Consider the following 57671-nt stretch of genomic DNA (forward strand, 5'->3'; position numbering starts at 1 on the left):
CAGATTGCGGTGTGTGAAGACGCAATGAACCGAAAGTTCGCGATGCTCACAAACACCTGTATCACATACCCGATTTGCTGAAGCGAGGCCAGTTGGTCACGAGTCAGTACCCGAATTTCTTGACGACCATAGAGCGTTGGAACCACCTGATCCCATCCCGAACTCAGAAGTGAAACGATGCATCGCCGATGGTAGTGTGGGGTTTCCCCATGTGAGAGTAGGTCATCGTCAAGATTAAATTCCGAAACCCCAATTGCGAAAGCAGTTGGGGTTTTGTTTTGCCCGCAGGAAAGTTCCTACAGCATGCGGTAGGCCCTTCCGGCTGTCACAGCCTGCCGACAGTGCTAAGGTTCTGCCTTGGCTTTTGTACTTTTCCAAGGAAGCTTTTATGCCGGACGCCTCGTCCCTCAACGCTGCATTCATGGTGGTCCAGAGCAATAGCCTGGACGAGCTGCGCAGCCTGGTGGTCAGCATCATGCGGCGCTACCCATTGGCTCCCTTGGAGAATGAAATCGCTCTGGTCCAAAGCAACGGTATCGCCCAATGGCTCAAGCTGGCATTGGCAGAAGATCCTGAAGAGGACGATCTCGGTGGTTGCGGAATAGCCGCTGCCATCGATGTGCAGCTTCCAGGCAGTTTCATGTGGCAGCTCTACCGTATGGTGTTGGGCCGAGACGAAATCCCCGCCACATCCTTGCTCGACAAAGCTCCCCTGACCTGGCGGCTGATGCGCCTGTTGCCGCAAGTGATTGATCGCCCCCATTTCGAACCGCTACAACGCTTCCTCACCCATGACACCGACTTGCGCAAGCGCTACCAGTTGTCCGAGCGCCTGGCAGACCTGTTTGACCAATATCAGGTGTATCGGGCCGACTGGCTCGAAGATTGGGCCGAGGGCCGGCATCAGTTACGTAATGTTCGAGGCGAGATAAAGCCACTGCCTCCAGTAAGTTGCTGGCAGGCTGAATTGTGGCGTGCTCTTTTGGAAGATGTCGGTGAGCAAGGCATGGCCCAGAGCCGCGCCGGTGTTCATCAACGATTTATCGAGTGCATAAATTCCCTCGAACATGCACCAGCAGGACTACCCTCGCGGGTGATCGTGTTCGGTATATCCTCGTTGCCCGCCCAGGTGCTTGAAGCGTTGGCCGGACTCGCACGTTTCAGTCAGGTGCTGTTGTGTGTACACAACCCTTGCCGACACCACTGGGCCGATATCGTCGCCGACAAGGATCTGCTGCGTCATCAATACAAGCGTCAGAGCCGCAAGAACGGCATGCCGGTCGTACTCGATCCTGAAACGTTGCACCAACATGCTCATCCGCTGCTCGCCGCCTGGGGCAAGCAAGGCCGCGACTATATCAACCTGCTCGACAGTTACGATGACCCCAACAGCTATCGCGCGGCGTTTCGTGACGGGCGCATTGATCTGTTCAGCGAAAATCAGCCACATAACATGCTCAACCAACTTCAGGACGACATCCTCGAGTTGCGGCCACTCAATGAAACGCGTGAGCGCTGGCCTGCCGTTGACTTGACGCAGGATGGGTCGATCCGCTTCCACATAGCCCACAGTGCCCAGCGCGAAGTGGAAATCCTTCACGACCAGTTACTCGCACGCTTCAGCGCCAATCCGGATCTGCGCCCACGAGATGTAATTGTGATGGTGCCGGACATCGACAGCTATGCGCCGCATATTCGGGCGGTGTTCGGGCAACTGGATCGACATGATCCACGCTTCATTCCATTTACCTTGGCCGACCAGGGCCAGCGGGGCCGCGATCCGTTGCTGATTGCTGTCGAGCACCTGCTGAAGCTGCCCGATAGTCGTTTCCCGGTGAGCGAGATCCTCGATTTGCTCGACGTCCCTGCGTTGCGCGCCCGTTTTGGCGTGCAAGAGCGTGATTTGCCTACTTTGCATCGCTGGATCGAAGGAGCAGGCGTGCGCTGGGGAATGAACGCCGGGCAACGTGCGGGCCTGGGCTTGCCGGATGAGCTTGAACAGAACAGCTGGCATTTCGGTCTGCGGCGAATGTTGCTGGGGTACGCCGTCGGCAGCTCCAGCGCCTGTGCCGGTATCGAACCCTACGATGAAATCGGTGGTCTGGATGCTGCGTTGATCGGTCCGTTGGTTGCCCTGCTCGATGCATTGGAGCTGGCCCATCACGAACTCACTCAAGTCGCTCAGCCCAAGGTGTGGGGCCAGCGCCTGCAAATCCTGATGCAGCTGTTTTTCAAGGCCAGTAACGAGCACGACGATTATCTGCTCACGCAACTTGAGGAGTTGCGCGAAACCTGGCTGCAGACCTGTGAATCCGTTGGGTTGGTCGATGAATTGCCGCTGACGGTGGTTCGCGAAGCCTGGCTCGCGGGGCTGGATCAGGGGCGTCTGTCCCAGCGTTTTCTCGCCGGCGCAGTAAACTTTTGCACGCTGATGCCCATGCGGGCGATCCCGTTCAAGCTTGTCTGTTTGCTGGGGATGAACGATGGCGATTATCCCCGGGCGCAACCCCCGCTGGATTTCGACCTCATGGGCAGTGACTACCGGCCAGGGGACCGTTCCCGGCGTGAAGACGATCGCTATCTGTTGCTCGAGGCGCTCCTGTCTGCGCGCGATCAGCTGTACATCAGTTGGGTCGGACGCAGCATTCGCGACAACAGTGAACGGCCTGCTTCAGTGCTGATCGGGCAGTTGCGCGATCACCTCGCCAGTGGCTGGCGGTCGCTCGATGAGCATCAGGATCTGTTGACCTCCATGACCGAGGAGCATCCCCTGCAACCGTTCAGTTCGCGCTATTTCCATGACGGCGATCAACTATTCAGTTATGCCCGTGAATGGCAGGTTTTGCACCAGGTGCATGCGCCACAACATGAGACGGAGCTACTCGCGCCCCATGTTCAGGAGGAGCCGCTGAGTCTGGCTCTGCTGCAGGATTTCTTGCGTAACCCGGTCCGGCACTTTTTCACGCAGCGCCTCAAAGTGTACTTCGAGGCCGCCGAGGCGCCCCTGGCTGACGAAGAACCGTTCGTGCTGGACGCATTGCAACGCTACACACTGAGCGATAGCCTGCTCGAAGCCGCGCTCCGGCAGCCGGACAATATCAAACGGGCACTCGAAGATCAGGCGCGGCGTTTGCAAAACAGCGGATTGCTGCCCATGGCCGGCTTCGGCGAATGCCTGCAACGAGAGTTGATCGAGCCGTTACCTGACTTGCTGCAACGTTACCAACACCTTCTGGCGTTATGGCCGACACCATTGACCAGCGCGCTCCCGGTCAGTCTTGAGTTGCAGGGCGTGCGTGTTGAAGGCTGGCTCGCCGGTTTGCATCAACGCGCTGACGGTGGCGTGTTGTCGGTCACGACCATTCCCAACAGCATCGGCTCGATCAAAAGTCGAAAATGGCATCGGTTGATCAAGCCGTGGGTCAATCACCTGGTGGCCTGCGCCAGCGGACTTATCCTGACCACGGCACTGGTGGCGAGTGACGATACGCTGCTGCTTGAGCCGACGGAGAAGGACCGAGCGGTTCGTTTTCTGGGTGATCTGCTGCTCGCCTGGCAGGCCGGCATGCGCCAGCCGCTGCCGATCGCGGTCAAGACGGCCTTCGCCTGGCTTGCGCAGACTGATCCGCTCAAGGCTGAGGCGGCTGCCAGAAAAGCCTACGAAGGTGACGGCCAGACCAGTGAAGGTGAGCGCCGTGAAAGCCCTGCGCTGTCACGCCAATTTGCTGACTTTGACGCATTGAGTGCCGACGAAACATTCTCCGGTTGGTGCGACGCGTTGTATCGCCCCCTGTTTGAAGCGCCATGGCGCTCGTTGGCCAGCGAAGGGGCACGCGCATGAGTACCAAAACACCGCTGGCTCTGGCCTTCCCACTGCACGGCAGTCAACTCATCGAAGCCAGTGCGGGTACCGGCAAGACCTTTACCATTTCTGCTCTCTATCTGCGGCTGATCCTTGGCCACGGCGGCGAATCGAGCGGCTTCGGCCGTGAATTGCTGCCCCCGCAGATTCTCGTGGTGACCTTCACCGATGCCGCCACCAAGGAGCTGCGTGAAAGAATCCGTACGCGGCTGGCCGAGGCTGCGCGGTTTTTCCGTGAAGAAACCCCGGCGCCGGATGGCTTGATTGCCGAGCTGCGCGAGCAGTTTGACCCGGCACAGTGGCCCGGTTGCGCCAATCGCCTGGACATCGCCGCGCAATGGATGGATGAAGCGGCCGTCTCCACCATCCACAGTTGGTGCCAGCGCATGCTGCGCGAACACGCGTTCGACAGCGGCAGCCTGTTTACCCAGTCCCTGGAAACCGATCACAGCGATCTGCTCGGTGAAGTACTGCGCGATTACTGGCGACTGTTCTGTTACCCGATGCAGGGCGACGCGCTGAACTGGGTTCGCGCTAACTGGGGCGGGCCGGCAGCGTTGTTGCCACGAGTGCGCGGCCTGTTTGGCAGTGAGCGCGACAGTGATGACGGCAAGGCCCCTGCAGAATTGATCAATGAGTGTCTGCAAGAACGGCGTGCCGCGTTGCTCGAGCTGAAGATGCCGTGGCGTCAGTGGGCCGATGAGCTGCTGGTGATCTGTCACGAAGGCGTTGCGAGCAAAGCCGTCGACGGACGCAAGATGCAGGCGCGCTACTTCGAGCCCTGGTTCGAGAAACTCAAGGCGTGGGCCGAAGACGAGGCCATGGAGCAACTGGACATCGGCACCGGTTTCACCCGATTGACCCCTGACGGAATGGCCGAAGCCTGGAAGGGCCAGGCACCGAGTCATCCGGGTCTCGACGCGATGCCGGGGCTCAAGTCGAGCCTCGACGCGCTTCCCACCCCCGATGCCGCCGTATTGCAACATGCGGCGAGATGGGTGGGCGCGCGTTTTGAGGAAGAGAAGCGTCGTCGTGCGGAAATGGGTTTCGACGACATGCTGTTGCGCCTCGATGCGGCGTTGCAATCCGACAGCGGCGAGCGCCTTGCTGCGGTGATCCGCGAGCAGTTTCCGGTTGCTCTGATCGATGAGTTTCAGGACACCGACCCGGTGCAATACCGGATTTTCGAGAGCATCTACCGCATCGAGGACAACAGTCCGGATACCGGCCTGTTCCTGATCGGTGACCCCAAGCAGGCGATCTACGCGTTCCGTGGCGCCGATATCTACACCTACCTGCGTGCGCGTCAGGCCACTGCCGGCCGCCTGCATACGCTGGGCACCAACTTCCGCTCCAGCCATGGCATGGTCAACGCGGTCAATCACGTATTCGAGCGCGCCGAGTCCCGCGAGCAGGGACGCGGCGCGTTTTTGTTTCGGGAAAAAACCGGGGAAAACCCGGTGCCGTTCCAGCCTGTTGAGTCTCAGGGGCGTAAAGAGCGGCTGCAGATTGCCGGGCACGATGTCGCGGCACTGAATGTCTGGCACCTGTCGACGGATCAGCCGCTGTCAGGCGCGGTCTATCGCCAGCAATTGGCGGCGGCCTGTGCCAGCGAAATCACCGCGTTGCTCAATGGCGGGCAAACCGGTGCGGCGGGATTTGTCCGCGACGCAGAAGACTTCAGAGGCTTGCGACCCTCTGACATTGCGATTCTGGTACGCGACGGCAAAGAGGCCCAAGCCGTACGCGCAGAACTCGCGGCCCGTGGCGTGCGCAGCGTTTACCTGTCGGACAAGGACTCGGTGTTCGCCGCCCAGGAAGCGCATGACCTGCTCTCCTGGCTCAAGGCCTGCGCGGAGCCGGATGTCGAGCGCTCTCTGAAGGCTGCGCTGGCTTGCATCACCCTCAATCTGCCGTTGGCTGAACTGGAACGTTTGAATCAGGACGAGTTGGTCTGGGAAGCCCGGGTCATGCAGTTTCGTGGTTATCGCGAACTGTGGCGCAAGCAAGGTGTGTTGCCGATGTTACGGCGCCTGCTGCACGACTTTCACCTGCCGCAAACGCTGATCGCGCGCAGTGATGGCGAGCGGGTACTGACCAACCTTTTGCACTTGTCGGAACTGATGCAGCAGGCTGCCGCTGAGCTTGATGGCGAGCAAGCGCTGATTCGTCATCTGGCCGAGCTTCTGGCGTTGTCCGGTCAGGCCGGCGAAGAGCAGATACTGCGTCTGGAGAGTGACGAGCAATTGGTCAAGGTCGTGACCATTCACAAGTCCAAGGGGCTTGAGTATCCACTGGTGTTCCTGCCGTTCATCTGCTCGGCAAAACCGGTGGATGGCAGTCGCTTGCCACTGCATTACCACGATGCCTCCGGCAAAGCCCAGGTGACACTGAAGCCGACCGCCGAATTGATCGCCCTGGCGGATGACGAGCGTCTGGCCGAGGACCTGCGTCTGCTCTACGTCGCCCTGACTCGCGCGCAACATGCCTGCTGGCTGGGTGTCACGGACCTCAAACGCGGTAATAACAACGGTTCGGTGCTTCATCTTTCGGCGCTTGGCTATCTCCTGGGTGGCGGCGCAAGGCTGGATGAGTCAACCGGTCTGAGCCGCTGGCTGCAGGATTTGCAACAGAAATGCGCGGCCATCAGTTTGGGGGAGTTGCCTCAAGCCACTCAGGAGATCTACCGGCCCGAGCGTAACGAAGCGATCCTTAGCGCTACATTGGTGCCCAAGCGCAAGGCCAGCGAAAACTGGTGGATTGCCTCCTACAGTGCTTTGCGCATCAGTGACGTGTTGAGCGTGGGCAGCGATGAGGCGCCGGACAGTCCACAAGCGCAAAAGCTGTTTGATGATGAGCGTCTCGACCCGGATGCGCCACGCGAGATCGTGGCCGGTGGCGCCGATATTCATCGTTTTCCTCGCGGTCCGAATCCAGGAACCTTTCTTCATGGTCTTCTCGAATGGGCCGGAGACGAAGGTTTTGCCGTTCCTTTTGAAACGCTCAAGGATGCGATTGGCCGACGCTGCAACCTGCGCGGTTGGGAGGGGTGGATCACTACGCTGAGTGACTGGCTGCAACACTTGCTCAAGTCGCCGCTGCCAGCAGGTGGCGGACAGCCTCCGGTGGTTCTCGAGCAACTCAGACAGTATCGCGTCGAGATGGAGTTCTGGTTCGCCAGCCACAAGGTCGATGTTCTCAAACTCGATGAGTGGGTGCGCCAGTACACCCACAACGGCGTGGCACGAGTGGCCGCCGAGCCAGTACAGCTCAACGGCATGTTCAAAGGCTTCATCGACCTGACCTTCGAACACGAGGGGCGCTACTACGTGGCCGACTACAAATCCAACTGGCTGGGTGTCGACGATGCAGCCTATACCGAGCAAGCCATGGAGCGCTCGATCCTCGACAACCGCTACGACTTGCAATACGTGTTGTATCTGCTGGCGTTGCATCGGCAACTGAAGGCGCGGTTGCCTGACTACGATTACGATCGGCATGTCGGTGGTGCGTTGTATGTGTTTCTGCGGGGGACCCGGGCAGACAGTCGCGGCGTGTATTTTGCGCGGCCGCCGCGCGAACTGATCGAGCGCCTGGATCGCCTTTTCCAGGGTAAGCCGGAACCCAAGGCCGAACCCGCATGGGAACAGGGAGTCCTGCTATGAGCCGTACCTTCGCCGATCTGTCATCGGCTATCGACAACCCGTCGAGCCTGGCGCCACTGACCAGTGCCTCGGATCTGCTGATCTTGCTGGAACGCTGGGTCGAGCGAGGCTGGCTTCGTTCGCTGGACAAGGCCTTTATCGGTTTTCTGTACGAACTCGCACCCCAGTCCGATCCACTCGTGTTGCTCGCTGCCGCACTGACCAGCCATCAACTGGGTCACGGACATGTCTGCCTCGACCTGTTCGAAACCCTCAAGGCCCCGGATTTCGCCCTGTCTTTACCTCCTGAAGGCGATGAGCAAAGTGATGTCTTGCTCCTGCCGTCGCAGTTGCTTGAAACGCTGAATGGCGCCCATTGGTGCAAGGTGCTGGCGAGCAGCGCTCTGGTTGCACTGGCTGCGGACAATAGCGAAGCGGCGCATCAGCGACCGTTGGTGCTGTCCGGCAAGCGTCTGTACCTGCGGCGCTACTGGGCCTATGAGCGGCGTATCGATGCGGCGTTACGCACACGTCTGGCCCAAGGCGAAACGCCGCCGGATGACTTGCCCCAACGTCTCGATGAATTGTTCGGCCCCGCCGGGCCCGGAGCAGTGATCGACTGGCAGAAACTCGCCTGCGCGCTTGCCACTCGGGGAGCCTTCAGCATCATCACGGGCGGCCCGGGAACTGGCAAAACCACCACGGTGGTGCGTCTGCTCGCGCTGCTTCAGGCGCCGGCGGTGGAAGCCGGTCAGCCGTTGCGCATTCGTCTGGCGGCGCCCACCGGCAAGGCTGCTGCGCGGTTGACCGAGTCCATCAGCCAGCAAGTGCAGTCGCTGAAAGTCACCGAAGACGTGCGCGAGAAGATCCCCTGCGACGTGACCACTGTCCATCGTTTGTTGGGCAGCCGGCCCGGCACCCGACACTTCCGCCACCATGCCGGCAACCGCTTGCCGCTGGACGTGCTGGTGGTCGATGAAGCTTCCATGATCGACCTGGAAATGATGGCTAACCTGCTCGATGCGTTGCCGGCGCATGCGCGTCTGGTGTTGCTCGGTGACAAGGATCAACTCGCCTCCGTAGAGGCCGGGGCGGTGCTCGGCGATCTGTGCCGCGATGCCGAGGCAGGCTGGTACAACCCGCAGACCCGGCGGTGGCTGGAGTCGGTCAGTGGAGAGTCCTTGCAGGACAGTGGCTTGCACGAGGACCGCGACGGCTCGCATCCGCTGGCGCAGCAACTGGTGATGCTGCGCCATTCCCGACGCTTCGGTGAAGGCAGCGGCATCGGTCAGCTGGCGCGGCGGGTCAATCAGCAGTTGCCGGAGGAGGCGCGCCAGTTGCTGGCGGCCGGTCACTATGATGACGTGTTTTCCCTGCCGCTCAAGGGCGAACACGATCACACGTTCGAGCGGCTGCTGCTCGACGGTCATGGGGAAGGTCCAAAGGGTTATCGCCACTATCTGAATATCCTGCGCCAACAACGCCCGCCAGCGGAAAGACCGCTGGAGCATCCGGACTGGATCAACTGGGCGCGGGAAGTGCTGCAGGCGTTCGACACCTTCCAGTTGTTGTGTGCTGTGCGCAAGGGGCCTTGGGGCGTTGAAGGGTTGAATCTGCGGATCACCGAAACGCTGCTCAAGGCACGCCTGATCGAGCATGACCAGCAATGGTATGAAGGCCGGCCGGTGCTGATGACCCGCAACGATTACGGTCTGGGTCTGATGAACGGCGATATTGGCATTGCCCTCAAGTTGCCCGAGCGCGAAGGCCCGGACGCCGGCAAACCGGTGCTGCGCGTGGCCTTTCCGCGTAACGACGGGCAGGGCGGTGTGCGTTTCGTGCTGCCGAGCCGGCTCAACGATGTGGAAACGGTGTACGCGATGACGGTGCACAAATCCCAGGGCTCCGAGTTCGCCCACACCGCGCTGGTCCTGCCGGACGCCTTGAATCCGGTGTTGACCAAGGAATTGATCTATACCGGTATTACCCGGGCCAAACACTGGTTCACTTTGATCGAGCCCCGGGCCGGCGTGTTTGAAGAGGCGGTGCAGCGCAAGGTCAAGCGCCTGAGCGGATTGATGCTGGAACTGGAAGAAGGTGGCGAGGTTCGGGAATGAAATAACCTGATGTTCGGCGCCGATTATTGACCATCTGGTCAGCAGCTGCTGTCTCGCTGGTGTTACTGCGCTGTGCTATCGTTGCGGCATCATTTCGGTACGATCCAAGAGAATCCCTGCATGAAGGTGGCTGTCTGGGCGACAGAGCGCGTGGTTCGCTGCAAGCACGCATTGCTTGTCGGTCTGCTCTGTTTGCTGACCGGCGCCGCCATGGCGCAGGCACAGACGCCGGTGGGCATGGCCGAGCAGCGTGCCCAGTCGGTGACGCAGGTTGTGCTGGGCATCCTCAGTTACGCGCGCTGGCCGGTGGAACCCGCACAATTGCGCCTGTGCATCGTCGGCCCCACCGAATACACCGATGACCTGGTCAAAGGCACCACGCAAGCCACTGGTCGTCCGGTCGCTGTGCGCCGACTGCTGGCCGACAACCCGGCGATCGTCAGCGAATGCGATGCGGTGTACATCGGCAAACTCACCGCAGATGAACGCAGTCGGCTGTTCACCTCATTGATCGGCCATCCGGTGCTGAGCATCAGCGAAGGTGGCGATCAGTGCACGGTCGGCAGCCTGTTCTGCCTGCGGGTCGGCGATCAGCAGGTTTCCTTCGAGGTCAATCTCGACTCCGTCGCCCGCAGCGGCGTACGCATCCACCCAAGCGTACTGCAGTTGTCGCGCCGCAAACCGGCGGCACCATGAAGCTGTTTCGTTCCAGGAGCCGCCCGACACTGGGCTCGGTCATCGGCCGCGGCCATTTGATTGTCGCGCTGGTGGCCGTGACGATGGCCAGCGTGTCGCTGACCCTGCTGGGCGTTCTCGCGCTGCGGGTGTACGCCGATCACAACCTGCATCTGATTGCACGTTCGATCAGCTACACCGTGGAAGCGGCGGTGGTGTTCAACGATAAGGACGCCGCCACCGAAGCGCTGGCCTTGATCGCGTCCACCGAAGAGGTGGCGGATGCCCAGGTGTTCGACACACAGGGGCAGTTGCTGGCGCGTTGGCAGCGGCCCGAAAACGGTCTGTTTTCCCAACTGGAAATGCAGGCTGCCCGGACCATTCTGGAAAAGCCGATCAGCCTGCCGATCGTGCATCAGGATCGTGAAATCGGACGCATCCTGCTGGTCGGTCACGGCGGTAGCCTGATGCGCTTCTTGCTCAGCGGTCTGGCGGGGATCATTCTCTGCACCGCAATCAGTGCCTGGGTCGCGCTGTATCTGGCGCGCCGACAGCTGCGCAGCATTACCGGCCCGCTTCGCAGCCTCGCGGCGGTGGCTCATGCCGCCCGCAGCGAGCGTGCGCTGGATCGCCGGGTACCACCGGCGCAGATCGCCGAGCTCGACAACCTCGGCAACGACTTCAATGCCCTGCTCGACGAACTCGAATCCTGGCAGACCCATCTGCAAAGCGAGAACGAAACCCTCGCCCATCAGGCCAGCCACGACAGCCTCACCGGTTTGCCCAACCGGGCGTTTTTCGAGGGGCGATTGATTCGCGCCTTGCGCAACGCCGGCAAGCTCAATGAGCGGGTGGCGGTGCTGTTTCTCGACAGCGACCGCTTCAAAGGCATCAATGACAACTTCGGTCACGCCGCTGGCGACGCGGTGCTGGTGGCGGTCGCCAATCGGATCCGCGCGCAACTGCGTGAAGAGGATCTGGTGGCGCGGCTCGGCGGCGACGAGTTCGCCGTACTGCTCGCGCCGCTGCACAAGATCGAGGACGCCGAGCGCATTGCCGACAAGATTCTCGCCAGCATGGACATGCCCATCGCGCTGCCGGGCGACACCAGTGTGGTGACGTCGCTCAGTATCGGCATTGCGGTTTTCCCCGATCATGGCGCCACGCCAGGTGCCTTGCTCAACGCCGCCGACGCCGCGATGTATCAGGCCAAGCGCCTGTCGCGTGGCGCTCAATTTACTGCCGGGTCGGAGAGCCCGGTCGTCAATCTGCAAACCAGGAGCTGATTCCCGTGTTCACATTTCCCGCTCGACTGTTTTCCGCCTTGCTGATGATCGCCGTACTGGCGCTGACCGGGTGCCAGACCGCACCGCAGAAAGGCCTGACCCCGGCGCAGATCGCCGTCCTAAAACAACAAGGCTTCGAAGCGACCGACGAGGGCTGGGAGTTTGGCCTGTCCGGCAAAGTGCTGTTTGGCAGCGATATCGAAAGCCTGAACAACCAGAGCACCGAAATCGTCGAACGCATCGGCAAGGCACTGCTCGGCGTCGGTATCGAGCGGGTGCGGGTCGACGGTCATACCGATGCCTCGGGCAAGGAAACCTACAACCAGCAACTGTCGCTGCGTCGGGCCAAAAGCGTGGCCAAAGTGCTGACCACCGTCGGTATGAAGGAAGAGAACATTCAGCTGCGCGGACTGGGCAGCAGCGAGCCGGTGGCGTCCAATGACACTGCCGCCGGACGCACCGAAAATCGCCGGGTGTCGATTGTGGTCAGCGCCGATTAATCGGCAAACCGCATCTCGCGGGTCTGCCCCATCAGCAGACCCTGATTGCGCTCGGTCACCTCACGGATGTAATCCCACAATAGGGTGATCCGCTTCAATTTCCTGAGATCCTCCCGGCAGTACATCCAGAACTGCCGGGTGATGTCGATTTCTTCGGGCAGCACCGGCAGCAGGCGCGGATCCTGCGCCGCGAGGAAGCACGGCAGAATCGCCAGTGAACGCCCTTGCTGCGCCGCGACGAACTGCGCGATCACGCTGGTGCTGCGCAGGTTTGCGCTGGCGCCGGGCAGAACGTTCGCCAGGTACAGCAGCTCCGAACTGAACGCCAGGTCATCCACGTAACTGATGAATTGATGCTTGCCCAAATCGGCCGGGCGGCGGATCGGTGGGTGTTGATCGAGGTAGTCCTGGGTCGCGTACAGCTGCAAGCGGTAGTCGCAGAGTTTGCAGCACACGTACGGGCCGTGCTCCGGGCGTTCCAAAGCGATGACGATATCGGCCTCGCGCTTGGACAGGCTGATGAAGTGCGGCAGCGGCAGGATGTCCACCGAGATCGCCGGGTAGGCGTCGACGAAGTGGCTCAACTGCGGGGTGATGAAAAAGCTGCCGAAACCTTCGGTGCAGCCCATACGCACATGCCCCGACAGCGCCACACCAGAGCCCGAGACCTGCTCGCAAGCCATGTGCAACGTGCTTTCGATCGACTCGGCATAGCCCAGCAAACGCTGGCCTTCAGTGGTCAGGACAAAACCGCTGGTGCGCGATTTTTCGAACAGCAACGTACCCAATGCCGCTTCCAGCGAACTGATGCGCCGCGACACGGTGGTGTAGTCGACGGCGAGCCGTTTGGCCGCGGTGCTGGCCTTGCGGGTACGGGCGACTTCGAGGAAAAACTTCAGGTCGTCCCAGTTCAGCGACCCCAGGGAGGTGATGTTTTTTTGCATGATGGACGGGCTTATATGTGCGTTCTTATTAGAAGTTTGCACATCTATACTCCAAAAACAGTCCGACAACCAATTCGTGACACACGCCTCATCTCAAGGCGAACCCTTTCGCCTTGGCTCCTACGATAAAAACAAGTTTCGGAGACCAGCATGAACGCATCGCTTACGCCCAACGAAACCACGGTCCAGAAGGTCAAGTTGCTGATCGACGGCGAGTGGGTCGAATCGCAGACCACCGAGTGGCACGACATCGTCAACCCGGCGACCCAGCAAGTGCTGGCCAAGGTTCCGTTCGCCACTGCCGCTGAAGTCGATGCTGCCATCAGTGCCGCCCACCGCGCCTTCCAGACCTGGAAACTGACCCCGATCGGCGCGCGGATGCGCATCATGCTCAAGCTGCAGGCACTGATCCGCGAGCACTCCAAACGCATCGCCGTGGTGCTGAGCGCCGAGCAGGGCAAGACCATTGCCGACGCCGAGGGCGATATTTTCCGTGGCCTGGAAGTGGTCGAACACGCCTGTTCCATCGGCACCCTGCAAATGGGCGAGTTCGCCGAAAACGTGGCCGGCGGCGTCGATACCTACACCCTGCGCCAGCCAATCGGCGTGTGCGCCGGCATCACCCCGTTCAACTTCCCGGCGATGATTCCGCTGTGGATGTTCCCGATGGCGATCGCCTGCGGCAACACCTTTGTGCTCAAGCCTTCGGAGCAGGATCCGCTGTCGACCATGCTGTTGGTGGAGCTGGCGATCAAGGCGGGCGTTCCGGCGGGCGTGCTCAACGTCGTGCACGGTGGCAAGGACGTCGTCGACGGTCTGTGCACCCACAAGGACATCAAAGCGGTGTCGTTCGTTGGTTCGACCGCCGTCGGTACGCACGTTTACGACCTGGCTGGCAAGCACGGCAAACGCGTGCAATCGATGATGGGTGCGAAGAACCATGCCGTGGTGCTGCCGGACGCCAATCGCGAGCAAGCGCTGAATGCCTTGGTCGGCGCCGGTTTCGGTGCGGCAGGGCAACGCTGCATGGCCACCTCGGTGGTGGTGCTGGTCGGTGCGGCGAAACAGTGGCTGCCGGATCTGAAAGCGCTGGCGCAGAAACTCAAGGTCAACGCCGGCAGCGAGGCGGGCACCGATGTCGGCCCGGTGATCTCGAAGAAAGCCAAGGCGCGGATTCTCGATCTGATCGAAAGCGGCATCAAGGAAGGCGCCAAGCTTGAACTCGATGGTCGCGACATCAAGGTGCCGGGTTACGAGCAGGGCAACTTCGTCGGCCCGACCCTGTTCTCGGGCGTGACCACCGACATGCAGATCTATACCCAGGAAATCTTCGGCCCGGTGCTGGTGGTGCTGGAAGTCGACACCCTCGATCAGGCCATCGCACTGGTCAACGCCAACCCGTTCGGCAACGGAACGGGCCTGTTCACCCAGAGCGGTGCAGCGGCGCGCAAATTCCAGAGTGAAATCGACGTCGGCCAGGTCGGTATCAACATCCCGATTCCAGTGCCGGTGCCGTTCTTCAGCTTCACCGGTTCCCGTGGTTCGAAACTCGGCGACCTCGGCCCGTACGGCAAGCAAGTGGTGCAGTTCTACACCCAGACCAAAACGGTTACGGCGCGCTGGTTCGATGACGACAGCGTCAACGACGGCGTGAACACCACCATCAACCTGCGCTGAGGACTGGCCATGAAAATCGCATTTATCGGTCTGGGCAACATGGGCGCGCCGATGGCGCGCAACCTGATCAAGGCCGGCCATTCACTGAATCTGGTCGACCTGAACAAGACGGTGCTGGCGGAGCTTGAGCAACTGGGCGGCACTATCCGCGCCTCGGCCCGTGAGGCCGCCGAAGACGCCGAACTGGTGATCACCATGCTCCCGGCGGCGGTGCATGTGCGCAGCGTCTGGCTGGGTGAGGACGGCGTGCTGGCAGGTATTGGCAAAGGCGTGCCGGCGGTGGATTGCAGCACCATAGATCCGCAGACCGCCCGCGATGTGGCCGCCGCTGCCGCCAAACAAGGCGTGGCCATGGCTGATGCACCGGTCTCCGGCGGCACTGGCGGCGCGACCGCCGGCACGCTGACCTTCATGGTCGGCGCCACTCCGGAACTGTTCGCCACCCTGCAACCGGTGCTGGCGCAGATGGGCCGCAACATCGTGCATTGCGGTGAAGTCGGCACCGGGCAAATCGCCAAGATCTGTAACAACCTGCTGCTGGCAATCTCGATGGTCGGTGTCAGCGAAGCCATGGCGCTGGGTGATGCACTGGGGATCGACACTTCGGTGCTGGCCGGGATCATCAACAGCTCGACCGGGCGTTGCTGGAGTTCGGAAATGTACAACCCGTGGCCGGGCATCGTCGAAACGGCGCCGGCCTCGCGCGGTTATACCGGTGGGTTTGGTGCCGAACTGATGCTCAAGGATCTGGGGCTGGCCACCGAAGCGGCGCGTCAGGCGCATCAACCGGTGGTGCTCGGCGCGGTGGCGCAGCAGTTGTATCAGGCGATGAGCCAGCGCGGGGAGGGCGGCAAGGACTTCTCGGCGATTATCAACAGCTATCGCAAGCCACAGTAACTTGGACATCAATACTTTTTGTGGCAACGGAGACTTTGTGGTGAGGGGATTTATCCCCGATCGACTGTGTAGCAGTCGCAACCACTGAGCCTGCGTTTCAACTGACACAATGCGGGGGGCGCTTTGCGCCCATCGGGGATAAATCCCCTCGCCACAAATCTCACAGGCGCCACAACCATGGCGTCAGCCAGAATGCAGTAGGTGTTGCCGGGAAATCACGTCGGGTGGTTTCCCGGCTTTTTTGCATCAGGCGAAGACGAAATATTTGCGTACGGTCTCCACCACTTCCCAAGTGCCTTTCATCCCCGGTTCAACCACGAAGATGTCGCCGGCTCGCAGGTGGATTGGCGCCATGCCGTCCGGGGTGATGATGCAGTAGCCTTCCTGAAAATGGCAGTACTCCCACTTCACATAATCGACCCGCCACTTGCCCGGGGTGCAGATCCAGGTGCCCATGATCTTGCTGCCGTCTTCGCTGGTGTAAGCGTTGAGGTTGACGGTGTGCGGGTCACCTTCGAGTTTTTCCCATTTGCAGGCGTCGAGTACCGGCAGCGGGTGGGTGTCGCGCAGAACGGTGATGGGGGCGGTCGCGGTCATGGGAACTCCAGGCAGTGGGCGGATGGCAAAGAAACCAACTCGCACCCTATAGCGCCCGGTTGCCGCTCAGTTGTCTGTGCTCGACATCGAGCTGCTCAGAAACGCGCAAACCGTCAAAGGTTTTCCAGCGGGCATTCGACCCGCGCCCGTTCAAGGTCGATTTCGAAACCTTCCAGTTGCGCGTATTGCCGCGTCAGCTCAGCGATGCTGCTGTTGATCTCGCGTTTTTTTGCCTCGATAGCCTGTTGGGCCAGATCCCATGGCATGGCCTCGCCATGATGCGCGGCAAAAATCGTCTGCAATTCCCGGAGCCTGAAGCCCATCTCTTTTGCGCATTTGATGAAGATCAGCAGTTCGATGCTTTGTTGGTCGTAGAGGCGATATTTACCTTGGCGCCGGGGCGCGGGCAGCAGACCGATCGACTCGTAGTGGCGAATGCTTTTGATGGTGGTGCCGGCACGTTGCGCGGCTTGGCCGATGTACATAAAAGTCCTTTTTCAATGTGAAACCGTGCGGCGCATTATCGGCAGACTTAGCGGCGGGCGATAGCGTGCGCCTGTTGCAGCCAGCGCTGGCGCTGCCGGTCGCTGGACTCAAGCAGCGGACCGAAGGTCAGCGTGCGCAGGGGGTTGATACCACAGAACTGCAGGGTGGTCTTGCGCACCTGATGCAGTCCCGGCATCCGGTAGATCCAGCGGTAATACCAGAGTGGCGTGTCCATCGTCACCAGCAAATGCGCGGTGCGCCCCTTGAGCAACTGATCGGGAAAGGGTTTGCCTTTTCGGTATTTGAAGGCGAATCCCGGCAGCAACACCCGATCAAAAAAACCTTTGAGCAGCGCTGGAATGCCGCCCCACCAGATCGGGTAGACCAGCGTCAGATGTTCGGCCCAAAGGATGTCGGATTGCGCGCGGCTCAAGTCTTCTTCCAGCGCTTGAACCTGTTGATACCCCTGGCGCAACACCGGGTCAAAAGCCATCTCCCCCAGGCGTAGCTGACGCACCTGGTGTCCGGCATCGAGCGCCGATTGTGCATAGCGCTCGGCGAGTGCGGCGCAGAAACTCGTCGCGCCGGGATGGCCGAGAATCAGCAGAATGCGTTTGCCCATGGTCATGCTCCTTGCCGTTGAACGCCAAGGATGAAGTCTGCCCCTCAGGGGAGAGTCAAGGCTTGCAGCAAGGCTTTGGCATAACCGGGCAGCGCGCTGAAGTCCCGGGCGCAGAGCATCAGGGTGCGGCGGGCCCATGGCTCGTTGAGGGTGATGCTGTTGAATGAGCGCGGCGTCGCGCGTTCAATGGCCGCCAGCGGCACGATGGCGAGGCCGGCGCCTCGGGCGACCATGCGCAGCACCCCTTCGAAACCGTCGGCGCGGATCCGCACCTGCATGCGCGAGCCGCTGTGCAGCGCCTGTTCTTCGAGGTAGATCGCCAGCGCGCTGTCGGTGCTCAGACCGACGAAATCGTAGTGCAAAGCGGCGCTGAAACTGACCTCGGCGGCGTCGGCCAGTGGATGTCCGTGCGGCGCGATCAGTCGCAACGGGTCGTCGCGAAACGGCTGGGTCTGCAGATCGGTGGTGTCCACCGCATCGGAGACGATGCCAATATCGGCTGCGCCCTGGCGCAAGGCGTGGATGATGCGGGCACTGGGCAGTTCCTGCAGATCGATGTCGAGGTTGGGATGCTCGCGCAAAAAGTCCGCGAGCACTTCCGGCAGGTATTCGGTGATCGCCGTGGTGTTGCACAACAGTCGCACCTGTCCTTTGACGCCCTGCGCGTAGTCGGCCAGATCCTGCTGCATGCGTTCGGCCTGTTGCAGGAGGATGCGCGCGTGGTGGGCCAGTGCCTTGCCAGCGGGCGTCGGGCTCACGCCACGGCGGCCGCGCTGCAGGAACTCGGTGCCCAGCGAGGCTTCCATCGCGCGAATGCGCGCACTGGCGGCGGCGAGCGAAAGATGACTGCGGGCGGCACCGGCAGTGATGTTGCCGGCGTCGAGGATGTGCAAGTAGAGGCGCAGGTCGGTGAGGTCGAAGTGCATGGGGCAGCCTGTGGTTTTTGTGGTGTCTGGTCGGGCCTCTTCGCGAGCAAGCCCGCTCCCACAGTGGATCAGTGGTGAATCCAAAACTGTGGGAGCGGGCTTGCTCGCGAAGGGGCCATCAGCCGCAAAGCAATTAACAGCCTCTTGCATTGACGGAGGCAGCCTCAGTATATGGCAGATTTTCAGCGCACCCGCCAAAGCGCACAGTAGCGCCATGAACGCACTCGCAGATTTCTACCAGAACCTTGGCCTGGCCCTGTCCCTGCTGGTCGTCGCCACCTTCATCATGGCCGGGCTGGTCAAAGGCGTGATCGGCCTCGGTCTGCCCACCGTTGCCATGGGCCTGCTTGGTCTGGCTATGGCGCCGTCGCAGGCAGCTGCGTTGCTGATCATTCCGGCGACGCTGACTAATGTCTGGCAACTGGCGTTCGGCGGGCATATGAAAGGGCTGCTCAAACGCTTGTGGCCGCTGCTGCTGATGAACTTCCTCGGCACCGCCGTCGGCACGTTGTCGATTGGCATGGCGGGCGGGCATTGGGTGGTGCGTGGGCTGGGCGCGGCGTTGCTGCTGTATGCGTTGAGCGGGTTGCTGCTGCCGACGCTGCAGGTCAATCCTCGGCATGAACCGTGGCTGGGTCCGCTGTGCGGGCTGATCACCGGGGTTATCACTTCGGCCACCGGTGTGTTCGTGATTCCGGCGGTGCCGTACCTGCAGGCGTTGGGTTTGCAGCGCGATGAACTGGTGCAGGCGCTGGGCCTGTCGTTCACCGTTTCGACCCTGGCGCTGGCCGGCGGCCTGTTCTGGTGCGGCGCACTGGGCAGTGGCGAATTAAGTGCGTCGCTGCTGGTGCTGATCCCGGCGATGCTGGGTATGTGGTTCGGCCAATGGTTGCGTCAGCGCATCAGCGCTGTGCTGTTCAAGCGGGTGTTCTTTATCGGACTGGGCGCACTCGGCGCCCATTTGCTGATCAGCGGCTAGCCGACGAGGCGCTGAGCATGTCGATCCGACGGATATCGAAATCGCGCTCCAGGTACGTCATGCGGTTGTCGAAAAACTCGCGCATGTGCGGCAGGTTCGAATGCACGTCGAGGTGCGCCTGGCTTTCCCAGATCTCGTAAAAGATGAACAGCGTCGGGTCTTCCTTGTCGCGCAGCATGTGGTACTCGATGCAGCCTGGCTCGGCGCGGCTCGGCTCGACATAGGCGCGAAACAGCGCTTCGAAGGCCTCGGCTTTTTCCGGGCGGGTCTTGGCATGCAGGATGAAACCGTGGCGTTCACTCATCAAAACAACTCCTCAAATGCAGATGGCCGGGAATGCTATTGCAACAATCGGCATTCGATTCGTGCTTTTTGATCAAATGTATTTTGCGCCGACGCGGCTTATTCCACGCGAGAGGGATGGTTAACCTGCCGCCATTCGTTTTCCCATCTTTCTCCAGCTCAATGGCTGCGCGAGGCGTTCCGATGAAAAAAGTGTTGTTGCTCAATGGTGGCAAGAAATTCGCTCACTCCGACGGTCGTTACAACGCCACCCTCCACGAAACCGCGCTGAGCGTGCTGGACCGCGGTGGTCTGGATGTCAAAACCACGTTCATCGACGAGGGTTACGACGTCGCCGAAGAAGTGGCCAAATTCCTCTGGGCCGATGTAATCATTTATCAGATGCCGGGCTGGTGGATGGGCGCGCCGTGGACGGTGAAAAAGTACATCGACGAAGTCTTCACCGAAGGCCACGGCAGCCTCTATGCCAGCGATGGTCGGACCCGTTCCGACGCGTCGCAGAAGTACGGCAGCGGCGGCCTGATTCAGGGCAAGCAATACATGCTGTCGCTGACCTGGAACGCACCGCAGCAGGCGTTTGATGACCCGAGCGATTTCTTTGAAGCCAAGGGTGTGGATGCGGTGTATTTCCCGTTCCACAAGGCCAACGAGTTCTTGGGCATGAGCGGGTTGCCGACGTTCCTCTGTGTGGACGTGATGAAGCGCCCGAACATCGAGAATGATGTGGCGCGGTATGAGCAGCATCTGAAACAGGTGTTTGGTCTCAAGGCTTGAGGTGATTTCATGTGGTTACGGTTGTAACTGTGGTGAGGGTTGTAAATGTGGTGAGGGGATTCATCCCCGATGGGTCGCGCAGCGGCCCCCCGATCTTGATCTCGAAAAGCGGGGCCTGCTGCGCAGTCCATCGGGGATAAATCCCCTCGCCACAGGGGTGTTCTCTCTCCACAATGGATTTGTGCAGTTGATCAATAAGGGACACCCGTGAAAGCCAGATCCGATGAGTTGCAGATTTTCGTCTGCGTGATCGAATGCGGTTCGATTTCCGCCGCTGCCGAGCAGGTCGGCCAGACCCCCTCGGCGGTCAGCCGCACACTGTCGCGGCTGGAAGCCAAGCTCGACACCACGCTGATCAACCGCACCACGCGGCGCATGGACCTGACCGAGGAGGGCAAGTATTTCTTCGAGCAGGCCAAGCTGATTCTCGATCAGATGGATGCGCTCGAAGAGCGTCTGTCCTCACGCCAGCAAACCCCGTCCGGGCGCCTGCGGATCAACGCCGCGTCGCCCTTCATGCTGCACGCCATCGTGCCGTACATCGACGAATTCCGTGGCCTGTACCCGGACATCCAGCTCGAACTCAACAGCAATGACCTGATCATTGACCTGCTGGAACAAAGCACCGACGTCGCCATCCGCATCGGCACCCTTGCTGACTCGACGTTGCATGCGCGCTCACTGGGTTGCAGCCCGTTGCTGATCGTCGCCAGCCCGGCCTATCTGGAAAAGCACGGCGCGCCGCAGCAGGTCGCCGACTTGAGCGAACACACCCTGCTTGGCTTCACCCACAACGAAGGCCTCAATCAGTGGCCGCTGCGTTACGTGCACGGTGACCGCTGGCCGATCACCCCGGCGATCAGCGCTTCCAGCGGCGAGACCGTGCGCCATCTGGCGCTGGAAGGGCAGGGCATTGCCTGCCTCTCGCACTTCATGACCATCGACGACATTCGCGCCGGGCGCCTCAAGGTGCTGCTGGCGGAATTCAACAGCGGCTATCGCCAGCCGATCAACGCGGTGTACTACCGGAACTCGCAACTGGCGCTGCGCATTCAGTGCTTCCTCGACTTCATCCAGAGCAAACTCGCGGCGTACGCCAGCGCCGATTTCAAGGGTTGATTCGTGATCCCTGCGCAACAGTGATTTGGGCGAGGGCGGGTTTTTCCATCGGGGTGACCGGTCGATACTCGCTGCATCACTTATTCACGCAGGGAGTTTCTCCATGAACGTATTCATCACCGGCGCTGCCGGGTTTATCGGCGGCTCGATCGCTGCCGGTCTGGTTCAGGCCGGGCACCGTGTCACGGGCCTGGTGCGCAGCGCCGAACAGGCCGATGAGCTGAAAGCTTTGGGCATCACCCCGGTGATCGGCACCCTCGAAGACAGCACATTGCTGGCTGAACAGGCCCGCGCCGCCGATGCGGTGATCAACGCCGCCAGCAGTGACCATCGCGGCGCGGTCGAAGCGTTGCTCGGTGCCCTGCGCGGTTCGAACAAAGTGTTCCTGCACACCAGCGGTTCGAGCATCGTCGGCGATGCTTCGGGCGGCAAGTCCAGCGACGTCATCTACTACGAAGACAACCTGCCGGAACCCACCGTCGACAAGGCTGCCCGTGTGGCCATCGACAACCTGATCCTCGCCGCCGCACAGGACGGCGTGAACTCGGCGGTGATCTGCAACACCCTGATCTACGGCCACAGCCTGGGCGTCAATCGCGACAGCGTGCAGTTGCCGCGTCTGCTCAAACAAGCGCGCAAAAGCGGCGTAGTGCGCCATGTCGGCACTGGCCAGAACATCTGGTCCAACGTGCACATCGAAGACGTCGTCGCCCTGTATCTGCTGGCGCTGAGCAAAAACGTACCGGGCACTTTCTACTTCGTCGAAAGCGGCGAAGCGTCGTTCATTGACATGACCACTGCCATGGCCGAAGCGCTGAATCTCGGCGAGCCACAAGGCTGGCCGCTGCAAGACGCCGAAGCCGAGTGGGGTTACGAAATGGCCAACTACGGCCTTGGCTCGAACAGCCGCGTACGCGGCAAACACGCTCGTGAACTGCTGGGCTGGGCGCCAAAGCGTACGTCGGTGGTGGAGTGGATTCGTAACGAGATGGTGTGAGTTCACGCTGCACCGCGTGAAGCCATTCGCGAGCAAGCCCGCTCCCACAGGTTAACCGCATTCTGGCTGACGGAATGCGATCAACCGGTGGGAGCGGGCTTGCTCGCGAAAGCGGTGGAACAAAAACAGAAAAGTTGAATGGCACGCCGTCATCGTCCGTTTTTTTGTCCCGGTAAACCCCCGCAAATACGCCGCATGCCAGTGGAATTTAATTTTTAGCGGGGACTTCGCCGGGTGCTCGGGAAATTACCGGCTAGGCTGCTACCGCGATGAAACGAGGACGGCTGCGATGGATGTCGCCCTCCACGTGTTGCAGGCATGAGGCCCGTGCAGCACGGCACCGCCCATGGAGTTTTCTGGCAAAAGGAATTTGCGATGGCGAGACACATTGATGCCTTCTCGTAAAGGCGTATTCCCCCGGCGGACCTACATGAATCCGCGATCTCTCGATGAGTAATGGTCGGCCATGACGGCCGGCATCTGTCATTGACTCTGGTTATTGCATTGCACGCTACGCGCGTGGGCGAAGCCGTCACCTCAATTGGCGAAAACAAGGAATAGTTATGATCATTTTGGGTATTACAAACAATGATTTGGCGGGTGCTTGCCTGGTACGTGATGGTCAGATTCTTTCAGCGGTCAGTGAAGAGCGCTTCACCCGCATCAAGGATCATAAAATCTGGCCGGCCAAGTCCATCGAGTTTGTGTTGAGCCAGGCCGGCGTGTCGCTGGAAGACGTCGATCATGTCGCCTATGGATGGAACGCCGGTTTCAGTGCCGACAAACATCTGGCGTTGTACTTCGATCGCATCGTCGAGGAAGTCCGGAGCAACCCCCAGGGCCTTGCGCAGTTCCGTCAGCGTGTGACCGATGAAATCAACAACGACAAGGCCAAGCGCGGCGAATTCGACCAGTTCATTGTCGACAACGGTCTGCAAGGCAAGGCGTACTACATTGATCACCACGAGTGCCATGCGCTCGGTGCCTATGTCTGCTCGCCATTCGAGGACGCGTTGACCCTGACGTGCGACGGACGCGGCGACTTTCAGTCGCTGACCGTCACCTGGTACAGCCCGTCAGAAACCACGGTGCTGCAACGCGAAACCAGTGTCGACAGCCTCGGTTATTTCTACGGCCGGATCACCCACCTGCTCGGTTACAAACCCAACCGCCACGAAGGCAAGGTCACCGGTCTGGCCGCATTCGGCGATCCGCAGAAACTGCTGGGCGTAATGCAGCAGATGATCCGTTTCGAAGACGGCCGCATCAAGGCGCGCTGCGGCGATATGTTCCTGCCGTCCTACAACACCTACAGCGAGCCGCTGGAAACCCTGTTTGCCCGGGAAACCCCCGAGGACATCGCCGCCGCTGTACAGCGTCACAGCGAAGACCTGCTGGTGGCCACCGTCAGCCATCATCTGGCCCAGCGCGGCAGTGCCAACCTGTGCCTGGCCGGCGGCGTGTTTGGCAACGTCAAACTCAACCAGCGTCTGCGTGAGATCCCGGGCGTCAAAGACGTCTACGTGCTGCCGTGCATGGGCGATGGCGGCCTGGCACTGGCTGCTGCGGTCGGTACCGCGTACCTGGAAAACGGCACCCGCTTCAAGAATCCGTCAATGATGCTTGGCCCGGAATCGCGCAGCGTTTCGCAGAACATCAACCTGATCAATCGCGACTACCCTGAACTCGGTTATCACACGCCGTCGAACATCATCGAGGTGTTGACCGAGGCCCTGACGGAAAATCAGGTGCTGGGCATGTTCAAGGGCAAGATGGAGTTCGGCCCGCGTTCGCTGTGCAACCGCAGCATCGTCTATCACGCGCAGGATGCCGAGGTGAACGACTGGCTCAACAAGCGCATGCACCGCACCGAGTTCATGCCGTTCGGCCCGGTCACCGCCATTGAGCAAGCACCGGCCTGCTACGTCGGTTGGGACGAGGAGCAAGTGGCCGCCGATACCATGACCATGACCTACGACTGCCATCCGCAATTTCGCGAGGCGAGTCCGGCCGTGGTGCACATCGACGGCACCGCGCGCCCGCAGATCATTCGCCCGCAGAGCGACCCGTTCATGCATCGCCTGCTGACGGCCTGGCACCAGAAAACCGGTCAGGCAGCCTTGATCAACACCTCGTTCAACCGCCATGAAGAGCCGATCGTGTGCTCTTCCCAGGACGCACTGGATGCGCTGAAAGAAGGCATGGTCGATCTGGTGGTCATGAGTGAATCGCTGATCGTCTGGCGCAAGGGCAAAAACAGCTTCACCCAGCAACGCTTCGAATAATGGATGGTATTCAGGGCTCCTGGGGAGCCCTGCTTCTGGAGTGTCAGGCGTATGGTTGACGAATGTATTTAATCTTTTTCGGGTTCTTTGCGGCGGAAGGGATCATCTATCCGTTCTGGCCGACCTGGCTGGATTCCCTGGGCTTCAGTGCCAGTGAAATCGGCTTGCTGATCGCCGCGGCGTATTGGCCGCAGGTGGTGACCGGGGTGCTGATCACCTATGTGGCCGACTGGCGCGTGGATCAGTTGCGGCTCGCCGCTGTTCTGAGCGTTACCGCCGCGTTATGTACGTTGCTGTTCTACTTCATCCCGGCGCACTTATGGATGTTCGTGTGCCTGAGTGTGCTGTTTGGAGGGGTATGGATGGTGGTGTTGCCGCTGTCCGAGTCCTATCTGCTCAAGCGCGACAAACTGGCCCTGCAGAATTACGGTTGGGTGCGGGCGGTAGGCTCATCGGCCTTTATCCTGACCTCGACCCTCGGTGGTTTTCTGTTTGCGCAGTACAGCCAGTCGTGGGTGCCGCTGGTGATCGCAGCGAGCATGTTACTCACCGCCGTGGCGTGTTTGCACCTGAAGCGCCAGGTGGCGCGGGCGCATCTGGAGCCGCCCGGCCCGGCGCGCAAACGGCCTGACTGGCGGGCGCTATTGGCACACAAGAGTTTGCTGATCGCGATTGCCGCCGCCAGCTTCATTCAGTTGAGCCACACCCTGTACTTTTCCACGGCTTCGATCGGTTGGGGAGTGAAGGGCTTCTCTTCCTCAGCGATTGGCATGTTCTGGGCGGTGGCGGTGATTGCGGAAATCACCTGGTTCGCGCTCTCCAACAAGGTCCTGGCGTTTTGCGCGCCGTTGTCCCTGGTGATGTTTTCCAGTGTCTGTGCGGCACTGCGCTGGGCGCTGTTTTCCAACAGCGACGCGGTGTCGCTGATCCTGCTGGGGCAGTGTCTGCACGCGCTGAGCTTTGCCGCCTACCACGCGGCGATCATGCGCTTTATTCGCGACCAGGCACCGCAGGATATTCAGGTCTTTACTCAAGGGGTTTATTACTCCCTGGCGGTGGCGTTGCCCATGGGCCTGGCCACACCTTTCGCCGGCTACCTGTACCAGACCCGGCCGCAGTGGTCCTACTACGTGATGGCGCTGTTCGCGTTGGTCGCAACGGTGCTGGCGTTCATTGCTCATCAGAAAATGCGAAGTTCAACTCATGGCTCAACAAACGTTTACAGCCGTCTGCTTTGATATGGACGGCGTGCTCATTCAGTCGCGCGAGGTGATTGAACACGCCTGGACCACCGTGGCGCGCGAGTACGGGCTCAGCGTCGATCAGGCGTTCATTGACGAGCACATCCACGGCCGCCCCGGTGGTTACACCCTCAAGACCTTGTTTGCCGAGTTCGACGAAGCACAGCGGGTGGCGATCAAGCGTGAAGTCGACGCCATCGAGCAGGTGACGAACTGTGCGCTGGTGCCGGGCGTCGCGGCGTTGATCGCCCGACTCCGCGAGCACGCCGTGCCCTTGGCGCTGGTCACCAGCAGTTGGCGGGCGCGGGTCGGGCACGTTCTGCAGCAACACGACCTGACGTCGGCGTTCGACAGCATCATCTGCCGCGACGACGTACGCAGCGGCAAACCGGCCCCCGATCCCTATCGCCTGGCGGCGGCACAACTGGGTCGGCAAAGTGATGAATGCCTGGTGTTCGAAGACTCTGTCAGCGGCGTGCAGTCGGCGGTCAGCAGCGGCGCACTGTGCATCGGCATTGGCGACGACCCGACGCTGACCGCGCATGGTGCTGCAGGCGTGTATGCCGATTTCACTCGGCTTGCGCTTAGGCTCGACGGCAGGGGCGCGCACGGTTATGCCGATGGAGCGCTGTTCATCAACGCGCACCCGAGCCAGAGGTTTGCCCGCTCATGACATTGACGTTGCAGCACGCCAGCGTGCTCTGGAAATTCCTCGGTGCGGGGCGCCAACACAGCGCTTGTGAATTGATTGTGGTCTGCGGCTCCTACGACCTGCGGGTCTGCGATTACGCTTGCCAACTATTGAAAGACGGCGTGGCCCCCCACCTGTTGTTCACCGGCAATACCGGCAACTGGACCAGGCATTTGTGGGAACGCTCCGAAGCCGATATTTTTGCCCAACGCGCCTTGGCGCAAGGGGTGACGGCGCAGCAGTTCACCCTGGAAACCCGCGCGACCAACTTTGCCGAAAACATCGCGTTTGCCCGAGCGATGTTTCCCGACGTGCGTCGTGCGACGTTTCTGACCAAACCCAATTCGATCCGGCGCGTGGCGTTGACCCTGCCCGTGCAGTGGCCCGGACTGGAAGCCTTTGTGGATGCGCCGTCGTTCGATTTTCCTGATGACGTCAGCAACCTGATCGGGGTGCTGGGCCTGATCGACGAAATGGTCGGCGATGTGCACCGCATCATGGTTTACCCTGCGTTGGGTTTTCAGGTCGAACAGGCGATCCCCGAAGAGGTTCAGGTAGCCTGGCGGTATCTGGTGGAGCAAGGCTTCGATCACCATTTGATCAAGGGCAGGAGTTGACGCTGACTCCCGCCGGGAGACAGACATGCAGTACGACACGCTGATCCGCAACGCCACCGTCATTGATGGCAGCAACACGCCCGGCTACCGCACCGATGTGGCGATTCTCAACGGGCGCATCGAACGTATCGGCGACCTGCATGATGCCCGCGCCACGGAGGAAATCGACGCCGCCGGCCGCGTGCTCGCCCCAGGCTTCATCGACGTGCACACCCACGATGACACCGTGGTCATCCGCCAGCCCGAAATGCTGCCCAAGCTCAGCCAGGGCGTGACCACGGTGATTGTCGGCAACTGTGGGATCAGCGCCTCGCCGGTCAGTCTCAAAGGCAATCCGCCGGACCCGATGAACCTGCTTGGTACCGCAGCGGCGTTCGTCTATCCGCGCTTCAGCGATTATCGCGCCGCCGTCGAAGCGGCGAACACCACGCTGAACGTCGCCGCACTGGTCGGCCACACCGCACTGCGCAGCAATCACCTCGACGACCTGTTCCGCACCGCCACGCCTGACGAAATCACCGCCATGCGCGAGCAATTGCGTGAAAGCCTTGAGGCCGGCGCGCTAGGTTTATCCACAGGCCTGGCCTACGCCAGCGCCTTTAACGCCTCCACCGACGAAGTGAAGCAACTGACCGAAGAACTCACGGCGTTCGGCGCGGTGTACACCACCCATCTGCGCAGTGAATTCGAACCGGTGCTGGAGGCGATGGAAGAAGCGTTCAGCATCGGCCGTCATTCGCGGTCACCGGTGATCATCTCCCACCTCAAATGCGCCGGTGTCGGTAATTGGGGGCGCAGTCCGCAGTTGCTCGCGGCGTTGGAGGAAGCAGCGAAAACCCAGCACGTAGGATGCGATTGCTATCCCTACGCGGCGAGCTCTTCGACGCTGGATCTGAAGCAAGTCACCGATGCCCATCGCATCACCATCACCTGGTCGACGCCGCACCCCGAAGTCAGCGGTTGCGACCTGATCGACATCGCCGCCGAATGGAACGTGCCACTGCTCGAAGCCGCCAAGTGCCTGCAACCGGCGGGCGCGGTGTACTACGGCATGGACGAGGCGGATGTACGAAAAATCCTCGCGCATCCGCTGTCGATGGTCGGCTCTGACGGACTGCCGGAAGACCCATTCCCGCATCCACGCCTGTGGGGCGCTTTCCCACGGGTGCTCGGACATTTCAGTCGTGATGTCGGGCTGTTTCCGTTGCACACCGCCGTGCACAAGATGACCGGTCTGTCGGCAGCGCGATTTGGCTTGAAAGAGCGCGGCGAGATTCGCGAGGGAAACTGGGCGGATCTGGTGCTGTTCGATCCTTTGACGGTGCGAGATGTGGCGGATTTCCATGATCCGCAGCGGGCGGCGCAGGGGATTGACGGGGTGTGGGTCAATGGCGTGTTGAGCTATCGCGACGGGCAGGCGAATGGTCGCCGGGAAGGGCGGTTTCTGGCGCGGGACGGGGATTTGCGCAACAACTTTCGCTGACGTTTCGCGGAGTGCGTCACAGTGGTGGCACATTGCAATTAAAGAAAGCCACCGCCAAGCCGAATTGCTGACATCCAGCCCGTCTACACTTTTGGGCCAAACAAGTCAGGGAGCACCCCATGAGCTTCGGCAAAACCACCCCGATCCTGCGGATCTTCGATGAAGCCAAGGCGTTGGAGTTTTACGTCGACTTCCTCGGTTTCAAGATCGACTGGCAGCATCGTTTCGAAGCGAACTTCCCGCTGTATCTGCAGGTGTCCCGTGGCGAGTGCGTGCTGCACCTGTCCGAGCATCATGGCGATGCGACGCCTGGCTCGGCGTTGCGCATCGAGACCGATGAGCTGGAGGCGTTTCAGCAGCAACTGATGGCCAAGGAATATAAATTCTCGCACCCACAGATTCAGGCGATGCCGTGGGGCAGTCAGGACATGACCATTGCCGATCCGTTTGGTAATCGACTGGTGTTCACCAACGCGATCAGTGTCTGATTCGAGACAGGCAAAAAAGCCCGCTGCCATACCATCAAGGTCTGGCCGCGGGCTTTTTCGTTTATTCGGTCGGCACTAACTTGTCCAGCACCCGGTTGACGGCGATCTCCGCCACCATCACTACTTGCGCGATGCCTTGCAGAGTCTTGCGGTGCGAGCCTTCCAGTAGCCCGGCGAAGTCGTTGAGCATCACGGTGGCCGAGCCGAGGGATTCGCAGGCGTCGGCCAGCAACGGTTCGGTGCCGCTGGCCGGATTGGCCATGTAGAGACGATTGGGCTGGTACGGGGTGGCCATGATCGCGGGCCTCGGTGGGCCGAGGTAGTGGTCGAGGGCGCGCTCGGCGGCTTCGTGGAATTTTTTTGATTCGGGGGATTCGTAGGGGGAGGCCGCGTCGGTGGGCGGCGGGTTGGGTGTAACTTTGAACATTTGCCAGATCCTCATTGAGGGCTGGCCGCCGTTTCCCTACTAAAAGAAATGGAGGCAGCCGTGCGCAGGTTAGTAGACCGGGGATCTGGGAAACCGGCGCGCCCGAGGGCGCCCTGCGCACAGCCACCATAACGTTCAGGCAAGACCTGACTGTCTGATGAGCGATACGCCCCAAAAACCTCGGGCTACTAAACCCGATCACTGGAAATCAGTGACGGACTCAAGTTACCGACGGCCTCCGGGGCGCACAAGCCGGCGGATTCTGGCGTAGCCGTAGGCAGTGGCGCAAGGATTTGTAGGCAGTAGGGCGTAACACTGAGTGTCTTTAAACAGGTGTGCTGGAAGGTGTTTATTGCGCTACAGAAGCGGAGGATTTGTCTGTCGGATTGAGGTGAGGCGACTGGCGCCTTCGCGAGCAAGCCCGCTCCCACAGTGGATCTTCAGTGAATGCAGATTTTGTGTACGACACAAATCCCCTGTGGGAGCGAGCCTGCTCGCGAAGAGGCCGGCAGCATCACCCCCGATGCATCTGCCGAAACTCCCCCGGCGGCATCCCGCGCCGGCTCTTGAACGTGCGATGAAACGACCTCGGCTCGGTAAACCCCAGATACTGCGCAATGTCCTGAATCGGCAATGTGCTGTTGAGCAAATAATGCTCGGCCAGCTCCTGACGCAAATCATCAAGAATCTGCTGATACGACGTCCCCGCCTGATGCAACTGGCGCTGCAACGTGCGCACCGACACCGCGAGCTGCTCGGCCACCTGTTCCTTGCGCGGCAAGCCTTCCTTGAGCAACTGGCGCAGGATGCTTTTGACCCGTTGTTCCAGCGATGCATCCTCCAGCGTCGCCATCAAACCCATCGCGTGTTCTTCCAGGGTACGCAGCAATTGCGCATCGGCCTGGCGCAGCGGTAATTGCAGATACGCCAGCGGCACGATCAGCGCCGAATACGCCTGCTCGAACAGCACCGGGCAATCGAAAAACGCTTCGTACTGCGCCTGGGTAGCATCTGGCGGGCACGGATGTTCCAGCCACACGGCGGCGGGCGACATCTGTGTGTCGGCAATCCAGCGTGCATATTGCAGCCATGAGCCAAGAACGTTTTCCACCAGATGCCGACGAATCCGCGGACGCTCGTAGCGGCAAGTCCAGATCAGGTGCACATGACCGTCCTGCACCTCGGCGCGGCTGACGCCCATGTCGCCCACCAGTTTTTCGAACGGCATGATCCGGCTCATGGCATCGCCCAGGGTCGCGCAGTTCATGGTGATGTAACCGAGCACGCTCCAGGAGTTGGGCAGGACGAAATTGGCCGCGTTGAGACCAAACAGCGGATCGCCCGAGTGCTCGCAGAAATAATCGAGCAGGCGTTCATGGGTTTCGCCCGGCAGGCGCAGGCTGTTGTCGCTCAGTTGCTGCGCCTGCAATCCGGCTGCCGCCAACGCCGGCTCGATGGCCATGCCCAGTTGCTCGGCATGGCGCACGTATTTGAGCAGCGGCGGAACCGAGGTGAAGCCGAGCGATTGCATGATCCGAATCCCTTGATCAAGGCCTGCGTGAGCGAATGAATGCCTGAAAGGTAATTTGAAACCCCGACTAAAGTAAATGGCTGGCACTTGCGCGACGTTTGACTCAATTGGCTACTCGAACTGGCCGGATGCGACCGTGACACTTTGCGGCCGCTGACTAGTATGGAGGCCTGCCACATCACTGATCAGACTGCATAAGAAGGACACACGCATGCGACGCTGGAACGGCTGGGGAGAGGCAACAACGGTGGTCGAACTGCCGGCCCAGGGCGCGAGTTTTCTCCATGAACGACTGGGAGCCGGGCGCGCGTTGCCCGATGCCACGCTGGAGTCAGCATTGGCTCGGGTGCCGGTCTCACGGTTGGCGGCGCACGCCTTGTACAGCGTCGATGCCCATGACCGCCTGCTGCACGCCCGGGGCCAGAGCCTGCCGGATTGGCTGGCGCTGCGCGAAGGTGCGCTGGGCAATTATCCGGACGCGGTGGCGTTTCCCGAGACCGCCGCGCAGATCCGTCAATTGCTGGCGCTCGCCCATGAGCAGGACCTGTGCCTGATTCCCTACGGCGGCGGCACCTCGGTGGCCGGGCATATCAATCCGCCGGATTCGGCGCGGCCGGTGGTGACTGTGTCGCTGGCGCGGATGAATCGCCTGATCGACCTCGACGAGCAGAGCCAACTGGCGACGTTCGGCCCCGGCGCCAGTGGCCCGCAGGTGGAAAGTCAGCTGCGCGCTCGCGGCTATACGCTGGGGCATTTCCCGCAGTCGTGGGAGTTGTCGACGCTGGGCGGTTGGGTGGCCAGTCGCTCCAGTGGTCAGCAGTCGTTGCGCTACGGGCGCATCGAGCAATTGTTCGCTGGCGGCACCCTGGAAACTTTCGCCGGGCCCTTGGAAATTCCGACGTTCCCAGCTTCGGCGGCGGGGCCTGATCTGCGCGAAGTGGTGCTCGGTTGCGAGGGCCGCTTCGGGATCATTTCCCAGGTCAAAGTTCGGGTCAGTCCGCTGCCGGCCGATGAACGTTTTTACGGGGTGTTCCTGCCCAGTTGGAGCAAGGCGCTGCAAGCGATCCGCCAATTGGCGCAGGCGCGAGTGCCGCTGTCGATGCTGCGCCTGTCGAACGCGGTGGAGACCGAAACCCAACTGGCGCTGGCCGGTCATCCGCAGCAGATCGCCTGGCTGGAAAAGTATCTGAACCTGCGCGGTGCCGGTGAAGGCAAGTGCCTGCTAACCTTCGGCGTGACCGGCAACCGTCGGCAAAACGCGCTGTCGTTGAGCCAGGCGCGGCAGCATCTGAAAGCTTTCGGCGGCGTGTTCACCGGCACCTTGCTCGGCAAGAAGTGGGCGCAGAACCGCTTCCGTTTCCCCTACCTGCGCGAGAACCTGTGGAACGCCGGTTACGTGGTCGACACTCTGGAAACCGCCACCGACTGGAGCAACGTCGACCACCTGCTCAACCTGATCGAAAACAGCTTGCGTGATGCCTTGGCAGCGCAGGGCGAGCGGGTGCACGTGTTCACCCATCTGTCCCACGTCTACGGCGAAGGTTCGAGCATCTACACCACCTACGTGTTTCGCCCGGCGGCGGATTATCCGGCGACGCTGGCGCGCTGGCAGGCACTCAAGCACGCGGCCAGCCAGACCATCGTCGACAACCACGGCACCATCAGCCACCAGCATGGGGTCGGCAAGGATCACGCGCCGTATCTACCGCGCGAAAAAGGCGCGCTGGCGATGGATACCTTGCAGGCGCTGAGCAGGCACTTCGATCCGGCCGGGCGCCTCAACCCCGGCACGCTGTTGCAGGAGTGACGATCATGCCCCCGGACTGGAACGCCGCGTGGCGCCAGCAAACCTTGCCGACATTGACCGACGAAACCTGGGACCTGATCGTGATTGGCGGCGGCATCAGCGGTGCTGGAATTCTGCGCGAAGCGGCGCGGCGTGGCTGGCGTTGTCTGCTGCTGGAGCAACGGGATTTCGCTTGGGGCACCTCTAGCCGATCGTCGAAAATGGTTCACGGCGGTTTGCGTTACATCGCCAAGGGCCAGTGGCGCCTGACCCGCGATTCGGTGCGCGAGCGTCAGCGTCTGCTCGACGAAGCTCCGGGGCTGGTGGAACCGATGAGTTTCATGATGCCGCACTACCGTGGCGGCTTTCCCGGGCCGCGTGTGTTCGGTGGCTTGTTGTCGGTGTACGACGCGTTGGCGGGACGCCGCAGCCATCGTTTTCATGACGCGCAGCAATTGCGTTTTCTGGCGCCGGGGGTGAAGGAAAATCACCTGCTCGGCGGCACCTGTTTTGTCGATGCGCTGACCGATGATGCACGGCTGGTGATGCGCGTGTTGCACGAAGCGCGGGCCGATGGCGCGGCGGTGTTCAACGGGGTTCGCGTCGAACATTTGCTGCGCGAAAACGGTCGGGTGTGTGGGGTGCAGATCGAGGACTGCGAAGCGGGTGGATCGCTGCAATTGCGTTGCGGCGTGCTGGCGGTGGCGACGGGCGCGTGGGCTGAGCGTTTGCGTTTGCCCGAGGCACCGCGACAACTACGGCCATTGCGCGGCAGTCATCTGCTGCTGCCGGGCTGGCGTTTGCCGGTGGCGCAGGCCTTCACTTTTTTGCATGAGCGCGACCGTCGGCCAGTGTTCGTTTTTCCGTGGGAAGGCGCGACGGTGGTTGGCACTACCGACCTCGATCATCGCGAGAATCTGGATCAGAGCGCGAGCATCAGCGCCGACGAACTCGACTATCTGCTGGCGGCTTGCACGCAACAATTTCCAGGTGCCGAAGTGACGGCGAGCGATGTGCTGTCGACCTGGTCCGGCGTACGTCCGGTGGTGGGCAGCGCGGCGGGTGCACAGCAAGGCAAGCCGTCGAATGAAACCCGTGAACATGTGCTGTGGCAGGAGCCGGGTTGTGTCACGTTGGCCGGCGGCAAACTGACGACGTTTCGCCCGCAAGCCATCGAAGTGCTCAAGGCTTGTGCCGATATGCTCGGTCGCTCTTTCGAAGATGATGCCGCGCCAGTGTTCGCACCGGTGCCGCCGCTGCCGATCCCCGGACTCAGCCCGCAACAGTGGCGACGTCTGGCCGGACGCCACGGTCGCGACCTGCCGCGGCTGGCGCAGTTGATCGCCGAGTTGGGTCACGAAACGGTCGGCAACACCGACACCTTGTGGGCAGAACTGGCCTTCGCCTGTGAGGCGGAAATGGTGCTGCACCTCGATGATCTGTTGCTGCGCCGCACCCGTCTGGGCCTGTTGCTGGCGCGCGGTGGTGAAGAACATTTCGCTGCCATCCGCCAACTCTGCCAGCCACGCCTGGGCTGGGACGATGCACACTGGCAGCAAGAGCTGCAGCGTTACCGGGCGTTGTGGCAACGTCACCACGGCCTGCCGGATGCCACGCCTTGAGGCCCCTTGAAGAGAGCGCCATGGATAACCACTCGAACAAGCGCTACCTGCTGGCGATCGACAACGGCACCCAGAGCGTGCGCGCATTGCTCTTCGATTTGCAGGGCAATCTGCTCGGTAAAGGCAAGGTCGAGTTGCAGGCGTACTACTCGACGCAACCGGGCTGGGCCGAACAGGACCCGGAATATTATTGGGCAAAACTCGGCGAAGCCTGTCAGCAGGTGTGGGCGCAAACCGGGATTGATCGCTCGCAGATTGCCGGAGTGTCGCTGACCACTCAGCGCGGCACGGTGATCAACGTCGATGCTCAGGGCAAGCCGTTGCGCCCGGCCATTCTGTGGCTCGATCAGCGCCAGAGCGAAGTCGAGGGCGGGATCAAGGGGCCGTGGGGCTGGCTATTCAAACTGGTCGGCGCGCAGGCGACGGTGGATTATTTTCGCGCTCAGGCCGAGGCCAACTGGATCGCCCGACATCAACCGGAAATCTGGGCGGCGACCGACAAGTTTTTGCTGCTCTCGGGGTTTCTCACCCATCGTTTGTGTGGGCGCTTTGTCGACTCGGTGGGTTGTTGCGTCGGCTATCTGCCGTTCGACTTCAAACGGTTGAAATGGGCCGCGCCCAGTGACTGGAAATGGCAGGCGCTGGCGGTGCGTCCCGAGCAATTGCCGACCTTGCACAAACCCGGCGAAACCCTCGGCTACATCAGCGCCGAAGCTAGCCGTCACACGGGGATTCCCGAGGGTCTGCCGCTGATTGCCGCGGGCGCCGACAAGGCCTGCGAAGTGGTCGGCTCCGGCGTGGTCGATACGAGCACGGTGTGCCTGTCCTACGGCACCACCGCGACGATCACCAGCACCCGTTCGCGCTATCTGGAAATCGTCCCGTTGATCCCGCCATACCCCTCGGCGGTGCCGGATCAGTACAACTGCGAGGTGATGATTTATCGCGGTTACTGGATGGTCAGCTGGTTCAAGAACGAGTTCGGTCTGCGTGAGATGCAGCAGGCCAAAGAGCAGGGCATCGAGCCCGAGCAACTGTTCGATGCGCTGGTCAACGCGGTGCCGCCGGGGTCGATGGGGCTGATGCTGCAACCGTACTGGTCGCCGGGGATTCGTGAGCCGGGTGTGGAAGCCAAAGGCGCGATGATCGGCTTCGGCGACGTGCACACCCGCGCGCACATTTACCGGGCGATTCTGGAAGGGCTGGCGTATGCGTTGCGCCAGGGACTGGAGAACATCGAGAGGCGTTCGAAGGTGTCGATCAAGCGTCTGCGGGTGGCCGGTGGCGGTTCGCAGAGTGATGCAGCGATGCAGCTCACGGCGAATATTTTTGGTCTGCCGGCGGAGCGTCCGCATGTGTACGAGGCGTCCGGTCTGGGCGCGGCGATTTGCTGTGCGGTGGGGTTGGGCTTGTATGCGGATTTCCCCACGGCAATCGCCGCGATGACCCGCGTCGGGACGGTATTCACCCCGCAGCCCGAGGCACAGCAGGTCTATGAGCGTTTGTACAACGAGGTGTACCTGCGCATGTATCGCCAGCTCAAGCCGCTGTACCAGAGCATCCGCAAAATCACCGGTTACCCCGCTTAAAAGTACGGTGGTGATCTCCTGTGGGAGCGGGCTTGCTCGCGAAGGCGGCCTGCCCGTCACCTCATGTGCAAGCTGACACACCGCCTTCGCGAGCAAGCCCGCTCCCACAGGGGAACAGTGGTGTTCTCGCTATTGTGCACATGGCGCTATCGGAGACTTTTTCTGGTGAGATCGGACAGTGTCAGCGCCGGGGGCGGTTGTTAGGCTCACCCCCACGGCACCTCCAATAAGAATTAAAAGCAATGAAGCTGACCTTTCTCCTGTTGCTGCTTTGTGCAACGGCCCCGACGGCGTGGGGCTGGTCGAACCACACGGTGGGCAGCTATCTGGCGTTGCAGGAACTGCCGGCGCTGCGCGATGCGCCGCCGGTCGAGGTCGAGCCGCTGGAGCGTTTTCTCGCCGAGCAGTATCCGGCAGTGGTCGCGCTGCTGGAACAACAGGAAAACTTCGCCCGTGAACACTTCACCCAGTACCCGCCGCGACCCGACAATCTGAAGCTGCCCGCCGTACCGAGTGACGATCTGCGCCACGATTTTCTCACCGCGTTGCGACTCAATCCGCGCATTCATCTGGCGATGGTCATTCAGCCGCTGCCGGGCCAAGACCTGCCCGAACGCGAACATCTCAGTGCCGATCAGGTGATGGTCGAACAGACGCTTTCGCCATGGAATCGTCAGCGTTTCATTCGCGTGGCGGACGGCGAGAAAGTCGCGGCGCTGGCGGTATTGGCAAGCGCCGCCGACGAGCCGGATTACGGTCACGACATCAACCTGTTCAGCGACAACCCCGGCGAGGTCGGCGCGCTGTATGGCTTCGGCCCGCAGCCGTTTGGCGATGCGCGTTTTCAGTACAGCTCGCAGGCGCCGTTCCACATGGGCTTCTTCCATGAGAGCGCGGTGGTGTATGCCGCTGCCGGATTTCTTCAGCGCAGTTGGCCGGACTCGCGCGCCTATCAGTACCTGGGGCTGGCGCGCCTGGCGTTTGCCAGTGGCCATTCTTACTGGGGTTACCGCTTTCTCGGATGGGGCGTACACCACGTGCAGGACCTGACCCAGCCGTATCACGCCAAGCCGCTGCCCGGGGTCGAGCTGCCGAGTCTGTTGTTGCTGGAAGGCAAGGCGCTGGCCGGTTTTGCCGACGATAAAAAAGCCTCGATCGAACGGGTCGCCACCCGTCATATGGAAATCGAGAAGTATCAATCAACCTGGTTGCGCCGGGTGCTGCGTACCGGTCAGGCGCATCCGATGCTCGCGGCCTACGCCGATGTCGCTCAAGACCAACACTATCCGCCGTACTCGGTGGACTACTTGCGCGAAGTGGTCAGCGCCGAGTCGGTAGAGGACTCGGCGGCGTTCGATGAAGCCATCGGCCAGTGGCTGGAAACGGCCCCGGTGACCAGTGATTTCAGCAGCGGCAATCAGGTGCAGCGCGAGACGTTCGAGCATCCGGCACTCAATCAGCAGCTGTTCAAACTGCTCGGGCATTTCGGCGCGCACAGCCGGATTTATGTCCGCGCGGGGTTGGCACCGTAGCCGTCGCGGCCACACAAAAAACAATAAGAACAAGGAAGGAGGAACCCATGATCAACACTCGATTGCACCTCGCCGGCGTGGCACTTCCCGGTGTCGGCCTGGCAGGGCTGCTGCAACTCTGCGCGGTGGATGCGCTGCAGGCTGCGGAGTTCAGCGTGCTGGACAATCAAGTCACCGGCTCGATCGACACGACCCTGTCCTATGGGCGTTTGTGGCGGGTGCAGGGTCGCGACAAGAACAACGATGACGTCAACACCAACGACGGCAATCGCAACTTCGACACCGGGCTGGTTTCCGAGGTGTACAAGATCACTTCGGAGCTGGAGGCCAACTACCAGAACTACGGGATGTTCCTGCGCGGCACGGCGTTCTACGACACCCAGTTGATGGACAAACGCAACGATTACTACCGCAACAACAACCCGTCGCAGCCGAGTCAGAGCTACCCGCAGGACGACCGCTTCACCAGCCAGACCCGCGACATCGCCGGCAGCCGGATCGAAATGCTGGACGCTTATGTCTACGGTAACTGGGACGTGGCGCAGATGCCGGTCACTGCGCGGGTCGGTCGTCAGGTGTTCAACTGGGGCGAGGGGATTTTCTATCGCGGCGGGATCAATACCACCAACCCGGTGGACGCGGCCAAATACCGTTTGCCGGGGGCCGAGGTCAAGGAAGTGCTGATGCCGGTGGAGGCCGTGAGCTTCAACATCGGCCTCAGCGATTCGCTGACCCTGGAAAGCTTCTACCAGACCAACTGGAAGGAAACCCGCATCGACCCGGTTGGCACTTTCTACTCACAGACCGACCTGTTCGCCGATGGCGGCAACACCGGTTACAACAACTTCAGCGGCACCGCGCTCGATACCCCGGTGCCGGGCTTCGGCAACGTCATCGGTCTGTACAGCGCACTGGGCAACAACCCATTGCTCGGCCCGGCGCTGAAAAGCACTGGCCTGTACGCCAACGGTGTGACGCCGGCCTACGGCAATACGCTGAAAGTGGCGTCGATCGGCAAGGACTACAACGCGCGCAACGACGGCCAGTTCGGCTTCGCCTTCCGCTACATCGCCGAGGAACTCAACAGCACTGAGTTCGGCCTGTACCTGGTCAATTACCACGCCAAGGAACCGACCATCGCCGCTGATCTGGGGGGCTACAAGGGCATCGACATGAATGCCCTGACCAACATGCTCTCCAGCGTCGCTGGCAGTCAGGCCGGGGCGCTGGCTAACGGTCTGGCGACGGCCGATGTGATGGGCAACATTCAGGCACATCGGCGTTATGCCGAAGACATCCGCATGTATGGTTTCAGCTTCAACACCACTTTGGGTCAGGCTTCAGTATTCGGCGAGATCGCCTATCGACCGAACCTGCCGATCGGTGTCGCTGCCACCAACGATCTGATCGGCGACCTGGCCAACGGCGCCGCTGTGGCGGTGACCGGCAAACCCGTCAATGTCGGCGGGCAGATGGTCACCCTCGACAGCGAGATCAACAACGCCGAGCGCGTGGAAGCGTTCAACACCTCACTGGGCAGCATCTACAACTTCGGCCCGACGCTGTCGTTCGACTCGATGTTCGGCATCTTCGAACTGGCCTCCGAACACCTGCGCGGCAGCAGTCTGCAATACACCGCCTACGACGGCAGCACGCGTTATTACGCCGGTACCGGCAACACCTCTTATGTGTCCGGCGGTGATCGTGATGATCAGGTCAACCGCAACTCCTACAGCTACACGGTGATGTTCAACGGCACTTGGAACGACGTGTACGCCGGGGTCAACGTGTCGCCTTACGTCGTCTACAAGGACGACTTCAAGGGCAACAGCTATCAGGCCGGCAACACCATCGACGGGCGCAAGGCCTACACCCTGGGGATCAAGGCCAACTACCAGAACAAGCTCGAAGCCGAGGTGCAGTACACCAACTTTTGGGGCGGCGGGCAGAACAACGGGATTCGCGACCGCGACAACGTCGGGTTCAACCTCAAGTATTTCTTGTGAGTTTCAGACGCAGATCCCGGGACAACTCATCCCCCTGTGGGAGCGGGCTTGCCCGCGATGACGGCAGCACATTCGACATCAATGGTGGCTGATCCACCGCTATCGCTGGCAAGCCAGCTCCCACAGGGTACGCATTCTGGAGAAGAACATGTTTCATATTTCAAGATTGACGAAGACAACGCTGGCACTCGTGCTGGGGCTCGCCGCGAGCAGCACATTGGCCGCCATCACCCCGCAACAAGCCGAACAACTGAAAACCACCCTCACGCCTATGGGCGCCGAGCGCGCCGGCAACGCCGCCGGCACCATTCCGGCCTGGACCGGCGGCATCACCCAGGCGCCCGCCGGCTACAAACCGGGCCAACATCACCCGGATCCATATGCGGCGGACAAGCCGTTGTTCACCATTACCAAGGCCAATCTCGACCAGTACAAGGCCCACCTCAGCCCCGGTCAGATTGCGCTGTTCAACAGCTACCCGGACACGTTCCAGATGCCGGTCTACCCGTCGCGTCGTTCCGGTTCGGCGCCGCAGTGGCTGTATGACAACACCCTGAAGAACGCGACCTCGGCCAAGTTGCTGGAGGGCGGCAGCGGATTCGCCGATGCCTACGGCGGCGTACCGTTCCCGGTGCCCAAGGACGGCATCGAAGTGCTGTGGAACCACATCACCCGTTATCGCGGAATCTACGTGGTACGTCGCGCGTCCGAAGCCCCGGTGCAGCGCAACGGCAGCTTTGCGCTGGTGACCTCGCAGCAGGAAGCGCTGTTCAACTTCTACCGTCCGGGCGGGCAGTACGCCGACCTGAAAAACATCCTGTTCTACTACCTCGCTTTCGTGAAAAGCCCGGCGCGGCTGGCCGGCGGTGCGGCGTTGGTGCACGAGATGCTCGATCAGCTCAAGGACCCGCGCCAAGCCTGGGTCTACGATGCCGGCCAACGCCGCGTGCGCCGTGCGCCGAACCTGGCGTATGACACGCCGATCGCCTCGTCCGATGGCCTGCGCACCGCCGATGACACCGACCTGTTCAACGGCGCGCCGGACCGCTACGACTGGAAGCTCAAGGGCAAGCAGGAAATCTACATTCCCTACAACAACTACAAGGTCGGCAGCCCCGACGTGAAGTACGCGCAACTGCTTACCCCGGGCCACCTCAACCCGCAATTCACCCGCTATGAGCTGCACCGCGTGTGGGTGGTCGAAGGCAATCTCAAACCGGGCGCGCGGCATGTCTATTCCAAACGCGTGCTGTTCCTCGACGAGGACAGCTGGGGGGCGGCGCTGGTTGATCAATACGATGGGCGAGGGGAGCTGTGGCGGGTGTCGATGGCCTACCTTAAAAACTTCTACGATCTGCCGACCACCTGGAGCGCACTGGACGTGTTCCACGACCTGCAGGCCCGCCGTTACTACGTGCAGAACCTCGACAACGAAGAAGCCTCCACCGTGGACTTCTCGCAACCGGTGCCGGAAGACGCGTATTTCATGCCCTCGGCGTTGCGCCAGCGCGGGACTCGCTAGAGTCAGGCAACACGCGCACCGGCCTGCTGATCCAACGCAACCCCTGTAGGAGCGAGCCTGCTCGCGAATCGATCTTTCGTTCAGCGCAGAGGTGAAGGTCAGACGCAGAAATGGCTGACCATCTGCTGCAGTAAGAATGGCCGTTCGGAAGATTGCCCGGTGTGAGCCGGAACGGATGTGCTAGCCTGCAATCAATGATTTCATTGATTGCAGGAGGCGTCATGGCCAGCATCACCATTCGAAACCTTGACGAGAAGCTCAAGGAACAGTTGCGTATCACCGCTGCACACAACGGACACTCCATGGAGGAAGAGGCGCGCCTGATTCTCGGTCGAGCCTTGGCAACGGTGGATCGTGCCGGCGGACTTGGAAGCCGGATACGCAACAGATTCAGTGCTCTCGGCGGAGCAGAACTTGATCTGCCAGAGCGCTCAGAGAAAGCCACCGGGGTGGATTTTTCTGAATGATAGTGCTCGATACCAACGTGCTTTCAGAGTTTATGCGTATCGAACCTGAAGCCAGGGTGCTGGCCTGGGTTGATGCGCAGCCCGCCATGGATCTGGCCATCAGTGCGATAACGGTGGCTGAGATACTCCACGGCATCGCCCGACTTCCCTCAGGCAAACGCAAACAGAATCTTCAAGCTCATGCGATGGCTATGTTCGAGGAAGACTTCGCTGGACGCATTTTGCCGTTCGATGCGCATGCCGCTGTCGAGTACGCGTCACTCGTCGCAGATTGCGAAGCAAAGGGGCGGGCGGTGTCGATGGCTGATGCGCAGATAGCCGCAATCTGCCGTGCTCATGGTGCGGCAATCGCCACGCGGAACGTGAAGGACTTTCAGTTCTCGGGAGTGGAAGTGATGAATCCGTGGGAGGTGTGAGCGTTGGGGCAGTGAGTATGGGCTGACTGGACTGACGCAATCGCGGGCTTGCCCGCGATTGGATTTACCCTTTGGCGCTGACTGAGGTCAGACGCGGAAGTGGCTGACCATCTGCTGCAACTGACCGCCCAGGCGCGCCAGTTCAACGCTGGACGCTGCGGTTTCATCACTGGCCGCGGCGGTCTGTTCCGACACGTCGCGCACGTTGATGATGCTGCGGCTGATTTCTTCGGCCACGGCGCTTTGCTGTTCGGCCGCGGCGGCGATCTGCTGGTTCATCGACTGGATATTCGACACCGTGCGGGTGATGTTCTCCAGGGAGTCGCCAGCCTTGCGGGTCAGGGCCACGCTGCTGTCGGTCAGGGCGCGGCTGTTGTTCATCACGGCGGCCACTTGCTGGGTGCCGTTCTGCAGACCGGCGACCAGACCTTCGATTTCTTCGGTGGATTTCTGCGTGCGCTGGGCCAGACCACGGACTTCGTCGGCGACCACGGCAAACCCACGCCCGGCTTCACCGGCACGCGCCGCTTCGATCGCGGCGTTGAGCGCGAGCAGGTTGGTCTGTTCGGCCACGGCTTTGATCACGTCCATGACGCTGCCGATCTTGTCACTTTCCTGTTGCAGCACGCTCATGGCTTCGGTGGAACGCACCACTTCGCTGGCCAGACGCTCGATCTGCGCGATGGCTTCGTTGACCACCTTGTCGCCTTCACGGGCTTCGCCGTCAGCGGCGGCTGCGGCTTGCGAGGCTTCTTCGGCGTTGCGCGCGACTTCCTGCACAGTGGCGGTCATCTCGTGCATGGCGGTGGCCACCTGGTCGGTCTCGACCTTCTGGCTGTTCACGCCGGCGCTGGTCTGCTCGGTCACGGCCGATAGTTCTTCGGCGGCGCTGGCGATCTGGGTGACGCCGTCGCGGATGCCGCTGATCAGGTCGCGCAGGGTCACGCCCATGCGGGCGATGCCTTGTTGCAGCACGCCGAGTTCGTCGCGGCGGGTGACGGTGACGTTCTGGGTCAGGTCGCCGCTGGCAATGCGCTCGACCACGGCCAGGGTTTCCTGCAGCGGACGGGTGATCTGACGGGTGATGATCACTGCAGCAATCACACCGACCAACAGCGCCAGCAGGGTGCTGATCAGCTGGAAGGTACGGGCCTGGGCGCTTTCGATGTCACGGCGGTCGAGCTGGATCTGGTACAGCTGCTCGCTGGTGTTGACGATCGCGGTGCCCTGATCGGTCATCTCCTTACGCGCCTGCACCGCTTCGCTGTTGGCGTTCTTGTACGCCTGTAACGCGCTGCGGTAGTTGGTCAAAGCGGTTTCCAGCTGACGCAGGGCGTCTTGCTGGGTGGCGGCGAAATGCACGTTCAGTTGCTTGAGGCTGGCGATCGCTGCGTCCAGTTGGCCGACGGCTTTCTGCTCGGTTTCGGCGTTGGTGGTGGCGGTGTAGCCGCGCACTTCATAGCGCGCCAGGATGAACGCTTCCTTGGCCTGGGTGATGGCCTGGAACTGCTCGAAGCGCTGCTCGCTCATGTCCATTTGCTGCACGCGCTTGCTGATCGTTTCGATCAGGTTGTAAGCGGTGTCGGCGTTAGTGCCCATCACGTCGCGGGCGCTGTTGCCGGTGCGGTAGGCGTTGCGCATCTTGTTCAGCGAGGTCTGGTATTCGGCGATAGTCGCGGCCTGCTCTTTCAGCAGTTTGACGTTTTCCGGGCTCTTGAACTTGTTGATCAGCGCCTGTTGTTGCGCGGCGAAGCTTTCGAGGGTGGTTTGTACATTCTGCGCGGCGGTTTCGTCGCCGTTGGTCAGCATGTATTGCAGGCGGACCACGCGCAGCTTGGTCAGACCGGCATTGAGCTGGGTGATGTCGCTCATCCAGTTGCTGCGGTCAATCAGGCCGCCGAGGCTGGTCCAGCCCGTCAGGGCCAGCACGCAGGTCAGGGCCAGGACCAGGCCGAAGCCCAGGCCCAATTTCATGTTCACGCTGATGTTGCCGAACCAGCTATTCATCACAATTCCTCCAGGAACGTAGAGCTACTTGATCGTCGGTCAGGCTGGAAGATTGTTGTTTTTTTGAGCCAGCAAGGGTGTTAGCAGGTCTGTATCGGCCGCAAACACGAGAGCTGAAAGGTTTTTGTCCGACGGAATTTGTAACAAGGGCGCTTCAAGACTTTTTTCACATGCGTTTCACTCGTCACTTACGCCCGTCTCTCTACCCTCGCCGCATCGAATTGACTGTGATGGATGCCGACGAGGCGGCCCGATGTGGAATTGAGACTGAGTCTGTTCGGCGTCAAACGCTCGATTTCTCTGAGCGGACTGGCCCGCTATCGCAATACCTGGGTGGTGCTCGCCGCGTTGCTGCTGGTGATCCCGCTTACCTTGTGGCTGCTCGCCCCGGCGGCGGTGCCGGACCTGGCCCATGGCAATGTGTCCGGCGACCGTGCACTGGCGGCCGGATGGGCCAAGGGCGACATGATTGTGCTGGTGCGTCACGTCGAGCGCTGTGATCACTCGCCGGCGCCGTGCCTGAGTGGCGACGACGGCATCACCGACCGCTCGCGTAGTGTTGCGGTCGGTGTCGGTGCACAGTTTGAACATCTGGGCCTGAATAACGCCGACATCTACAACAGCCCGATGCTGCGCACCGTGCAGACCGCCAGTTACATGTTCAACCGCGCGGCCAGCGGCGAAGATTGGCTAATCAGCTGCAAGGGCCACATCCTGCAGGAAGCGCTGGCGCACAAGCTTGCGGGGCGCAACCTGATCCTGGTGACCCACAGCGAATGCATGGCGGAGCTGGAAAAGGACTTGAATACACCGATTTCTGACCCTGGCTACGGTTCCTCACTGTTTGTGTCTGCCGCAAACAAAGCGGACCCGCGGGTGCTTGGCTTCATCGAAGCCTCCGACTGGCACTCAGTGAGCACCCGATGAACCGACGTTTGCCAAGCGGCAGCGCAAACAAAACCCGCCAGTGACGGCGGGTTTTTTATTGTCTGGCGGAGGGTCGTCAGTAGCCGACGAAGTAGTACGCCTGACGCCCAACCATCATGGTCTTGAGCACTTTGAGCGGTGCGGCGGGTTCGCTGTCTGCCGAGATCACCGCGACGTTCGAGGGGGAAGCGCTGAGGAAGTCGTGCAGTTGCGCGTCAGTATCCAGCCCCTTGAGCACGCGTTGCGTGTAGAACACGCTGGCGCCGCCGACCCGTTCATTGGCCTGGAACAGTGCGACCCGCTGACCGTTGGCCTGCAAGCTCTGAATGTGTTCGGTCAAAGGCAGGAACGACAACTCCTTGTCGGCGTTGGGCAGTGCCCACTGCGCGGCGCCGAGGTAGCTGGCGATCACCACCGTGAGCAATCCTGCGGCAATCGCCTGACGATGGCGGGCGACTTTTCCGATGAAGCGGTCTGCGTTTTCACGCGCCTGCAAGCGCTCGAACAACACGCGTGCGTACTCAGCGGCGATCACCGCCGCCGCCGGGGTCATCGACATCAGGTACACCGTGCGCTTGCTCGAGGCCAGGGTCAGCATGATGAACTGCGCGACGATCCACAGGCTGAAAAACAGCAGATAGCGGTTGGCCTTCAGCTCCTTGCGGAAATGCCACAGCCCCAGGTACACCAGAATGTTCCACGGCAGGAACGCTTCCGGGAGTTTGGCGAGGTAGTAATAGAACGGCTCGTAATGCCCGGCCTCGACGAACGAGCCGCTGAAGCGACCGACGCTGTTGGTCAGCAGCACTTCAGCGACAGCGTGCGAACCACCGCGCTGATAGAGCACGGCGAGCCAGATCAGCAACGGAATCAGACCTACAAGCGTGAGCAGGCCGGGACGCAGCCAGGCGCCGACCTTCAGGCGTTTGTCGATCAGGTTGTCGGCCAGCAGGTAGGCGAAAATCACCACCCCCGGCATCGCCAGTCCCAGCACGCCCTTGCTCAAAGTGGCGACGGCGATGCCGACGATAAACAGCAGCGAGTTAGCCGCGTTCGGTCCACGTTGCGCCTGAAAGAACGCCAGCAGCGCCGTGGTCACGCCGAGCGCCAGCAGCGCATCTTCGCCGACCCCGCGCACGTTGCTCCAGTAGCTGGCCATGGTCGCCAGCAGAATCCCCGCCGTCCAGGCGACCGCTTGCGGGCGTCCGAAGCGGCGCAACATGCCGTACAGCAGCATCACGCTGAGCAACCCGGCCACCGCCGACGCCAGCCGCACTGCCCACGGCGAAACGCCAAACACGCGCATGGCGCCGGCGTCCAGCCACAGGCTCAGCGGCGGTTTTTCCAGAAACGGTTCGCCGAACAGGCGCGGCGTCACCCAATCATCGTCCAGATGCATCTCCATGGCGATCCCGGCGACCCGGGCCTCGGTAGAGCCTTGCAACTGGTGGTTACCCAAAGCGAAAAAAAACAGCAGGGCGGCGAGTAGAAACAGTGAAGTGGCGGCACGCGGCATGGATTTCAGGCAACCGGAAAGGGCAGGAGCCTTGAGCATACTTCGCCAATGCTTAACAAATTGTGAAACTCACGCCAGTTGACGCGACCAACGCTTCTCCGGCGTTTCAAACAGCGGATTGACCAGCGCCGTCAGCACATGGTCCTGCCAGCGCCCGGCGATATTCAGGTACGCCTTGGCGTAGCCTTCGCGCTCGAAACCCAGACGCTCCAGCAACCGCGCACTGCGCTCGTTGCCGGGCATGTAATTGGCCATGATCCGGTGCAGGTTCTGCGTGTCGAACATGTAGCCGATGCCAGCCTCCAGGCCTTCCTGCATCAAACCCTGACCCTGATGCACGTGGTCAATGTGATAACCCAGATAACACGCCTGAAACGCGCCGCGAATGATCCCGCTGAAATTGCACGCGCCGATCATCTGCTGGCCGTCCGGCGTCAACAGGGCGAAATGCATGGCCAGCCCGGCCTCGTAGGCACTGGCCTGAATCTCAAGGCGTCGACGAATCTGTTCGCTGGAGAAATATTCCGTGGTGCGGATCAGCGACCACGGCGCGAGGTGGCGCTGGTTGCGTGCATAAAAGTCACTTTCCAGCTCGGCCTGTTCCGGGGCGAGGATGGCGAGCGTCAGGCGTTGGCAGGGCAGGCTCAGCAGTGACATCGGGCGCTCCGGTGGGCAGGGTTGAGGGACAGGATTGCCTAGGAGATGGAAAAAAACAAACCGCGCTGGCGCTCTGTAAATTTCTTTGGTTGAGTGCACAGGGTTATCGACTGCGGCATTTCCGGGATTGGAGGAACAAGCAATGGAATTTGCATTGACGGTGAATGGGTTGGCACTGTGTGTTCGGGCACCGGATCCAGCGCTGGTCGCTCCGGTGCGCGAGGCGCTGAACGCCAGTTACCGCGAGCATGCGCCTTTTCTCGAGTGGGCGGTTGAACACACCAGTGAGGAGCGGACGCTGTCGTCCATGCTGCGAGCAAGGGATGATTTCGCTAGCGAGACCGGTGAGCGGCGCCTATTCATCGTGACTGAAGACGGACAAGCCGTCGTTGGCTGCATCGGTCTTGTGCCTCGTCGGCGCAAGCGTTATGTCGTCGGTTATTGGGCCAACAGCGCGTTTGCCGGCAAGGGCTACATGCGCGAAGTGCTCCAGCAACTGGTCAGGCGCCTGCCTGAGTTCACCTTTTACCTGACCACATCGTCGGCCAACGCTCGCAGTCAGCGTCTGGCTAAAGCGGCGGGGTTTGCGCTGATCAGGGTTCACCCACAGGCGCGGCAATCGCAGCAGCACGGCGTGCAGGACACTTGGGTGTATCGCTTCGGCAGCAAGCGCCAGGCAAAAAAAAGCCCGCGGGAGAGCGCGGGCGAACCGTAGTTTCTTGAATGAGCGAGCGGACTGTACCGTGTTGATCGAGCCTGAGCAGTGAAGAAAAATTCATCTCGGCAGCGACCGCTCTGCAACGCCTCAGGGCAGATGATCCGCGGCGAAATCGGCTTCCGGGTCGGCCGTAACGAGCCAGGTCATTTCAGAATTCCGTGACCTTGTCCTCGCGCAAAATCCACCCGGCTTCACCCGCCACCAACTTGTACTGAACCTGACGCATCTTCCCAGTACGCCCGGCGCCAGCGTCGGCACTGTCATACACCGGGAAACGTTGCACCAGGGTGCTTTCCACCACCGCAAACGAGTCCTCGCCCTGATAGCCCGACGCGGTCTTCGGGTTGTCGCTGACCGGAGGCAAGTAGATTGCGCTCAGGGATTTCTTGTTGTTGGCTGAATAGGCGATCAGTTCGCCTGGCATGCCGCGCCCGGGCGAGCGGGTGAAAACGTAGAGTTCGGGGGAGCCGTCGTTATTGATGTCGGCGACTTCGGCGCGTACCACATCACCCGTTAGCGCCTGGCTGATGACCGTGTTGTCGATCTCCAGCCCCTTGGGAGCGATGCGCAGCGTCGGTTTGCCATCGACCTGCTCGGTGCTGACGTGAAAAGCGATGCCGTGCAATTCCAGCGTCTGATCGAATGGCTGCTGCCGGCTGATGGCATCGCCATCGACCAGCCTCAGCGACAACTGATAGTTGGCCACTTCATTACGCCGGGCGGCGTTGCGCATGAGGTAGACCTGAACCGTGTACTCGCCATCGCCGGGCAGTGGACCGAGAAAGTGATTGCCCATGATCGAGCCGTTGAACAGCGCGTAATCGGCACCCTTGGCGAGGATGTTGAAGTAAGCGGAGGTGTTGGACGGTTTGAAATCGACGGTCAGTATCTGGCCGGCTTTGGCGTTGAATGTGTACTGCGCGGTCTGGTCACTCTTGATCGACTGTTTGCGCTGGACGCTGTCGATACTGGTTGTGAACGCGATCGGTTCGACGCGCACAGTGGGGGCGTCGGCCGCATGGACGGACAAGGAAATCAGCGCGGCCAGCGCTACGACAATCCAGCTCTTCATCTTCAACTCCATTGCATCTCGATGTTCGCAGCATAGAGCCTGCTTCGAGTGACCGCCCAGAGATTGCGCGGATTAAATGTTGCTGGATTTGAGCACGTGCCAGAGTTGATGTTCGCTGACACGAATCAGCTGTTCACATAATTCTCACCTGAGTTTTGCGATGATGGGCGTCGGTATTCCATCGGCCCCAGCGAGTGATCCCAGCATGAATGTGAGCGTTCTCCACGCATTGATTGCGGCGGCGCTGTTTGGCGCCAGTACGCCTCTCGCCAAACTGTTGGGGGTACAGGTTTCGCCGATTCTGCTGGCCGGGTTGCTCTATCTCGGTAGCGGTCTGGGCTTGAGCGCCCTGCGTTTTGTCCGCGATCGTGGCTGGAAGCCTTCCGGGCTCGGCACCGGTGAATGGCCATGGCTGCTCGGCGCCATTGGCTTCGGCGGAGTGCTGGCGCCGGTGGCGCTGATGTTCGGTCTGACCCGAACGTCCGGCGCGAGCGCGTCACTGATGCTCAACCTCGAATCCGTGCTCACGGCGCTGCTGGCGTGGGTGGTGTTCAAGGAAAATGCCGACCGACGAATCGTGATCGGCATGCTCGCCATCGTCGCCGGCGGTGTCGTGCTGTCCTGGCCGCAAGAGACCGTTTCGGCGCAAGACTGGACCGGCCCGTTGGCCGTCGCTTTCGCCTGCTTTTGCTGGGCCATCGACAACAACCTGACCCGTAAAGTCTCGGCTTCGGACGCACTGTTCATCGCCGGCAGCAAAGGCCTCGTGGCCGGTTTGGTCAACTGCACACTGGCCCTGTTCATCGGCACCCAACTACCCGTCGCCACCTCGCTGGTGCCGATCATGCTGGTCGGCTTTCTCGGCTACGGCGTCAGCCTGGTAATGTTCGTCCTCGCCCTGCGCGGCCTCGGCAGCGCACGCACCGGCGCCTACTTTTCCACCGCACCGTTTCTCGGCGCAGGCATCTCGATTCTGCTGCTCGGCGAGTCGATATCGCTGATGTTTCTGCTCGCAGCGGCGTTAATGGCCGTGGGGGTATGGATTCATCTGATGGAAAACCATGTTCATGAGCATCAGCACGAACCGCTTGAGCATGATCATCGGCATACACACGATGAGCATCATCAACATACGCATGGTTTTGACTGGGATGGGGCGGAGCCGCATAGCCATCCGCATGTGCATACGCCGATGCGGCACAGTCATGCGCATTTTCCGGATGTGCATCATCGGCATGGGCATTGATTGAAACTCTGAAGTCTGTCGATTGATGTCATTGTGATATCGTCGCTGTCGATTTCTTCAGTCTTTCACTCGAGTCATTCCATGAAACCAATTTTCCTGTTGTTGCCCATTGCGGCCCTTTTTTCTGCTTTCAGCGTTGCCGCTGCACCTTCGCCGGTGGCGTCGTTTGCCGCTTGTGACGATCACTCCCTGGCAGTCGTGCAATCACCTTTGTTCAAGGATCTGGTGCCGAGCACGGTCGAAAATGGCCAGATCAAATTGTCCGGCGGCACCAAGAGCGATATGGGGCAGCGCTGGATGTTCGCCAAGCCGGTCGAAATTGACGGCATGTCGTTGACCGGCTTCTACGCCGAAGATACAGACCTGATGGGCACTCGCATCATCAGTTGGGGGTTCTACGCCAAACAGACGCCGAATGAACTCCACACCCAGTTGGAAAAAGCGGGCGGGCCGCGTATGGACATGTCGCAGGGACTCTACGCACGCGCGGAAATCTGGTCCCACGGCAAATCCAACTGGCAGCCGGAAGACCCATCCGCAACGGCGGGCAAGCTGGTTGTCGACAGTGCCGAGCGCGTGTTCCTGATCGAGCCTGCTCCGCAAGAGCTGACGACTGGCAGCAAGGGGATGTTTACCTGCTCGATTCAAGGCAAGGTCAATGAGGCTATGCTCAAATCCAGCCGCCCGGATTTGCTCAGCGCGGTTCATTGATTTTGATGAATGCGGGTACGAAAAAGGACGACATCGTGTCGTCCTTTTTTGTGAGTAGGCAGAGCATTGCCGGGGTTATCGAGTTCGATCGCTTGCAGGCTGTGGGCTTGTGTGGCCGGTTTGGCTGATGTCCAGATGCGACAAAGCCCGCACAAGGCGGGCTTTGTCGTCGAGAGTTGGTGGGGCCGGGGGGAATTGAACTGGTTTCTTAAGCGTTTCATCTAATATGATTATTTTGTTTTTGCTTTTTTATTGGAATAGTTTTTGGAATGCCGGCGTCGAATTTTTTAAATTTCTGTCCTTGAGTCGATCAAGCCTCAATTCCACAGTAGTACTTTAAATCTCGCTTTCGAGCAGAATCTAAGGAATCTGCTAGCGAATGCTGGCGTGTACAAATGTGGTCTCAACAGGTGAATGCGATGTGGCTTAAACACCAATGCCCCGCCAACGTGCTTCTTAAGCTATTTATGATGGCAAAAAGCTGTGGCTTTGGCTTTACCCATGCTTTGCCAGTGGATAAGGTGATCGGCATCGTAAGTTGATTGGTCGCAATGGGTCAGGGATGGTTCTCAATAGGCGCAGGTTTTTCCCCGCTCTTAGCGTCGGTTTCCCTCTGAGTCCTTTCAGTTTATTTGCCGCCATATTTTATTTTGGTAGGCCCATGTGCCGCGGGCTGCAAGGGAGTGTGTTGAATGAGTGAATTGGTTGAGGCCTTGCTGGCCGCCGTTCCCGCCGATGGTTCTAGTATTGGCAATCAGTCGCTGCTAGAGCGGCTCAGAAGTCTGTTCCCCCATATAACTGATGAGGTTTATTGGGAAACACGTGACGCACTGATTGATCAGCGGATTCTGCAGGCTGGTAAAGGTCGTGGCGGTTCCGTGCGGCGTGCTGACGTTGAGGCCCCACCATCAAGTGCCTGGGTTCATTTTTTACGTAGCTATGGGCCGTCATCGACCAATCTAGCGATGTTCGACGAGTATGTTTCGAGGGCATTGGTACAGGCAAGGGTCAAGCCAATTAGCCTATCAGCACCTTCTTTAGAGGACATGGTTCGACACATTGAATCCAAGAGGCCGGGGTCTATCTTGGTCGCCGGAACTGCTGGTGATGGTAAGACGTACCACTGCCGTGCCTTGTGGGAGCGTATTGGCGGTGATCCCGATGCCTGGGCCGCCAAAGGCAACGTGAAAGAATTGCAGCTGGCAGATGGACGCTTGGCTATCTTTATCAAGGATCTTTCTGAGCTCAATGGCGAGGAGAGCGATTTGCCATTGCAGCGACTCGAAAGGTCGGTGCTAGAGGGCGAGGACTCTGAGGTCGTGATCCTTGCCGCAAACCATGGTCAAATTCTTGATCGTCTCCGTGATTTAGGCCGACGCCAAGAGCGGGATCACCCACTTCGCAAGCCGCTGCAAGAGCGCTTTCTACAGGCCGGCCCGGCTCCTGAACGCCTAGCGGTGTTCGATCTCAGCCGCTCTACTAGCCGCAAAACGTTAGACGAAGTGGCCATGGCTGTGGCAGGGCATCCCGAATGGGACAACTGCAATCGCTGTGCACTTCAGACTGAAGATAAAGTTTGTCCCATTAATGAGAATCGCCGCAGACTTTTGGGTGATTCAGATGGTGGACAGCTCTCACGCCGCTTGGGCGATCTGGTAGAAATTGCCAGGCACAATGGGCTGCACCTCCCTATACGTGACTTACTTGCGCTGTGTTCGAATATGATCCTTGGTTGTTCCGATGCCAAGCAGGCAAAAGACAACCTGCTGACTTGCGCAGATGTCGCGAAGATTCAGGGAGGAGGGGATCTTGGTAAAGCTAGTGTCTATTCCAATGCCTTCGGGGCCAACCTCCTTAAACGAAGAACGTCTGATCGTCCCATCTTCAAGGCGATGTCCAGCTTTGGAGTAGGCGATGAGTCCACCAATGCTGCTGATGGGCTTCTGGTTTATGGCAAGGATGACTCGCGGCTGCAAGCCGACTTCGGCCGCTTGGTCGCAAGCGATCCGATCTACGGGGCCACGGCCGCGTTTCGCGCTGCCCAGGACGCTTATTTAGAAGGGTATGAGGGCTCCCGTTTGGAAGGGGGGGCTTCCGAGTTCCTTACAATGCTTGAAGACCAGCGACGCAGGCTTTTCTTCACACTTCCGGATGGGGAAGGAGGCTATCCGCATTGGTCGATGACAGCCTTCTGCTTTGCTGGAGACTACTTGGAAATTATCGATGCGCTCAAAGCGCAGAAACCAGTAAGCGAGACGATTCGTGGACGAATCGCTAAGGGTCTTAACCGAGTATTAACAGGTCTTCTCCTCGAAAACGAAGATCGCATTTTCATCGCAAGCTCGGGAGGTTTTACTCAAAGCCGAGTAAGCGTGCTTTGCGATTACGAGACGCTTTCCCGTCGACAAGGCGGCGTTGGCATGGCGATTAGGCTTGTCGAGGAGACCGGCCGCCCTCGTCTCGACATTTCGCTTGCTGTGGGCTTGAGCAATTCAGTTGCTTTTGACTTGACCCCTATTCGTCATGAGTTCCTCTCGCGGGTGGCTGAGGGTGCTTTGCCCGCGAGCTTCTCCAACGAATGTCTCGAAGATCTGCTGGCATTCAAGGCGAAGCTTTTGCGTAAAGCTGAGATTGTCAAAAAGGCCAGCGTGGCTGGTGATGATGACGAAGTCGGAGGTGAGGCCTCTGTACTGACACTTAACTTCATCGATATAGAGCCAGGTGGTCGCGGTTTTTCGCGTCCAGTGACTGTGAGGGTCTCGGAATGAGTGTAATCATCAAGAGGCCTGAGATTAAAAGCGTCGACTTTTGCGTCGATGAGAACATTTGGGGACATCGACTTTATGACGAGCAGCTTCCTCACCTGACTGTTCTGGAGTTCTTGGGAGTATTCGGATCGAATATGGAACATCCGCTCAGGCCTCATCAAGAGCTGGGCGGCTCAGTCATGTTCAGGCCGCAGCGGCAAATTCGCTTGCGTGGGCTTCTGTTCAACAATCCTTACGTTGAATCGATTGCGGAGAGCGCCGAGTCTGATGAGGAGAAGTGGAAGCAGTGGTTTGAGCGTTTTAGGCTGGGAGCAACAGGTAATGGTGATGAAGACATGACCTATCTCCGTCGCTCGTTCACTAGCTTTGATGATTTTGCAAAGGCAATTGAACTGCTGCGTTCCTCGTCATTTGAGTCTCGCAGTAACAAGCGTTGGAGTTCTAAGTTTGTCTTTCCTTTCGGTCCTGATGCTCTTTATGAGGACTTAGCGATCAATGCGAAAGGGGGGATGAGCAACGATCGTCGCTTCTTCGCTCGTACTGGTGAGTTGCTTTATCTCATCCTCTCACGGGCCAAGCGTGGAGAGGAGCTCGGTGGCATCCTCGCCAGGCGTCTATTTGACCATCAGGCTCCGATGAACCGATTAGTAAGGGCTCTGCAAGGTATGCCTCAGAGTGCCGAAGAACCAAGGCGTGCGGGCTATCTGCCCGAGGCTGCCAATGAACGATTCGACCAAATTTGCGACGACTGGTTGTCGATCTTGAACACGGATATGCCGATCTACGATGCCTTGGAGCATTTGATTACGATCACCGGTCTGAACATGCTGCTCTACTTCTTAGAGCGTGCGAAGAGGGTAGCTGGCGATGACGATCCGGTCGAAATTGTTTGCGAAATCGTCTCCAAGGAGCGCACGAAGGTGCGAGCGCTTTCTGGCGATAGTTATCAATTCAATCAGGGGCTGCCAGCAAAGGCAGTGCGAGCTCATATCGAGTCAATCCGGTCGGATGTTGGGTGGGCTGCTGCTGAATCCCTGGAGTTTCCGGATGCTGAGCGTGTGAAACTCATGCGTGATCGCTTTCAGTGGCCGCCGACTGATGCCGGTGACGATGAAGACTCCATCGATAAGAGCCCAGAAGAATTAGTTGCCAAACTAGTTGAGAATGCCTTGGCGCGTCATGCGCAGCATGTCGGCAAGATTCACGCGTCATGGTCGCGTGCTATCGGGCTCAGCTCACGCCGGCTCTCGAGACGTACTCGCTACGCGCCGAACGATAGATTGCTCAAGTCGATAGTGATCTCCATCGTTACAGACCGTATGCAGTTCGATGAGTTTCTCGCTGAAGCCAAGCACCGCTATGGCTTGGTAATAGGTGATGCCGAGGGCGCGCGTCTAGTCGGCGCCAAGCTAGTTGACCAAGAAGAGCTCAACGAGAACCGAACCAATCTTGAAGCCCGTCTCGTCAGTTTGGGCTTGGTTCGCAGGCTCTCCGACTCCTGCTCGTTTGTCGAAAACCCGTTCGCGTTTCAGGGAGAAGCCGCATGCTGACCGATCGCATTATTGGACGCGTTGGCGCGGACATTCTTGCCCAACGTATATCCAATCCTCTTCAATCCGGTGATTTGGCCGCGCTCTTCAGGCTGGATAAGCTTTCAGCCAGTCAGATTGCAGCAGTAGCGCGAGCTATCCTTGCCAATCCGGACTTGGTCGCCCAAGTGGATCTCATGATCCCGGAGGCCTTGGTAGGAGGTCAAGGCCTGCCGCCTGGCATTCTGATACCACATAACGCAGGCTACGTGCGCAACAACGCTCTGACCGTCAAGGCTGCAATTCTTACGGCCAATGGTAATGAACACAACCTTGCGGACACCTTGGGTCACGTCATGGCCATAGGCGCTAAGGAAATGCGAGCTGATCCTGAGCCGTGGGTCGAGGCCACGCTCCACTCTGGTGGTATTTCACCAGTCCCCGACGACCGAGCGGTGTTCCATGCAGCTCTTAGCGGGTTATTAGCATCCTCGGAGCTTTCGTTAGTGCAGCTTGGCGAGTTTTGCTCTGCCATCGTTGAGGCTATAGCCACGTACGGGCTGCCCATCCGTGATGCGGTTGGTTTCGCCTTGCCATGCTCAGGACTCCCTAGAGACAGCACCTATTTCTCGAATGCGAAGACTTTCGCGGAATCGCGCAAGCCCTGGCACAAGGCTTTTATCAAACTCTTTTCTCAGCGTGCGCCGCTGCTCAAAAAACTCCGCCAGAATGGCCAAGCTCTTGACCCGGAGGAGATTACCGAGCGAGTCGATGCTAATGCTTCAGAAATTTCGGAGGGTGCCCGTCAAGCTCTCTATGCTTTCGCCGCCGCCCCTGCTGGAGATCCAGAAGCATCCGATGTCCTTGCCCAATTCGAGTGGGAAAGCGATGGCGTATACCTTGCCTTCGACAAACCCAAAGAGCAGCAACTTGGTTTAGCAGAGTCGACGATCCGTTTCTTCGATCATGAGTGCGATCAGGAGGACTCACTTGATGCTGAGAGCCGCAAGCTATTGGAGGACTTGAAAGGCCGTGAGCGACGCTCAGATTTCACTGAAGAGGATGAAGAGTTTTTCGTTAAGCAACGAAGACTCTTGGAGCAAGACACCAAGCTTTGCTCGCGCTGGGAAAAGGCTCTCTATGGCAAGCCCATTGACTGCAATGACTTCTTCGAGGGCTTCGCTCGTGTGGTCAACAGTTTGCATGCTGGTCTGCGCGATCCAGAAGGAGAGCGGATCCTACGCTTCACTGTGACTAAGGGCCGAAAGGAGTGGCGTGAGCGATTCAACTACGATGCCGGCTGCTACTTCTCGGCTATGTACCGCGGTTTAAAGGAGCTTATGGGCTCCAAAGTCGAGTGGAAGGTTGAGCGGATGGGGAATGCAAATTTACCCGACCCCCTCTTCGACTATGAAGCCTTCTTCGCCGAGGAAAAGAAACTTCGCAACGATAAGAAGAACAAGGTTCGTCCGAATCTGTCGTTATCGCGCTTAGCCCTGCAGATCAAATTTGACGTGGCCTTAATTCAGGTTGCCAACGATAAAGAGACGGTGCTGGCTAAGACGCAGCTCCTTTGGAGCTACAAGCCAACTGTGATTGGTCTTTCTTTGGCCGCCGACATGCGTCGCCTCTTGGAAAAGGGGGCAGTAGGTTGTACCGAAGTACCCCGTAAGTTAGTGAGCAAGAAGGGGGGGGTGCAAAACGTCTCGTTACTCGACACTGGGACGTTGGAGGCGACGTACTCGACTGATGCAGGATCACTGGTCCCTGCAGTCAGTAAGCTCCAAAGCCTGCGCCATGTGATCAAGACTCGGATCAAAGAGCTCGCCCAGGAGGGTAGACTCACGGCTCATCAGCAAAATGAGGTAAAGGCTTCTTGGGATAAGTTCGAGGAAGACTACATCAAAGCGATGGAGGACTTCGTCACGACCGGGCTGCATGGCGATGCCGTTATGCGTCAAGCGGAGTCTTACGCGGAACTGTTGAACACTCTGATGGCACATGCCCGTGGCGATGTATGTCGTTCGCGCCTGGTCTCTGAAATACTATCTGTGGGCACGGTTCGGATTGCAGGCGATAACCTCGCAATAATCATTCCCCCGTGGCATCCAGAACGAATGAAGGCACTTGCGGTAAAGACGCGACGCGTAGCTGGTTTCGCCACTCATTTGCTTTCCAGCGGTAGCATTCTCTATGGCGACCGCGAAATTTTTATGCGGGAGCTCACTGACGAGATCGCTCATCCGTTCTATCCAGAGATCGCAGTTCTCAATCGGAATGGAGCTCTGGAGCTGGTATCGGAAAGCAGCACAATCAACGGCTATAGCCTTTTGGAGTCGCCCACGCGTGGGGCTGCAGGAGCTATGACCGATGTCGATCCGACGGCTGCAGCAAAACAGGCGCGTGAGCTTT

The 57671-nt window shown here is 60.2% G+C and carries 45 protein-coding genes, 1 rRNA gene and 1 pseudogene (1 of these 47 running past the window's edge); 34 read left to right on the plus strand and 13 right to left on the minus strand.

The genetic code is table 11. From position 1 onward, the window contains the following. The first annotated feature begins 118 nt into the window (after positions 1 to 118). The 7 genes from rrf to CRO59_RS27025 all read left to right on the plus strand — a co-directional run bounded on the left by rrf (position 119) and on the right by CRO59_RS27025 (position 12084). Positions 119 to 234: ribosomal RNA gene (gene rrf, locus CRO59_RS26995) — 5S ribosomal RNA — on the plus strand. 154 nt (positions 235 to 388) lie between these two features. Then, complete coding sequence (recC, locus tag CRO59_RS27000) at positions 389 to 3841, plus strand: exodeoxyribonuclease V subunit gamma (protein WP_097090435.1); 3453 nt, start codon at positions 389 to 391, stop codon at positions 3839 to 3841. Further along, positions 3838 to 7527, plus strand: a complete 3690-nt coding sequence (recB, locus tag CRO59_RS27005; protein WP_097090436.1) for an exodeoxyribonuclease V subunit beta — start codon at positions 3838 to 3840, stop codon at positions 7525 to 7527. Before recC ends, recB begins: the two co-directional genes overlap by 4 nt. After that, positions 7524 to 9623, plus strand: coding sequence for an exodeoxyribonuclease V subunit alpha (gene recD / locus CRO59_RS27010; RefSeq protein WP_097090437.1), 2100 nt, complete (start codon positions 7524 to 7526; stop codon positions 9621 to 9623). Before recB ends, recD begins: the two co-directional genes overlap by 4 nt. A gap of 120 nt (positions 9624 to 9743) precedes the next feature. Further along, on the plus strand, positions 9744 to 10319 hold the full coding sequence (locus CRO59_RS27015) for a YfiR family protein (protein ID WP_027614152.1): 576 nt from the start codon (positions 9744 to 9746) through the stop codon (positions 10317 to 10319). Next, positions 10316 to 11584 carry a diguanylate cyclase domain-containing protein gene (locus CRO59_RS27020; protein ID WP_097090438.1) on the plus strand — a complete coding sequence of 423 codons (1269 nt, stop codon included), beginning with the start codon at positions 10316 to 10318 and terminating at the stop codon, positions 11582 to 11584. The genes CRO59_RS27015 and CRO59_RS27020 overlap by 4 nt, the downstream gene beginning before the upstream one ends. Positions 11585 to 11628: 44 nt before the next feature. Next, entirely contained in the window at positions 11629 to 12084 is a 456-nt protein-coding gene (locus tag CRO59_RS27025) for an OmpA family protein (RefSeq protein WP_171061906.1), read from the plus strand. On the opposite strand, the gene CRO59_RS27030 is transcribed toward CRO59_RS27025, so the two are convergent. Further along, positions 12081 to 13028, minus strand: coding sequence for a LysR family transcriptional regulator (locus CRO59_RS27030; protein WP_007962101.1), 948 nt, complete (start codon positions 13026 to 13028; stop codon positions 12081 to 12083). The genes CRO59_RS27025 and CRO59_RS27030 overlap by 4 nt on opposite strands. A 150-nt stretch (positions 13029 to 13178) precedes the next feature. Here CRO59_RS27030 and CRO59_RS27035 point away from each other — a divergent pair, with 150 nt between their 5' ends. Together CRO59_RS27035 and mmsB are read left to right on the plus strand one after the other, a co-directional pair. Further along, entirely contained in the window at positions 13179 to 14705 is a 1527-nt protein-coding gene (locus CRO59_RS27035; protein WP_097090439.1) for a CoA-acylating methylmalonate-semialdehyde dehydrogenase, read from the plus strand. A gap of 9 nt (positions 14706 to 14714) precedes the next feature. Continuing rightward, positions 14715 to 15602 carry a 3-hydroxyisobutyrate dehydrogenase gene (gene mmsB / locus CRO59_RS27040; protein WP_007962098.1) on the plus strand — a complete coding sequence of 296 codons (888 nt, stop codon included), beginning with the start codon at positions 14715 to 14717 and terminating at the stop codon, positions 15600 to 15602. A gap of 246 nt (positions 15603 to 15848) precedes the next feature. On the opposite strand, the gene CRO59_RS27045 is transcribed toward mmsB, so the two are convergent. The 4 genes from CRO59_RS27045 to CRO59_RS27060 all read right to left on the minus strand — a co-directional run bounded on the left by CRO59_RS27045 (position 15849) and on the right by CRO59_RS27060 (position 18233). Then, positions 15849 to 16199, minus strand: coding sequence for a cupin domain-containing protein (locus tag CRO59_RS27045; RefSeq protein ID WP_003221437.1), 351 nt, complete (start codon positions 16197 to 16199; stop codon positions 15849 to 15851). 113 nt (positions 16200 to 16312) lie between these two features. After that, positions 16313 to 16684, minus strand: coding sequence for a MerR family transcriptional regulator (locus tag CRO59_RS27050; RefSeq protein WP_097090440.1), 372 nt, complete (start codon positions 16682 to 16684; stop codon positions 16313 to 16315). A gap of 47 nt (positions 16685 to 16731) precedes the next feature. Further along, on the minus strand, positions 16732 to 17307 hold the full coding sequence (locus tag CRO59_RS27055) for an NAD(P)H-dependent oxidoreductase (RefSeq protein WP_096795292.1): 576 nt from the start codon (positions 17305 to 17307) through the stop codon (positions 16732 to 16734). 44 nt (positions 17308 to 17351) lie between these two features. Next, entirely contained in the window at positions 17352 to 18233 is an 882-nt protein-coding gene (locus CRO59_RS27060) for a LysR substrate-binding domain-containing protein (protein ID WP_097090441.1), read from the minus strand. 214 nt (positions 18234 to 18447) lie between these two features. Between CRO59_RS27060 and CRO59_RS27065 the strand changes: the two genes are divergently transcribed. Then, positions 18448 to 19212 (plus strand): sulfite exporter TauE/SafE family protein, encoded by a 765-nt coding sequence (locus tag CRO59_RS27065; RefSeq protein WP_097090442.1) that lies wholly within the window; start codon positions 18448 to 18450, stop codon positions 19210 to 19212. Here CRO59_RS27065 and CRO59_RS27070 read toward each other — a convergent pair. Further along, positions 19202 to 19516, minus strand: coding sequence for a putative quinol monooxygenase (locus tag CRO59_RS27070; protein ID WP_027614144.1), 315 nt, complete (start codon positions 19514 to 19516; stop codon positions 19202 to 19204). The two genes, CRO59_RS27065 and CRO59_RS27070, sit on opposite strands and share 11 nt — an antisense overlap. 182 nt (positions 19517 to 19698) lie before the next feature. Here CRO59_RS27070 and CRO59_RS27075 point away from each other — a divergent pair, with 182 nt between their 5' ends. The 9 genes from CRO59_RS27075 to CRO59_RS27115 all read left to right on the plus strand — a co-directional run bounded on the left by CRO59_RS27075 (position 19699) and on the right by CRO59_RS27115 (position 29210). Then, complete coding sequence (locus CRO59_RS27075; RefSeq protein WP_095139858.1) at positions 19699 to 20289, plus strand: NAD(P)H-dependent oxidoreductase; 591 nt, start codon at positions 19699 to 19701, stop codon at positions 20287 to 20289. A 207-nt stretch (positions 20290 to 20496) separates the two neighbouring features. Further along, positions 20497 to 21408 carry a LysR family transcriptional regulator gene (locus CRO59_RS27080; RefSeq protein WP_027614142.1) on the plus strand — a complete coding sequence of 304 codons (912 nt, stop codon included), beginning with the start codon at positions 20497 to 20499 and terminating at the stop codon, positions 21406 to 21408. A 103-nt stretch (positions 21409 to 21511) separates the two neighbouring features. Further along, complete coding sequence (locus CRO59_RS27085) at positions 21512 to 22405, plus strand: NAD-dependent epimerase/dehydratase family protein (protein ID WP_097090443.1); 894 nt, start codon at positions 21512 to 21514, stop codon at positions 22403 to 22405. A 563-nt stretch (positions 22406 to 22968) separates the two neighbouring features. After that, the gene (locus CRO59_RS27090; protein ID WP_027614140.1) at positions 22969 to 24690 is read left to right on the plus strand and encodes a carbamoyltransferase C-terminal domain-containing protein; all 1722 of its coding nucleotides are present in this window, start codon (positions 22969 to 22971) and stop codon (positions 24688 to 24690) included. A gap of 62 nt (positions 24691 to 24752) precedes the next feature. Continuing rightward, positions 24753 to 25928 (plus strand): MFS transporter, encoded by a 1176-nt coding sequence (locus CRO59_RS27095; protein ID WP_097090444.1) that lies wholly within the window; start codon positions 24753 to 24755, stop codon positions 25926 to 25928. 1 nt (position 25929) lies between these two features. Then, a complete protein-coding gene (locus CRO59_RS27100; protein ID WP_027614138.1) occupies positions 25930 to 26604 on the plus strand; it encodes an HAD family phosphatase in 675 nt (224 codons plus the stop codon). Beyond that, on the plus strand, positions 26601 to 27239 hold the full coding sequence (locus tag CRO59_RS27105; RefSeq protein ID WP_027614137.1) for a YdcF family protein: 639 nt from the start codon (positions 26601 to 26603) through the stop codon (positions 27237 to 27239). Before CRO59_RS27100 ends, CRO59_RS27105 begins: the two co-directional genes overlap by 4 nt. Positions 27240 to 27264: 25 nt before the next feature. Continuing rightward, positions 27265 to 28722 (plus strand): amidohydrolase family protein, encoded by a 1458-nt coding sequence (locus CRO59_RS27110; protein WP_097090445.1) that lies wholly within the window; start codon positions 27265 to 27267, stop codon positions 28720 to 28722. 119 nt (positions 28723 to 28841) lie between these two features. Beyond that, on the plus strand, positions 28842 to 29210 hold the full coding sequence (locus CRO59_RS27115) for a glyoxalase superfamily protein (protein WP_095139854.1): 369 nt from the start codon (positions 28842 to 28844) through the stop codon (positions 29208 to 29210). Positions 29211 to 29271: 61 nt separating this feature from the next. On the opposite strand, the gene CRO59_RS27120 is transcribed toward CRO59_RS27115, so the two are convergent. Both CRO59_RS27120 and CRO59_RS27125 read right to left on the minus strand, forming a co-directional pair. Further along, positions 29272 to 29637 (minus strand): DUF6124 family protein, encoded by a 366-nt coding sequence (locus CRO59_RS27120; protein ID WP_097090446.1) that lies wholly within the window; start codon positions 29635 to 29637, stop codon positions 29272 to 29274. Between the two features lie 514 nt (positions 29638 to 30151). Next, a complete protein-coding gene (locus tag CRO59_RS27125; RefSeq protein WP_027614133.1) occupies positions 30152 to 31168 on the minus strand; it encodes an AraC family transcriptional regulator in 1017 nt (338 codons plus the stop codon). 211 nt (positions 31169 to 31379) lie between these two features. On the opposite strand from CRO59_RS27125, the gene CRO59_RS27130 reads away from it, so the two are divergent. From CRO59_RS27130 to CRO59_RS27165, 8 genes are all read left to right on the plus strand, one after another. Then, on the plus strand, positions 31380 to 32975 hold the full coding sequence (locus tag CRO59_RS27130; protein ID WP_097090447.1) for an FAD-binding oxidoreductase: 1596 nt from the start codon (positions 31380 to 31382) through the stop codon (positions 32973 to 32975). A 5-nt stretch (positions 32976 to 32980) separates the two neighbouring features. Then, positions 32981 to 34576, plus strand: a complete 1596-nt coding sequence (locus CRO59_RS27135) for a glycerol-3-phosphate dehydrogenase/oxidase (protein ID WP_097090448.1) — start codon at positions 32981 to 32983, stop codon at positions 34574 to 34576. Between the two features lie 20 nt (positions 34577 to 34596). Continuing rightward, positions 34597 to 36165, plus strand: coding sequence for an FGGY-family carbohydrate kinase (locus CRO59_RS27140; RefSeq protein ID WP_097090449.1), 1569 nt, complete (start codon positions 34597 to 34599; stop codon positions 36163 to 36165). A 242-nt stretch (positions 36166 to 36407) separates the two neighbouring features. After that, positions 36408 to 37697, plus strand: coding sequence for a phospholipase (locus CRO59_RS27145; RefSeq protein ID WP_097090450.1), 1290 nt, complete (start codon positions 36408 to 36410; stop codon positions 37695 to 37697). Between the two features lie 47 nt (positions 37698 to 37744). Then, complete coding sequence (locus CRO59_RS27150) at positions 37745 to 39703, plus strand: DUF1302 domain-containing protein (RefSeq protein ID WP_097090451.1); 1959 nt, start codon at positions 37745 to 37747, stop codon at positions 39701 to 39703. Between the two features lie 148 nt (positions 39704 to 39851). After that, positions 39852 to 41225 carry a DUF1329 domain-containing protein gene (locus CRO59_RS27155; protein ID WP_097090452.1) on the plus strand — a complete coding sequence of 458 codons (1374 nt, stop codon included), beginning with the start codon at positions 39852 to 39854 and terminating at the stop codon, positions 41223 to 41225. 221 nt (positions 41226 to 41446) lie between these two features. Beyond that, positions 41447 to 41692 carry a plasmid stabilization protein gene (locus CRO59_RS27160; protein ID WP_027614126.1) on the plus strand — a complete coding sequence of 82 codons (246 nt, stop codon included), beginning with the start codon at positions 41447 to 41449 and terminating at the stop codon, positions 41690 to 41692. Beyond that, on the plus strand, positions 41689 to 42108 hold the full coding sequence (locus CRO59_RS27165; protein WP_027614125.1) for a type II toxin-antitoxin system VapC family toxin: 420 nt from the start codon (positions 41689 to 41691) through the stop codon (positions 42106 to 42108). Before CRO59_RS27160 ends, CRO59_RS27165 begins: the two co-directional genes overlap by 4 nt. Before the next feature lie 87 nt (positions 42109 to 42195). Here the strand turns inward: CRO59_RS27165 and CRO59_RS29340 are convergent, their stop codons facing one another. Together CRO59_RS29340 and CRO59_RS29345 are read right to left on the minus strand one after the other, a co-directional pair. Further along, positions 42196 to 43059, minus strand: coding sequence for a methyl-accepting chemotaxis protein (locus CRO59_RS29340; protein WP_371260362.1), 864 nt, complete (start codon positions 43057 to 43059; stop codon positions 42196 to 42198). 42 nt (positions 43060 to 43101) lie between these two features. After that, positions 43102 to 44115, minus strand: a pseudogene (locus CRO59_RS29345) (methyl-accepting chemotaxis protein); the annotation flags it as partial. 255 nt (positions 44116 to 44370) lie between these two features. On the opposite strand from CRO59_RS29345, the gene CRO59_RS27175 reads away from it, so the two are divergent. Then, positions 44371 to 45042: a histidine phosphatase family protein gene (locus CRO59_RS27175; protein WP_097090453.1), complete on the plus strand. Its 672-nt coding sequence runs from the start codon at positions 44371 to 44373 to the stop codon at positions 45040 to 45042. A 76-nt stretch (positions 45043 to 45118) separates the two neighbouring features. Here CRO59_RS27175 and CRO59_RS27180 read toward each other — a convergent pair whose 3' ends face one another. Next, positions 45119 to 46597, minus strand: a complete 1479-nt coding sequence (locus tag CRO59_RS27180) for a glycosyltransferase family 39 protein (protein ID WP_097090454.1) — start codon at positions 46595 to 46597, stop codon at positions 45119 to 45121. Between the two features lie 30 nt (positions 46598 to 46627). Continuing rightward, positions 46628 to 47215 carry a ribosomal protein S5-alanine N-acetyltransferase gene (rimJ, locus tag CRO59_RS27185; protein ID WP_097090455.1) on the minus strand — a complete coding sequence of 196 codons (588 nt, stop codon included), beginning with the start codon at positions 47213 to 47215 and terminating at the stop codon, positions 46628 to 46630. 142 nt (positions 47216 to 47357) lie between these two features. Between rimJ and CRO59_RS27190 the strand changes: the two genes are divergently transcribed. Next, positions 47358 to 47930 (plus strand): GNAT family N-acetyltransferase, encoded by a 573-nt coding sequence (locus CRO59_RS27190; protein ID WP_102047631.1) that lies wholly within the window; start codon positions 47358 to 47360, stop codon positions 47928 to 47930. A gap of 151 nt (positions 47931 to 48081) precedes the next feature. Here CRO59_RS27190 and CRO59_RS27195 read toward each other — a convergent pair whose 3' ends face one another. Beyond that, positions 48082 to 49005 (minus strand): hypothetical protein, encoded by a 924-nt coding sequence (locus CRO59_RS27195; RefSeq protein WP_097090456.1) that lies wholly within the window; start codon positions 49003 to 49005, stop codon positions 48082 to 48084. 205 nt (positions 49006 to 49210) lie between these two features. Here CRO59_RS27195 and CRO59_RS27200 point away from each other — a divergent pair, with 205 nt between their 5' ends. The 5 genes from CRO59_RS27200 to CRO59_RS27220 all read left to right on the plus strand — a co-directional run. Then, on the plus strand, positions 49211 to 50251 hold the full coding sequence (locus tag CRO59_RS27200; protein ID WP_097090457.1) for a DMT family transporter: 1041 nt from the start codon (positions 49211 to 49213) through the stop codon (positions 50249 to 50251). Between the two features lie 81 nt (positions 50252 to 50332). After that, entirely contained in the window at positions 50333 to 50962 is a 630-nt protein-coding gene (locus CRO59_RS27205; protein ID WP_047291136.1) for a hypothetical protein, read from the plus strand. Between the two features lie 692 nt (positions 50963 to 51654). Further along, positions 51655 to 53730 carry a hypothetical protein gene (locus CRO59_RS27210; protein WP_097090458.1) on the plus strand — a complete coding sequence of 692 codons (2076 nt, stop codon included), beginning with the start codon at positions 51655 to 51657 and terminating at the stop codon, positions 53728 to 53730. Next, on the plus strand, positions 53727 to 55280 hold the full coding sequence (locus tag CRO59_RS27215; RefSeq protein WP_097090459.1) for a hypothetical protein: 1554 nt from the start codon (positions 53727 to 53729) through the stop codon (positions 55278 to 55280). Before CRO59_RS27210 ends, CRO59_RS27215 begins: the two co-directional genes overlap by 4 nt. Beyond that, on the plus strand, positions 55274 to 57671 hold the beginning of the coding sequence (locus CRO59_RS27220) for an FtsK/SpoIIIE domain-containing protein (RefSeq protein ID WP_097090460.1). It continues 3032 nt past the right edge of the window; 2398 of the gene's 5430 nt are visible here — the first part of the coding sequence; the start codon lies at positions 55274 to 55276; its stop codon lies beyond the right edge, outside the window. Before CRO59_RS27215 ends, CRO59_RS27220 begins: the two co-directional genes overlap by 7 nt.

It is taken from the genome of Pseudomonas sp. LAMO17WK12:I5 (assembly GCF_900215165.1).
Lineage (GTDB): Bacteria > Pseudomonadota > Gammaproteobacteria > Pseudomonadales > Pseudomonadaceae > Aquipseudomonas > Aquipseudomonas putida_A.

What these genes read in the sequence shown, in the direction of transcription:
- recC (WP_097090435.1), top strand. Translation starts at nt 389, where the DNA reads ATGCCGGACGCCTCGTCCCTCAACGCTGCATTCATGGTGGTCCAGAGC.
- recB (WP_097090436.1), top strand. Translation starts at nt 3,838, where the DNA reads ATGAGTACCAAAACACCGCTGGCTCTGGCCTTCCCACTGCACGGCAGT.
- recD (WP_097090437.1), top strand. Translation starts at nt 7,524, where the DNA reads ATGAGCCGTACCTTCGCCGATCTGTCATCGGCTATCGACAACCCGTCG.
- CRO59_RS27015 (WP_027614152.1), top strand. Translation starts at nt 9,744, where the DNA reads ATGAAGGTGGCTGTCTGGGCGACAGAGCGCGTGGTTCGCTGCAAGCAC.
- CRO59_RS27020 (WP_097090438.1), top strand. Translation starts at nt 10,316, where the DNA reads ATGAAGCTGTTTCGTTCCAGGAGCCGCCCGACACTGGGCTCGGTCATC.
- CRO59_RS27025 (WP_171061906.1), top strand. Translation starts at nt 11,629, where the DNA reads ATGATCGCCGTACTGGCGCTGACCGGGTGCCAGACCGCACCGCAGAAA.
- CRO59_RS27030 (WP_007962101.1), bottom strand. Translation starts at nt 13,028, where the DNA reads ATGCAAAAAAACATCACCTCCCTGGGGTCGCTGAACTGGGACGACCTG.
- CRO59_RS27035 (WP_097090439.1), top strand. Translation starts at nt 13,179, where the DNA reads ATGAACGCATCGCTTACGCCCAACGAAACCACGGTCCAGAAGGTCAAG.
- mmsB (WP_007962098.1), top strand. Translation starts at nt 14,715, where the DNA reads ATGAAAATCGCATTTATCGGTCTGGGCAACATGGGCGCGCCGATGGCG.
- CRO59_RS27045 (WP_003221437.1), bottom strand. Translation starts at nt 16,199, where the DNA reads ATGACCGCGACCGCCCCCATCACCGTTCTGCGCGACACCCACCCGCTG.
- CRO59_RS27050 (WP_097090440.1), bottom strand. Translation starts at nt 16,684, where the DNA reads ATGTACATCGGCCAAGCCGCGCAACGTGCCGGCACCACCATCAAAAGC.
- CRO59_RS27055 (WP_096795292.1), bottom strand. Translation starts at nt 17,307, where the DNA reads ATGGGCAAACGCATTCTGCTGATTCTCGGCCATCCCGGCGCGACGAGT.
- CRO59_RS27060 (WP_097090441.1), bottom strand. Translation starts at nt 18,233, where the DNA reads ATGCACTTCGACCTCACCGACCTGCGCCTCTACTTGCACATCCTCGAC.
- CRO59_RS27065 (WP_097090442.1), top strand. Translation starts at nt 18,448, where the DNA reads ATGAACGCACTCGCAGATTTCTACCAGAACCTTGGCCTGGCCCTGTCC.
- CRO59_RS27070 (WP_027614144.1), bottom strand. Translation starts at nt 19,516, where the DNA reads ATGAGTGAACGCCACGGTTTCATCCTGCATGCCAAGACCCGCCCGGAA.
- CRO59_RS27075 (WP_095139858.1), top strand. Translation starts at nt 19,699, where the DNA reads ATGAAAAAAGTGTTGTTGCTCAATGGTGGCAAGAAATTCGCTCACTCC.
- CRO59_RS27085 (WP_097090443.1), top strand. Translation starts at nt 21,512, where the DNA reads ATGAACGTATTCATCACCGGCGCTGCCGGGTTTATCGGCGGCTCGATC.
- CRO59_RS27090 (WP_027614140.1), top strand. Translation starts at nt 22,969, where the DNA reads ATGATCATTTTGGGTATTACAAACAATGATTTGGCGGGTGCTTGCCTG.
- CRO59_RS27095 (WP_097090444.1), top strand. Translation starts at nt 24,753, where the DNA reads ATGTATTTAATCTTTTTCGGGTTCTTTGCGGCGGAAGGGATCATCTAT.
- CRO59_RS27100 (WP_027614138.1), top strand. Translation starts at nt 25,930, where the DNA reads ATGGACGGCGTGCTCATTCAGTCGCGCGAGGTGATTGAACACGCCTGG.
- CRO59_RS27105 (WP_027614137.1), top strand. Translation starts at nt 26,601, where the DNA reads ATGACATTGACGTTGCAGCACGCCAGCGTGCTCTGGAAATTCCTCGGT.
- CRO59_RS27110 (WP_097090445.1), top strand. Translation starts at nt 27,265, where the DNA reads ATGCAGTACGACACGCTGATCCGCAACGCCACCGTCATTGATGGCAGC.
- CRO59_RS27115 (WP_095139854.1), top strand. Translation starts at nt 28,842, where the DNA reads ATGAGCTTCGGCAAAACCACCCCGATCCTGCGGATCTTCGATGAAGCC.
- CRO59_RS27120 (WP_097090446.1), bottom strand. Translation starts at nt 29,637, where the DNA reads ATGTTCAAAGTTACACCCAACCCGCCGCCCACCGACGCGGCCTCCCCC.
- CRO59_RS27125 (WP_027614133.1), bottom strand. Translation starts at nt 31,168, where the DNA reads ATGCAATCGCTCGGCTTCACCTCGGTTCCGCCGCTGCTCAAATACGTG.
- CRO59_RS27130 (WP_097090447.1), top strand. Translation starts at nt 31,380, where the DNA reads ATGCGACGCTGGAACGGCTGGGGAGAGGCAACAACGGTGGTCGAACTG.
- CRO59_RS27135 (WP_097090448.1), top strand. Translation starts at nt 32,981, where the DNA reads ATGCCCCCGGACTGGAACGCCGCGTGGCGCCAGCAAACCTTGCCGACA.
- CRO59_RS27140 (WP_097090449.1), top strand. Translation starts at nt 34,597, where the DNA reads ATGGATAACCACTCGAACAAGCGCTACCTGCTGGCGATCGACAACGGC.
- CRO59_RS27145 (WP_097090450.1), top strand. Translation starts at nt 36,408, where the DNA reads ATGAAGCTGACCTTTCTCCTGTTGCTGCTTTGTGCAACGGCCCCGACG.
- CRO59_RS27150 (WP_097090451.1), top strand. Translation starts at nt 37,745, where the DNA reads ATGATCAACACTCGATTGCACCTCGCCGGCGTGGCACTTCCCGGTGTC.
- CRO59_RS27155 (WP_097090452.1), top strand. Translation starts at nt 39,852, where the DNA reads ATGTTTCATATTTCAAGATTGACGAAGACAACGCTGGCACTCGTGCTG.
- CRO59_RS27160 (WP_027614126.1), top strand. Translation starts at nt 41,447, where the DNA reads ATGGCCAGCATCACCATTCGAAACCTTGACGAGAAGCTCAAGGAACAG.
- CRO59_RS27165 (WP_027614125.1), top strand. Translation starts at nt 41,689, where the DNA reads ATGATAGTGCTCGATACCAACGTGCTTTCAGAGTTTATGCGTATCGAA.
- CRO59_RS29340 (WP_371260362.1), bottom strand. Translation starts at nt 43,059, where the DNA reads ATGGGCGTGACCCTGCGCGACCTGATCAGCGGCATCCGCGACGGCGTC.
- CRO59_RS27180 (WP_097090454.1), bottom strand. Translation starts at nt 46,597, where the DNA reads ATGCTCAAGGCTCCTGCCCTTTCCGGTTGCCTGAAATCCATGCCGCGT.
- rimJ (WP_097090455.1), bottom strand. Translation starts at nt 47,215, where the DNA reads ATGTCACTGCTGAGCCTGCCCTGCCAACGCCTGACGCTCGCCATCCTC.
- CRO59_RS27190 (WP_102047631.1), top strand. Translation starts at nt 47,358, where the DNA reads ATGGAATTTGCATTGACGGTGAATGGGTTGGCACTGTGTGTTCGGGCA.
- CRO59_RS27195 (WP_097090456.1), bottom strand. Translation starts at nt 49,005, where the DNA reads ATGAAGAGCTGGATTGTCGTAGCGCTGGCCGCGCTGATTTCCTTGTCC.
- CRO59_RS27200 (WP_097090457.1), top strand. Translation starts at nt 49,211, where the DNA reads ATGAATGTGAGCGTTCTCCACGCATTGATTGCGGCGGCGCTGTTTGGC.
- CRO59_RS27205 (WP_047291136.1), top strand. Translation starts at nt 50,333, where the DNA reads ATGAAACCAATTTTCCTGTTGTTGCCCATTGCGGCCCTTTTTTCTGCT.
- CRO59_RS27210 (WP_097090458.1), top strand. Translation starts at nt 51,655, where the DNA reads ATGAGTGAATTGGTTGAGGCCTTGCTGGCCGCCGTTCCCGCCGATGGT.
- CRO59_RS27215 (WP_097090459.1), top strand. Translation starts at nt 53,727, where the DNA reads ATGAGTGTAATCATCAAGAGGCCTGAGATTAAAAGCGTCGACTTTTGC.